Annotated in this window: 52 protein-coding genes (2 of these 52 running past the window's edge); 30 read left to right on the plus strand and 22 right to left on the minus strand. The window is 62.5% G+C overall.

From position 1 onward, the window contains the following. From dmpG to FHU29_RS17870, 5 genes are all read right to left on the minus strand, one after another. On the minus strand, positions 1-175 hold the beginning of the coding sequence (gene dmpG, locus FHU29_RS17850) for a 4-hydroxy-2-oxovalerate aldolase (RefSeq protein ID WP_064439398.1). Its footprint begins 875 nt before the window's first position; only the first 175 of its 1,050 coding nucleotides appear in the window; the start codon lies at positions 173-175; its stop codon lies off the left edge, out of view. Further along, positions 172-1,092, minus strand: coding sequence for an acetaldehyde dehydrogenase (acetylating) (locus FHU29_RS17855; RefSeq protein WP_064439399.1), 921 nt, complete (start codon positions 1,090-1,092; stop codon positions 172-174). The genes dmpG and FHU29_RS17855 overlap by 4 nt, the downstream gene beginning before the upstream one ends. Positions 1,093-1,265: 173 nt before the next feature. After that, the gene (locus FHU29_RS17860; RefSeq protein WP_064439400.1) at positions 1,266-2,726 is read right to left on the minus strand and encodes an FAD-binding protein; all 1,461 of its coding nucleotides are present in this window, start codon (positions 2,724-2,726) and stop codon (positions 1,266-1,268) included. 3 nt (positions 2,727-2,729) lie between these two features. Further along, positions 2,730-3,491 (minus strand): glucose 1-dehydrogenase, encoded by a 762-nt coding sequence (locus FHU29_RS17865; RefSeq protein ID WP_064439401.1) that lies wholly within the window; start codon positions 3,489-3,491, stop codon positions 2,730-2,732. A gap of 17 nt (positions 3,492-3,508) precedes the next feature. Further along, entirely contained in the window at positions 3,509-4,432 is a 924-nt protein-coding gene (locus tag FHU29_RS17870; RefSeq protein ID WP_064439402.1) for a 3-oxoacyl-ACP reductase, read from the minus strand. An 81-nt stretch (positions 4,433-4,513) separates the two neighbouring features. Here FHU29_RS17870 and FHU29_RS17875 point away from each other — a divergent pair, with 81 nt between their 5' ends. The 4 genes from FHU29_RS17875 (at position 4,514) to FHU29_RS23380 (ending at position 8,656) form a co-directional block, all read left to right on the plus strand. Further along, entirely contained in the window at positions 4,514-5,695 is a 1,182-nt protein-coding gene (locus FHU29_RS17875; protein ID WP_064439403.1) for an acyl-CoA dehydrogenase family protein, read from the plus strand. Between the two features lie 8 nt (positions 5,696-5,703). Further along, positions 5,704-6,786 carry an acyl-CoA dehydrogenase family protein gene (locus tag FHU29_RS17880; RefSeq protein ID WP_064439404.1) on the plus strand — a complete coding sequence of 361 codons (1,083 nt, stop codon included), beginning with the start codon at positions 5,704-5,706 and terminating at the stop codon, positions 6,784-6,786. Between the two features lie 11 nt (positions 6,787-6,797). Next, entirely contained in the window at positions 6,798-8,387 is a 1,590-nt protein-coding gene (locus FHU29_RS17885) for a GMC family oxidoreductase (protein ID WP_064439405.1), read from the plus strand. A gap of 140 nt (positions 8,388-8,527) precedes the next feature. Beyond that, the gene (locus FHU29_RS23380) at positions 8,528-8,656 is read left to right on the plus strand and encodes a hypothetical protein (protein ID WP_260152884.1); all 129 of its coding nucleotides are present in this window, start codon (positions 8,528-8,530) and stop codon (positions 8,654-8,656) included. 34 nt (positions 8,657-8,690) lie between these two features. Here the strand turns inward: FHU29_RS23380 and FHU29_RS17890 are convergent, their stop codons facing one another. Further along, positions 8,691-10,391, minus strand: coding sequence for a BCCT family transporter (locus FHU29_RS17890; protein ID WP_232322898.1), 1,701 nt, complete (start codon positions 10,389-10,391; stop codon positions 8,691-8,693). Further along, positions 10,388-11,542 (minus strand): aromatic ring-hydroxylating oxygenase subunit alpha, encoded by a 1,155-nt coding sequence (locus tag FHU29_RS17895; RefSeq protein WP_064439406.1) that lies wholly within the window; start codon positions 11,540-11,542, stop codon positions 10,388-10,390. The genes FHU29_RS17890 and FHU29_RS17895 overlap by 4 nt, the downstream gene beginning before the upstream one ends. A 594-nt stretch (positions 11,543-12,136) precedes the next feature. Here FHU29_RS17895 and FHU29_RS17900 point away from each other — a divergent pair. Both FHU29_RS17900 and FHU29_RS17905 read left to right on the plus strand, forming a co-directional pair. Beyond that, positions 12,137-12,514 (plus strand): bifunctional 3-phenylpropionate/cinnamic acid dioxygenase ferredoxin subunit, encoded by a 378-nt coding sequence (locus FHU29_RS17900; RefSeq protein ID WP_423785884.1) that lies wholly within the window; start codon positions 12,137-12,139, stop codon positions 12,512-12,514. 2 nt (positions 12,515-12,516) lie between these two features. Next, positions 12,517-13,737 (plus strand): NAD(P)/FAD-dependent oxidoreductase, encoded by a 1,221-nt coding sequence (locus FHU29_RS17905; RefSeq protein ID WP_064439407.1) that lies wholly within the window; start codon positions 12,517-12,519, stop codon positions 13,735-13,737. A gap of 15 nt (positions 13,738-13,752) precedes the next feature. On the opposite strand, the gene FHU29_RS17910 is transcribed toward FHU29_RS17905, so the two are convergent. Further along, on the minus strand, positions 13,753-14,544 hold the full coding sequence (locus tag FHU29_RS17910; protein WP_064439408.1) for an IclR family transcriptional regulator: 792 nt from the start codon (positions 14,542-14,544) through the stop codon (positions 13,753-13,755). 287 nt (positions 14,545-14,831) lie between these two features. Between FHU29_RS17910 and FHU29_RS17915 the strand changes: the two genes are divergently transcribed. The 3 genes from FHU29_RS17915 (at position 14,832) to FHU29_RS17925 (ending at position 18,796) form a co-directional block, all read left to right on the plus strand. Then, positions 14,832-17,297: a GcvT family protein gene (locus FHU29_RS17915; RefSeq protein WP_064439409.1), complete on the plus strand. Its 2,466-nt coding sequence runs from the start codon at positions 14,832-14,834 to the stop codon at positions 17,295-17,297. Positions 17,298-17,315: 18 nt separating this feature from the next. Next, complete coding sequence (gene purU, locus FHU29_RS17920; RefSeq protein ID WP_064439410.1) at positions 17,316-18,164, plus strand: formyltetrahydrofolate deformylase; 849 nt, start codon at positions 17,316-17,318, stop codon at positions 18,162-18,164. A gap of 149 nt (positions 18,165-18,313) precedes the next feature. Then, positions 18,314-18,796, plus strand: a complete 483-nt coding sequence (locus FHU29_RS17925; protein ID WP_064439411.1) for a class I SAM-dependent methyltransferase — start codon at positions 18,314-18,316, stop codon at positions 18,794-18,796. On the opposite strand, the gene FHU29_RS17930 is transcribed toward FHU29_RS17925, so the two are convergent. Then, on the minus strand, positions 18,761-19,432 hold the full coding sequence (locus FHU29_RS17930; RefSeq protein WP_064439412.1) for a GntR family transcriptional regulator: 672 nt from the start codon (positions 19,430-19,432) through the stop codon (positions 18,761-18,763). The genes FHU29_RS17925 and FHU29_RS17930 overlap by 36 nt on opposite strands. A 104-nt stretch (positions 19,433-19,536) precedes the next feature. Here FHU29_RS17930 and glyA point away from each other — a divergent pair, with 104 nt between their 5' ends. From glyA to FHU29_RS17965, 7 genes are read left to right on the plus strand one after another with little or no spacing between them, the layout of a single operon-like run. Continuing rightward, positions 19,537-20,862, plus strand: a complete 1,326-nt coding sequence (glyA, locus tag FHU29_RS17935; protein WP_013805802.1) for a serine hydroxymethyltransferase — start codon at positions 19,537-19,539, stop codon at positions 20,860-20,862. Beyond that, positions 20,859-22,091, plus strand: coding sequence for a sarcosine oxidase subunit beta family protein (locus FHU29_RS17940; protein ID WP_064439413.1), 1,233 nt, complete (start codon positions 20,859-20,861; stop codon positions 22,089-22,091). The genes glyA and FHU29_RS17940 overlap by 4 nt, the downstream gene beginning before the upstream one ends. Before the next feature lie 16 nt (positions 22,092-22,107). Continuing rightward, the gene (locus FHU29_RS17945; protein WP_013805800.1) at positions 22,108-22,386 is read left to right on the plus strand and encodes a sarcosine oxidase subunit delta; all 279 of its coding nucleotides are present in this window, start codon (positions 22,108-22,110) and stop codon (positions 22,384-22,386) included. Beyond that, entirely contained in the window at positions 22,383-25,238 is a 2,856-nt protein-coding gene (locus FHU29_RS17950) for a 2Fe-2S iron-sulfur cluster-binding protein (RefSeq protein ID WP_064439414.1), read from the plus strand. Before FHU29_RS17945 ends, FHU29_RS17950 begins: the two co-directional genes overlap by 4 nt. Further along, positions 25,231-25,821, plus strand: coding sequence for a sarcosine oxidase subunit gamma (locus tag FHU29_RS17955; protein WP_064439415.1), 591 nt, complete (start codon positions 25,231-25,233; stop codon positions 25,819-25,821). Before FHU29_RS17950 ends, FHU29_RS17955 begins: the two co-directional genes overlap by 8 nt. Further along, positions 25,818-26,231, plus strand: coding sequence for a glycine cleavage system protein H (locus tag FHU29_RS17960; RefSeq protein ID WP_064439416.1), 414 nt, complete (start codon positions 25,818-25,820; stop codon positions 26,229-26,231). Before FHU29_RS17955 ends, FHU29_RS17960 begins: the two co-directional genes overlap by 4 nt. Before the next feature lie 4 nt (positions 26,232-26,235). Beyond that, positions 26,236-27,618 carry an L-serine ammonia-lyase gene (locus FHU29_RS17965; protein ID WP_064439417.1) on the plus strand — a complete coding sequence of 461 codons (1,383 nt, stop codon included), beginning with the start codon at positions 26,236-26,238 and terminating at the stop codon, positions 27,616-27,618. 128 nt (positions 27,619-27,746) lie between these two features. Here FHU29_RS17965 and FHU29_RS17970 read toward each other — a convergent pair whose 3' ends face one another. From FHU29_RS17970 to FHU29_RS17985, 4 genes are read right to left on the minus strand one after another with little or no spacing between them, the layout of a single operon-like run. Continuing rightward, complete coding sequence (locus FHU29_RS17970; protein WP_064439418.1) at positions 27,747-28,187, minus strand: nuclear transport factor 2 family protein; 441 nt, start codon at positions 28,185-28,187, stop codon at positions 27,747-27,749. Positions 28,188-28,197: 10 nt separating this feature from the next. Continuing rightward, positions 28,198-29,643 carry an aldehyde dehydrogenase gene (locus tag FHU29_RS17975; RefSeq protein ID WP_064439419.1) on the minus strand — a complete coding sequence of 482 codons (1,446 nt, stop codon included), beginning with the start codon at positions 29,641-29,643 and terminating at the stop codon, positions 28,198-28,200. Between the two features lie 8 nt (positions 29,644-29,651). Then, a complete protein-coding gene (locus tag FHU29_RS17980) occupies positions 29,652-30,755 on the minus strand; it encodes an NAD(P)H-dependent flavin oxidoreductase (RefSeq protein ID WP_064439420.1) in 1,104 nt (367 codons plus the stop codon). Next, the gene (locus FHU29_RS17985) at positions 30,736-32,349 is read right to left on the minus strand and encodes an acyl-CoA synthetase (RefSeq protein ID WP_064439421.1); all 1,614 of its coding nucleotides are present in this window, start codon (positions 32,347-32,349) and stop codon (positions 30,736-30,738) included. The genes FHU29_RS17980 and FHU29_RS17985 overlap by 20 nt, the downstream gene beginning before the upstream one ends. Before the next feature lie 60 nt (positions 32,350-32,409). Here FHU29_RS17985 and FHU29_RS17990 point away from each other — a divergent pair, with 60 nt between their 5' ends. The 5 genes from FHU29_RS17990 to FHU29_RS18010 all read left to right on the plus strand — a co-directional run bounded on the left by FHU29_RS17990 (position 32,410) and on the right by FHU29_RS18010 (position 38,053). Continuing rightward, positions 32,410-33,228: a crotonase/enoyl-CoA hydratase family protein gene (locus tag FHU29_RS17990; protein WP_064439422.1), complete on the plus strand. Its 819-nt coding sequence runs from the start codon at positions 32,410-32,412 to the stop codon at positions 33,226-33,228. 209 nt (positions 33,229-33,437) lie between these two features. After that, a complete protein-coding gene (locus FHU29_RS17995; protein ID WP_157094964.1) occupies positions 33,438-34,637 on the plus strand; it encodes an ATP-binding protein in 1,200 nt (399 codons plus the stop codon). A 226-nt stretch (positions 34,638-34,863) separates the two neighbouring features. Next, positions 34,864-35,853 carry a Zn-ribbon domain-containing OB-fold protein gene (locus FHU29_RS18000; RefSeq protein ID WP_064439424.1) on the plus strand — a complete coding sequence of 330 codons (990 nt, stop codon included), beginning with the start codon at positions 34,864-34,866 and terminating at the stop codon, positions 35,851-35,853. After that, entirely contained in the window at positions 35,850-36,893 is a 1,044-nt protein-coding gene (locus tag FHU29_RS18005) for a thiolase domain-containing protein (protein WP_064439425.1), read from the plus strand. Before FHU29_RS18000 ends, FHU29_RS18005 begins: the two co-directional genes overlap by 4 nt. Then, entirely contained in the window at positions 36,890-38,053 is a 1,164-nt protein-coding gene (locus tag FHU29_RS18010; RefSeq protein WP_064439426.1) for a thiolase domain-containing protein, read from the plus strand. Before FHU29_RS18005 ends, FHU29_RS18010 begins: the two co-directional genes overlap by 4 nt. 24 nt (positions 38,054-38,077) lie before the next feature. Here FHU29_RS18010 and FHU29_RS18015 read toward each other — a convergent pair whose 3' ends face one another. The 6 genes from FHU29_RS18015 to FHU29_RS18040 form a co-directional block, all read right to left on the minus strand. Beyond that, the gene (locus tag FHU29_RS18015; RefSeq protein ID WP_064439427.1) at positions 38,078-38,647 is read right to left on the minus strand and encodes a TetR/AcrR family transcriptional regulator; all 570 of its coding nucleotides are present in this window, start codon (positions 38,645-38,647) and stop codon (positions 38,078-38,080) included. Next, positions 38,644-39,864, minus strand: coding sequence for a cytochrome P450 (locus tag FHU29_RS18020; protein ID WP_074390779.1), 1,221 nt, complete (start codon positions 39,862-39,864; stop codon positions 38,644-38,646). Before FHU29_RS18020 ends, FHU29_RS18015 begins: the two co-directional genes overlap by 4 nt. Further along, entirely contained in the window at positions 39,857-41,854 is a 1,998-nt protein-coding gene (locus FHU29_RS18025) for a heavy metal translocating P-type ATPase (protein ID WP_083962195.1), read from the minus strand. The genes FHU29_RS18020 and FHU29_RS18025 overlap by 8 nt, the downstream gene beginning before the upstream one ends. Beyond that, positions 41,847-42,233, minus strand: a complete 387-nt coding sequence (locus FHU29_RS18030) for an ArsR/SmtB family transcription factor (RefSeq protein WP_064439429.1) — start codon at positions 42,231-42,233, stop codon at positions 41,847-41,849. Before FHU29_RS18030 ends, FHU29_RS18025 begins: the two co-directional genes overlap by 8 nt. A 49-nt stretch (positions 42,234-42,282) precedes the next feature. Next, the gene (locus FHU29_RS18035; protein ID WP_232322899.1) at positions 42,283-44,022 is read right to left on the minus strand and encodes a BCCT family transporter; all 1,740 of its coding nucleotides are present in this window, start codon (positions 44,020-44,022) and stop codon (positions 42,283-42,285) included. Positions 44,023-44,137: 115 nt separating this feature from the next. Further along, a complete protein-coding gene (locus FHU29_RS18040) occupies positions 44,138-44,989 on the minus strand; it encodes an IclR family transcriptional regulator (protein ID WP_064439431.1) in 852 nt (283 codons plus the stop codon). Positions 44,990-45,143: 154 nt separating this feature from the next. Here FHU29_RS18040 and FHU29_RS18045 point away from each other — a divergent pair, with 154 nt between their 5' ends. From FHU29_RS18045 to FHU29_RS18070, 6 genes are read left to right on the plus strand one after another with little or no spacing between them, the layout of a single operon-like run. Then, on the plus strand, positions 45,144-45,512 hold the full coding sequence (locus FHU29_RS18045; protein WP_064439432.1) for a bifunctional 3-phenylpropionate/cinnamic acid dioxygenase ferredoxin subunit: 369 nt from the start codon (positions 45,144-45,146) through the stop codon (positions 45,510-45,512). Beyond that, a complete protein-coding gene (locus FHU29_RS18050; RefSeq protein WP_064439433.1) occupies positions 45,509-46,723 on the plus strand; it encodes an NAD(P)/FAD-dependent oxidoreductase in 1,215 nt (404 codons plus the stop codon). Before FHU29_RS18045 ends, FHU29_RS18050 begins: the two co-directional genes overlap by 4 nt. Positions 46,724-46,727: 4 nt before the next feature. Further along, positions 46,728-47,645, plus strand: coding sequence for a bifunctional methylenetetrahydrofolate dehydrogenase/methenyltetrahydrofolate cyclohydrolase (locus FHU29_RS18055; RefSeq protein ID WP_064439434.1), 918 nt, complete (start codon positions 46,728-46,730; stop codon positions 47,643-47,645). Next, positions 47,642-48,523, plus strand: coding sequence for a dihydropteroate synthase (gene folP, locus FHU29_RS18060; protein ID WP_064439435.1), 882 nt, complete (start codon positions 47,642-47,644; stop codon positions 48,521-48,523). The genes FHU29_RS18055 and folP overlap by 4 nt, the downstream gene beginning before the upstream one ends. Then, complete coding sequence (locus FHU29_RS18065) at positions 48,520-49,428, plus strand: methylenetetrahydrofolate reductase (protein WP_064439436.1); 909 nt, start codon at positions 48,520-48,522, stop codon at positions 49,426-49,428. The genes folP and FHU29_RS18065 overlap by 4 nt, the downstream gene beginning before the upstream one ends. Further along, the gene (locus FHU29_RS18070) at positions 49,425-50,765 is read left to right on the plus strand and encodes a bifunctional folylpolyglutamate synthase/dihydrofolate synthase (RefSeq protein ID WP_064439437.1); all 1,341 of its coding nucleotides are present in this window, start codon (positions 49,425-49,427) and stop codon (positions 50,763-50,765) included. The genes FHU29_RS18065 and FHU29_RS18070 overlap by 4 nt, the downstream gene beginning before the upstream one ends. Positions 50,766-50,775: 10 nt before the next feature. On the opposite strand, the gene FHU29_RS18075 is transcribed toward FHU29_RS18070, so the two are convergent. Together FHU29_RS18075 and FHU29_RS18080 are read right to left on the minus strand one after the other, a co-directional pair. Further along, on the minus strand, positions 50,776-52,059 hold the full coding sequence (locus FHU29_RS18075) for an anthranilate synthase component I family protein (protein ID WP_232322900.1): 1,284 nt from the start codon (positions 52,057-52,059) through the stop codon (positions 50,776-50,778). 8 nt (positions 52,060-52,067) lie between these two features. After that, on the minus strand, positions 52,068-52,691 hold the full coding sequence (locus tag FHU29_RS18080) for an anthranilate synthase component II (protein ID WP_064439439.1): 624 nt from the start codon (positions 52,689-52,691) through the stop codon (positions 52,068-52,070). Between the two features lie 178 nt (positions 52,692-52,869). Between FHU29_RS18080 and FHU29_RS18085 the strand changes: the two genes are divergently transcribed. The 3 genes from FHU29_RS18085 to FHU29_RS18095 are packed head-to-tail and all read left to right on the plus strand — an operon-like array spanning position 52,870 to position 57,470. Then, on the plus strand, positions 52,870-55,311 hold the full coding sequence (locus tag FHU29_RS18085; RefSeq protein ID WP_064439440.1) for a GcvT family protein: 2,442 nt from the start codon (positions 52,870-52,872) through the stop codon (positions 55,309-55,311). A gap of 33 nt (positions 55,312-55,344) precedes the next feature. Then, a complete protein-coding gene (locus FHU29_RS18090; RefSeq protein ID WP_064439441.1) occupies positions 55,345-56,238 on the plus strand; it encodes a bifunctional methylenetetrahydrofolate dehydrogenase/methenyltetrahydrofolate cyclohydrolase in 894 nt (297 codons plus the stop codon). Between the two features lie 59 nt (positions 56,239-56,297). Next, positions 56,298-57,470, plus strand: a complete 1,173-nt coding sequence (locus tag FHU29_RS18095) for an aromatic ring-hydroxylating oxygenase subunit alpha (RefSeq protein ID WP_064439442.1) — start codon at positions 56,298-56,300, stop codon at positions 57,468-57,470. Positions 57,471-57,584: 114 nt separating this feature from the next. On the opposite strand, the gene FHU29_RS18100 is transcribed toward FHU29_RS18095, so the two are convergent. Next, positions 57,585-57,671 carry the end of a cytochrome P450 gene (locus FHU29_RS18100; RefSeq protein ID WP_064439443.1) on the minus strand. It continues 1,140 nt past the right edge of the window, so the window shows 87 of its 1,227 coding nt (coding positions 1,141-1,227); its start codon lies beyond the right edge, outside the window; it ends in the stop codon at positions 57,585-57,587.

The following is a 57,671-nucleotide window of genomic DNA, read 5'->3' on the forward strand; positions in this document are numbered from 1 at the left end:
CGCCGAGGCCGTCACCGTGGGACACCTCGATGAGCGAGACGCCCGCCTGATCGAGGGCTGCGACCGTGTTTCGCACATTCTCTTCGGTGAACTGGTGCGCCATCGCGTGGCTGCCATCGCGCAAAGTTGTGTCGACGAGGCGGACTTCCCGATCGATGCCGTCCCACTGGTTCACTGGAGCGCTCCTTCTTTCTCACGAGCAATTTGGGTCGCGACAACGTCGCCGACGCGCGCCGCTGCGGCCGTCATGATGTCGAGATTCCCTGCATACTCGGGCAGGTAATCGCCCGCTCCCGCGACCTCGAGGAACACCGCGACCCTGGCGCGGCCATTCCACCCCTGCCGAGGCGGATCGAACTGCGGGTCAGCCTTGAGGCGGTATCCCGGCACATAGACCTGTACGTCGCGCACCATCTGATGAATGGACTCGCTGATAGCGTCCCTTTCCGCATCGGGGTCGATCGCGCAGAAGATGGTGTCACGCATGATCATTGGCGGGTCGACAGGATTGATGATGATGATCGCTTTACCCTGATCCGCGCCACCTACCTTCTCGATGCCTTCAGCGGTGGTAGCTGTGAATTCGTCGATGTTCGCCCGGGTGCCTGGACCAGCTGAAACTGATGCGACGGAAGCAACGATCTCCGCGTACGGCACTGGTGTGACGCGCGAAACGGCGTGCACGATCGGAATCGTGGCCTGTCCGCCACAGGTGATCATGTTGAGGTTGGGCGCGTCGAGCTGCTGTGGAAGGTTGACGACCGGACATGTGTATGGGCCCAGCGCGGCTGGTGTCAGGTCGACGGCCGTGATGCCCGCTTCCGCGTAGCGGGGGGCGTTGGCTTTGTGTGCTTTCGCCGAGGTCGACTCGAAAACGATGTCGGGCAGATCTGATTGCGCGAGAAGCCAATCAACTCCCCCGGCGGATGTCTCGATACCCTGCTCAGCAGCGCGAGTGAGGCCGTCCGAGTTCTCGACCACTCCGACCATGTACCGGACATCGATCTGATCGCTGCGCTTCAGCTTTGCGAGCAGGTCGGTGCCGATATTTCCTGGTCCGACAATCGCAGCGGTGACCTTAGCGGAAGCCATGAACCAACCCTCCATGAGAACGTGTTCTACCCCACTTAGAGTAGAACACGTTCTTATTTATGTCACTAGCAGACGACCTACCTTGACCACACACCGCGAATGCCGACCGCACACCCGCTGCAGCGGGTGTGCGGTCGGTAAAGAGGGTGTGCGGTGGTCGTGACTGAAGTCGCTCACCCCACCCGCACACTCGCCGCGGCGTGCCGTCCTGCCCGCCGGCCGAAGAACGAACCTTCGCCTACGCACGTGCCGCTGGCGTACCCGGAACAGTCCTGCGCAATGTTTGACGCGCACGCACCGGCGGCATACAGGCCCGGGACGGGACCACCAGCCGTGAGCACTTCGCCATCGGGACTTGTCCGCAATCCGCCCAGGGTGAACCCGACGTATGATGCTTTGCCCAGTGACAGATCGAACGCCGCCCACGGGCCCGCATCCAGCGGCTTCAGCCAGTCGGGGTGCTTGTGAAAGTCAGGATCATCGCCCTTGGCGGCACTGGCGTTGTAGTCGTCCAGCGTGGTCGCGAGATTGCCCGGCGGGATACCTAGCGCGAGTTCCATCTCGTCGATGCTTTCCCAGCCATCGATGAAGGGCGCCAGCGGGATCTCCGGCCACGCTGTCGTTTCGGCGTCCAGGATCAGGTAGGCGCGGGCGTTTGGCTGTGCAAGGACGGCACCTGCGGTGCGGCCGTGGTACGAGTCTTCTGCGACGAATCGGTGGCCTGCCTCGTTGACGATGATTCCGTTCAGCATCTGCGGCGGCGGGTAGAACGCGGCCGTCATGAACGCACCCTCCATGTGGATGGGCACACCACCAGCTGACTGTCCGAGCCGGATGCCGAGTCCGTCGTCACCGGGGGTACCGAGCGGCATGAAGCCTGATGCGAGACGTGGAGTGTACGCAGCGATCATTTCCGTGTTCACCACGAAGCCGCCCGCGGCGAGCACTACGCTTCCCGCCCGGAGAAAGGCCGGCCCGTCGCTGAGCCGCCGCACGTGCACACCCGCGACGTGGCCGTCCTCATCCGCGACGAGGTTGCGCACGGTCGTCTCGTACTGCACCCGGATGGGCAGTGACTCAATGTGCTTCGTCAGAATCCGCATCAGTTCAGCACCCCCGGTCTCCCCGGGCGCCGCGACTTTGTGACCGCGTGGGGCAGGCTTGGCTTGTTCACGGAACGGCCAGGTGAGTTCGTTTCCCGTCCACATCAGGCCTTCAGTACCAGGCTGGTACACCGCCTTACCCGCGTAGAACGATCGTTCGAAGGGCACGCCGAGTGATTCAAGCCAGCTGAAATGCGCGACACTCCCCTCGCAGTACAGCCGAATCTTCTCGCTGTCCGGCTCGGGGGTCACCGCTTCGATGTAGCGGATCATTTCCGCGACGTCATCGATGATCCCGGTGGCTTCCTGCACGGGCGTCCCGCCGCCGAGGTAGATCTGACCGGCGCACAACGCGGTTGTGCCACCGCTGGCGGTTGCGCGCTCAACGAGCAGGACGTCAGCGCCTGTTTCAGCTGCCGCGATCGCCGCACACGCGCCTGCGACGCCGAATCCGACAACGATGACGTCAGCGGCGTCCCCCCATTCTGGGACGTCTGTCGTGGACATCAAATCTGGAATATCGGTCGCCATAAGCTAGACCTTCAACGCGTGGGTCGCTGTGGCGCCACCGTCCGCGACGAACTCGGCTCCGGTGCAATACGAGCTTTCGTCACTCGCGAGGAAGACCGCGAGGCTGGCAATCTCTTCAGGCTTTCCAAGCCGCCCGAGGGCCACACGCTTCCCGATCCAGCTGGTGTCGATCTCGACCCCGCCGACAGCGTCGTGAACCATTTTCGTGTCGATCATTCCGGGGTGGATGGAGTTGACGCGAATTCCGTCCTCGCCGAGCTCAAGCGCAGCAACCTTCGTCATCCCGCGGATAGCAAATTTGCTGGCCGTGTAGGCGACGAGGAATGGCATTCCCGCCAGTCCTTCCACGGATGACACGTTGATGATCGATCCCCCGCCCGCCGCCTTCAGAGGTTCAACGGCCGACTTCATTCCAAGGAACGTGCCGACCTGGTTGATTCCGATGACACGCTGGTAGTCCTCGAGCCGAGTGTCCTGTACGCGTGAAAAGTGCAGCACACCAGCGTTGTTCATCAATACATTCAGTGACCCGAACTGGGTGGTGGTGAACTCGACCGCCTCGATCCAATTCTGTTCATCGGTGACGTCGAGGTGTATGTAAGCCGCGGATTCACCGAGTTCCTCGGCGAGGAGCTTGCCGTCGGTGTCGAGAATATCTGCGATAACGACCTTCGCTCCCTCTGCGACGAATCGCTGCGCGGCAGAGGCGCCCTGACCTCGGGCCGCCCCGGTGATGAGCGCTACTTTGCCTGCTAACCGACTCATGACTGTCACTCTCCCATTTATTCCGCTAGCAGGTCCGACGCAGCGAAGATACGAGCCGGATCGCGGTCGGCGAAGTACTCCCCAACTGAGCTTGCAAGTTCTTCCGGTGACCACACGGTGCCCGCGGCGTCGAATCGCTTCTCGATAGATGGCGGCGCCATCAGCGTGACCATGCCGCCGTGGACTACGAATACCTGGCCTGAGATCTTGGCCGCGGCCTCAGACGCGAGGAAGGCAACAAACGGTGCTACGTGGTCGACGGAGAGTGCGTCTGTTCCGACTTCTGGTGGGGGGCCGAAGACGTCCTGGGTCATCGCGGTGCGCGCGCGGGGGCAGATCGCGTTTGCCCGAACTCCGTATCTGGCCAGGCTTCGCGCGGTGGCAACAGTGAGCGCCGCGATCCCCGCTTTGGCGGCGGCATAGTTGGGTTGTCCCGCGGCACCAAAGAGAAACGCTTCGGAGGCGGTATTGATTACGCTTGCCCGGGCGGGTTCTCCTGTTTCTTTCACGCGGCCCCGCCAGTAGGCGGCCGCGTTGCGTGAGAGCAGGAAATGGCCGCGCAGATGCACACGGATCACGAGATCCCACTCGTCATCCGACATGTTGAACAGCATCCGGTCACGCAGCACACCCGCGTTGTTGACGACTATGTCGAGACCCCCGAAATGCTGGATCGCGGCTTCGATCAGTGCGTCGGCGGTTGAGCGGTCGGAGATGTCTCCCGTGACATGCAGAGCCTTCCCGCCAGCCGCTTCGATCTCGTCGACGACACCTGTCACTTCGGACGTCAGATCGTTGACGACGATGTGTGCGCCCTGGCCCGCGAGGGCGAGAGCCTCAGCGCGACCGAGCCCCGCCCCGGCTCCCGTGACAACCGCGACCTTGCCTTCTAAAGTCCCCACTCGCTCTCCTGGCCTCTTGTGAACGGCAATTTTCCGCATAGGTATTTCCCACACAGTGTTTGATAGCTAGAGTAGAACGTGTTCTTGTTTTCGACAAGGGGTCGATAGAGAGGGCGCGGAATGCGCATCAGCTATACCAGCGAGCAACTGAAGCTACGCGACCACCTGCGTGAGTACTTCGCAACCGTCATGACACCCGAGCGGCGCGACGGCCTCGAAACGTCCGGTGGTGAGTACGGCGACGGAACGGCATACAACAAGATCATCAGACAATTAGGCAAGGACCGCTGGCTAGCGGCCGGATGGCCAGAACAGTACGGTGGCCAGGCGCGCCCGATGATCGAGCAGCTCATCTTCACCGAAGAAGCAGCGATCGCGGGTGTTCCAATTCCCTTTCTCACGCTGAACACAATCGGCCCCACCATCATGCGATACGGCACGGAGGAACAGAAGCAGTTCTACCTGCCGAAGATCGCCGCGGGAGACCTCAATTTCTCGATCGGCTACTCGGAGCCTGAGGCAGGCACCGACCTTGCCTCCTTGAGGACGAAAGCCATCCGCGATGGCGACTCCTACATCATCAACGGCCAGAAGATGTGGACGAGCCTGATCGAGTACGCCGACTACATCTGGCTCGCCGCGCGCACGGACCCGAACGCCGCAAAGCAGAAGGGCCTATCGATCTTCATCGTGCCCACCTCCGCACCAGGATTCAGCTGGACGAAGGTACACACTGTCGCGGGCCCGGGGACGAGCGCCACTTACTATTCGGATGTCCGGGTCCCGGTCGACGCACTCGTCGGTGAGGAGAACAAGGGCTGGTCGCTCATCACCAACCAGCTGAACTACGAGCGCGTCGCACTCACGCCGGCAGCACCTCTGCAGGAATCACTGCGTCAAGTCCGGCAATGGGCGCAACAAACAAAGCGGCCCGACGGTTCACTCGTCATCGACTCTGAATGGGTGCAGCTACACCTCGCACGCGTGCACGCACACGCCGAGTATCTGAAACTGCGCAACTGGCGCACCGCGTGGGGCGCCGAAACAGGCGAGATCACCCCCGCCGAAGCATCCGCGACAAAAGTGTTCGGCACTGAATACGCCACCGAGGGCTACCGCCTCCTCATGGAAGTTCTGGGCACGGGCGCGGTCATTCGCCGCAACTCTCCCGGCGCGCTGCTGCGCGGGCGCATCGAGCGACTCCACCGCGCTGCGCTCATCCTGACGTTCGGTGGCGGCACCAACGAAATCCAGCGCGACATCATCGCTGCCACAGCACTGCGACTCCCCGTTACCCGTTAGGACGGTCGATGGACTTCACACTCACCGAAGCGCAAGGCGACCTTGCCGGTCTTGCGAAACAGGTCCTCAGCGACTGGAACACCAAACATCCGGATAGGCCACTCGGCGGATTTGATCGCGAGCTGTGGACTGCGATGACCAGCGCTGGACTCGTGGATGCAGCCCTCCCCAACACCGTCGGCGGTGCAGGATTCGGCGTACTCGAACAGTGCAGCATCCTGACTGAAATCGGCCGTACGTGCGCACCCGTCCCCTTCCTTTCCAGCATCGCTGGTGCAGCGTCTGCGCTCGCCGAGTTCGGCACCCCGGAGCAGATCGAACGCTGGCTAGTTCCAGTTGTTCGCGGCACCGCAATACTGTCCCCCGCCATCGCCGACGACGGGGAACCTGCGCCGTTCACAGCCCAGCGCGGCCAAGAAGGATGGACACTCGCTGGCTCTCAGACAGCCATCCTCGATGGTGCTTACGCGGATGCGTTCCTCTGCGAAGCCGAAACACCCGATGGGCGCGCCATCTTCTGTGTCCCGCGCAACGCGAGCGGTGTCTCCGTGATGGAGCAGGACGTGGTTGACGGAGCGGATGCCGCGCAGCTCGAACTCGAGGCCGTCACGGTGCGCGACACCGAGATCCTCGCTGGTGCGGCGCCAATGTGGCTGCGGCAGCGCCTTACTCTCGGACTGTGTGCGCAGCAGCTCGGCACACTCGAGGCCGCGCTCGAGATGACCAGCGACTACGCACGCACTCGCGAACAGTTCGGTAAACCGATCGGCTCGTTCCAGGCGGTCCGGCAGCGTCTCGCCGACGCATACATCGATGTCGAGGCCGTCCGCCTCACGTTATGGCAGGCTGCCTGGCAAATCAGCGCCGGAGAGCCGGCGTCTGATGCTATTGCGACAGCAAAGTTCTGGGCCGCCGAGGCCGGCCACCGGGTGGCGCACACCGCTGTTCACATTCATGGCGGGGTCGGCATCGACTTGGACTATCCCCTGCACCGTTACTTCGTCGCCGCGAAGCGCGCAGAGTTCGCATTCGGTGGCGCTACCTCCCAGCTGCGCACACTCGGAACGCGGCTCGCTGAAGAGCTCGTCTAAGGAAGGACGTCATGACTGAAGCTGATTACGTCGTCGTCGGAGCGGGCAGCGCCGGTTGCGTCATCGCGTCACGCCTCGCCGAGAGGGGCGAGAAAGTCACCCTGATCGAAGCGGGGCGGAAAGATCGCAGCCGGTTCGTCCGCACGCCCGGCATGATTTCGATCGTCCACACCGTGCCGCAAATCAAGAAACGGTTCGACTGGGGTTACTACACGGTGCCGCAGAAGCACGCGGCGGACCGCAAGATCCCGCATACGCGGGGCAAGGTGCTCGGCGGTTCCAGCTCCATCAACGGCATGCTTTTCGTGCGCGGCAACCGGGCCAACTACGACAGCTGGGCAAATGAGGGATGCGAGGGCTGGAGCTACGACGACGTGCTGCCCTCCTACAAGCGACTCGAAGACTGGGAAGGCGGGGAGAGCGACCATCGTGGCAGCGGCGGTCCCATCAAGGTCACGCAACAGCGCGATGTGACGGACGCGTCTCTCCGTTTCATGGACGCCCTCGCTGCCACCACAGGTGCACCCATGATCGACGACTACAACGGCGCTGACCAGGAAGGCATCGGGATCTTCCAGCAGAGCGCGAGTGATGGTCTGCGTTACAGTTCCTCACGCGGGTACCTGAACGGCGCAGCGCAGCTGACCGTTGAAACTGGTGTGACAGCAACTCGAGTGGTGTTCAGCGGCAACCGCGCGGTGGGAGTTGAGGTTCTCGGCAAGTCGGGAACCCGCGTTATCCGAGCGGCGAAGGAAGTCGTCCTCGCTGCAGGTGTCTTCGGCTCACCCCAGCTGCTGATGCTGTCCGGAATTGGGCCTGCCGAGCAACTTCGCGACTTCGGCATCCGCGTACGCGCGAGCTTGCCGGTGGGCAAGAATTTGCACGACCACTTGTTCGTGCCCATGACGTTCCTGATGCCTTCTGCGATTCACCGCGGAACGCCACGGCACTTCCTGTCCGGGATGGTGCAAGAAGCCACGAAGGGCGGAAGCTGGTTCGGCCGCACCGTTTTTGAAGCCGCTGGATTTCTCCGCACCTCGTTCGCATCGAACGTGCCGGACCTGCAGATACACACCCTCCCGTGGTCGTATCCCACCCCGAATCAAGACTTGCCGGTACGGCATAAGGTTGATGTTCGCCCCGCGCTCACAATTTTCCCCACGCTTATTTACCCACAGAGCCGTGGCGATGTGCGCCTCGCGTCGGCCGACCCCACTGCCGCCCCACTCATCGACCCGGCGTATCTTTCCGAGCCCGCCGACGCAGACCTGCTCGTCGAAGGAATTCAGTTGACTCGGGAAGTCATGGCGCATAACGACATTGCCCATGAAGTCCATGGCGAGTTTGCGCCCGGACCGTCCTATCTGGATGAGACTGCGCTTCGTCGCGAGCTCCCCCGCCGAATCCACTCCGTCTACCATCCGGTCGGCACGTGCCGCATGGGCACCGATGAACGCGCCGTCGTCGATCCGCAGCTGAAAGTCCTCGGCGTCGAAGGCCTTCGGGTGGCAGATGCATCGATCATGCCCAGCATCACGGGTGGCAACACCAACGCGCCAGCCATGATGATTGGCGAGCGGTGCGTGGAACTGATGGAATGAGCAACCTCCAACCCGCGAATCCAGCTGCGCAAGTCAACAGAACGGCCTCGATTCGGGCGGTTTAGTTGACCTGCGCAGCTGGATTTGGGTTAGGACTCGTCGCTGCTGTCCCCATTCCCCGCCGCATGTAGCGTGCCTTCGTGCGACGCGGCGAACTCTGGCGTATCGAATACTTCTCCTGCCAGCGGATCTACAACATCCTCCGCGACGGTGGCCACACCCGTGGCCGGGTCGATGACGATGTCGCAGGACTCCACCGGGCGGAATGAGTACACGACGCCGCTTTCGCCATTGCGTTTGCTTCTAATCGGCTCCGACGCTCCAACGGTCGAAAGTGAGGCGGAGATGCCCCGCGCGCCGCGCCAGACAGACCGCGGGTGCAACAAGTGCAGGGGTGGCGGCTGCGAGGGGGGGCGTTTCGATCCGGTGTTCCGACGATCCATTAGTTGATGGCAGATCACCCGAAACTTGCACCATGTGTACATAATTCGTCATCTGGCGCACGTCGTACCGGAAGGCACGCAGCAGGGAAACGCACGCCAGAACCATAATGATTGAGAATGGCAGTGCCGTGGCAATCGATGCTGTTTGCAGAGCGGTGAGCGATTCACTGCCCCCGACGATCAGCAGGATCGCGGCGGCGGCGCCCTCGAGCACTGCCCAGTAGACCCGCGTGATTTTCGACGTTTCGATCGCGCCGCCGGTCGCCAGGATGTCGACTACCAGCGAGCCAGAGTCAGATGAGGTGACGAAGAAAAATACGACCACGCAGATAGCCACAATACTGGTGATGGTTGCGAGGGGAAGTGTGTCGAGGAAGGAGAAGAGGGCGGTACTTGCGCTCACTGCCTCGCCCGGTGCGACGTCACCGGCCTCACGCTGCCGCAGGATCGCGGAATCCCCGAAGACGGTGAACCACACTGAACTGACAAGCGTTGGCGCGACCAAAACGCCGATCACGAACTCGCGAATGGTGCGCCCCCGCGAAATACGCGCGATGAACATGCCAACGAAGGGCGCCCAGCTGATCCACCAGCCCCAGTAAAAGACTGTCCACGCGGCTGCCCACCCGTCTTCGGAGAACGGGGCAGTCCGCAACATCAACTCGGGCAGGGCCTGCGCATAGTTACCGAGATTCTGGACCCATGCCTGCAGCAGGAACAACGTCGCACCGGTAGCGAACACGAAGATAACCAGTAGCGCCGCGATGGTCATGTTCGTGTTCGACAGCCACTTCAGCCCCCGATACACACCCGATACGACCGATAGCGTCGCGATGAGGGTGATGAAGGCGACGATTCCGAAGATCCAGAGGTTTGACGACTCAATCCACCCCAGGTATTCGAGGCCGGACATGATCTGCTGGACACCGAACCCAAGTGAAGTGGCGACGCCGAACAGCGTTCCCACGATCGCGACGGCGTCAATGGTGTGCCCTATCCAGCCTTCGACTCGTTCACGGCCGAGAAGCGGTTCCAGCAGCCAGCGCACCGCAAGCGGACGTCCTTTGCGGAATGTCATGTACGCCAGGCCAAGTCCGATGACGACATAGATGGACCAGGCGTGCAGGCCCCAGTGGAACATCGTGATCTCGAGCGCCTGGTTCGCGGCCCGGTCCGTACCACCTGCGACGCCGCCGGCTTCCGGCGGTGACAGGTAGTGCATCAGCGGCTCAGCTACTCCGTAGAACACCAGACCGATGCCCATACCGGCGGAAAACAGCATCGCGAACCAGGAAAGCAGCCCGAATTCCGGTTCTTCGTCATCCCGTCCGAGCTTCAGTTTGCCGATACGAGTAAGCGCGCAGTACAGCGCGAAGATGACGAATCCCGTGGCCACCAGCACATACCACCAGCCAACACTGTCAGCGAACAGGCTGTTCAGCGAGGTAAACGCGTCTTCCGCAGTCCCTCCGTAAAGCGCAGCGAACGCGATGAGGCCGAAAATCGCGATCGATGCCGGGATGAATACGGGCTTGCGCAGTGAGGTCCAGGCAGTAATCACCGTGCCCCCTCAGTGAGTTTGTCCAGCAGCCAGCTGTGGAATTCGCCAATGTGGTGTTCGGAGGGCACCAGCACGCCGCCGTTGCGGTAAGCCTTCGATGACATCGTCGGCTGCGTCCGCTCACAGGCGTCGAAGTCCTGCTGGTTGACGCGGTGGAAAAGTTCGACCGAATGCGAAACGTCTCTGCCGAACTCCGTGACGTCACGCGAGTAGAGCCAGTCGCATTCAACGATTGTGCGATCAACTGAAAGTGGGTACATCCGGTGAAAGATCACATGGTCAGGCACCAGGTTGATGAAGATCTGCGGGCGGACGGTGATTGCGTAGTACTTTCGGTCCTCGGCCTCGGTGACGCCGGGAAGAGCATCAAAACCTGCACCTCCGTCGACAGTGAATCCATCGACGCCGTCACCGAACGCCGCTCCATGACCGACGAAGTACTGGGCAGCGAGGCCGTCAGCGAATTCGGGTAGCACTTCGGTGAGTTCAGGATGGATAGTCGCGCAGTGGTAGCACTCCATGAAGTTCTCGATGATCAGCTTCCAGTTGGCGGCGACGTCATAGGTGATGCGACGCCCAACCTCGAGCGAGCCGATCTCGTAGCGATCGATCACCGAAGCGTCACCGAGACGCTCGGTGACTGCGCCGATTACCTCGTTCCCGAACGACGGTGGAGTGTCGGCGAGACACACCCAGGCGTAGCCGAGCCATTCGCGCAGGGCGACGCTTACAAGCCCGTACTCCTGACGGTCGATGTCGCGACCTGCCGCGTCTTTCAGCGCAGCCATGTTCGGCGCTGCGACCAGGCGGCCGTCGAGTCCATAAGTCCAGGCGTGGTAGGGGCACTGCAAGTTTCGGCGCACCTGCCCTGAGTCCTCCGTGCAGAGCATGGCGCCGCGATGCCTGCAAATGTTGAGGAATGCCCGCAACCCACCATCACGACCCCGAACGATCAACACGCTTTCGCGTCCTACCGTCACCTTTTTGAATGCGCCGGGGTTTGCCAAGTCGGAGCTTCGAGCAGCGCAGAACCACATGGACTCGAAAATCTGTTCTTGTTCACTGACGAAGATGCCTGGATCGGTGTAATAACGACCACCCAGTGTGGGCATCAGTGCGGATTCGATATCAGGGATCTCAGGTGCAGCCATATGTGCCACCGTTTCTTTCATGTGAGCCGATACCACGATCAGCCTGACGATGATCTTGAGGCGCCTCGTTACGGGCCTCGGATTCTTGGACATGAAGTTTCTGCGCGCGAACGAAGCGTGAGCGACAGCTTTGTTGCGTCATGCGCGACAGTGTGCGCTATGCAGAACTTATCGCGACATGGCTACGTGTGTCAATCGTCACATCGTGACGAGTGGCAGCACTCTGCCACTCCCCTCCCGCCGAGGCTCAGGCAGCCTGATTCGATCTCCTCTATATATGCGCGTGACAGCTCAGAGTAAAGAGCCTTGCCAGTCGCGGTCGCGTGAACCGACGAGACCTTCTCCATGCAGGTACGCGGCGCCATGTGCCCGCCAATTCTGCATTCGAGGACGTTCACTAGGGACGCCTCGCCCATCGCTAGAGACCCTGCGACAAGCCCCGCACGCCGCATGCGCAAATTCGGCGCAATTTTCAGTCCCGCAAGTATTGACACCGGGTTCCCCGGAGGAGCATTCTGTTGCGTAGAGCGCCATGCCGTGCGTATAACGCAACACCCTACCGATCGCTTCGGTCGCTTTCCTCCGGAGGTAAGTGTGATTCTCGACGACAGTCCCCGCACCGCTACTTTGCAAACGCGAGACCTCGGATCAACCGCGATTCCCGTTTGCCCGCTCTCGTCCCTGCCCGAAGGGGAAGTCGCCACAATCACCCCGCCTGGGATGAGTCCGATATCTATCTTCCACACTGCCGAGGGCTTGTTCGCGATCGACGACACGTGCACTCACCAAGATGCCTCACTTTCTGATGGGTGGGTCGAGAATTGCACGGTCGAATGCCCACTTCATGAAGCGTGTTTCGACCTGCGGACTGGCACCCCCTCCGGGCCGCCCGCGAAAGTCCCTGTCCGGACGCATCAAGTCTCTGTGATAGACGGCGTGATCGTACTAATGCTGACGAGTGAAGGAAAATAGCCATGGGAATTCTCGGGACGACTCCGGCTTCCGTGCTAGTGGTTGGCGCGTCACTTGCTGGGCTTTCCGCCGTTCGTGCCCTGCGTGAACGCGGCTACACAGGGCAACTGACGATTGTCGGCAGCGAACGATCCGCTCCCTACGATCGGCCACCTCTGTCTAAGGAATTCCTGACCGGCGCGCTCACAGAAGATGACATCTCACTGATGAGCGGGGACGACGCCGCACTCGACACCGAGTGGCTCATGGACCGGACAGCTACGGGATTGTCGCAGGCGGAGACAGGCGGCTACCGCGTGACGTTCTCTGACGGCACCCTCATCGAAGCAGACGCGGTGATCCTCGCTACTGGAGCACGCGCACGCACGCTTCCCGGATGTTCCGAGATGGGCGGCGTCCACACGCTCCGCGGCCTGGAAGACGCACGAGCACTTCGTGATTCGCTGAGCAAGTCACGAAACCTGGTGGTCGTCGGTGCTGGATTCATCGGCGCCGAGGTCGCCTCGAGCGCCGCGAGCATGGGCCTCAATGTGACGGTCGTAGAAGCATCTCCCACTCCGCTGGCGGGCCCTCTCGGCAATGAACTAGGAGCAGTGTGCGCTGACCAGCACACAGCGCATGGCGTCGAACTACTCACGGGCGCCGCAGTGGCGAAGGTAGTCGGAGACGATCACGTCCGGGCTGTCCAGCTCACGGACGGTCGTGTACTTCCGGCTGATGCGGTCCTCGTGGGGATCGGTGCCGTGCCAAACGTTGAATGGGCCGGAAACTCAGGCGTTCTCATCAATGACGGATTCGTGACGGATTCGTGCGGCCAGACAAATCTTCCCGGGGTCTACGCGATCGGTGATTGCGCGCGCGCCTATGACCTGTGGGTCCAGGACTATCACCGCAGCGAGCACTGGAGCAACGCGATTGCACAGGCGGGTATCGCTGCGGACTCGATCATGGGAAGGACGCCCGGCTCCGCGGTCATCCCCTACTTCTGGTCGCGCCAGTACGGCAAGATGCTCCAGTTCGCTGGGATACGGCAGCATACTGACCAGGTCCGCTGGATTGAGGGCGATCCGATGTCGGGAACGTTCGTCGTGGTCTACGAGCGCGACGGCGTGCCGGTGGGAGTATTCGCGATGAACAACGTCCGCTTGTTCACCCGCTACAAGAAGCAATTGAGTAAGACCCACAGCCCCCAGGCATCGAGACTCGCAGTATCCGCCGTCTGACCTGGAGTGCACGCTTTATGCGGACTGATAACCGAGCCGGTTGCTGATCTGCGCGGCTACTGCCTGCGCTGACCTAGCGACCGGCTCGAAATCTTCTGCTTTCAACCTGTAGGCGGGTCCTGAAACGCTCAGCGCGGCGATGACTTTCGCCGTGTGATCGTAAATTGGAGCGGAGACGGCATTAAGCCCGGCCTCCAGTTCCTCCTCCGACTCTGCCCAGCCGCGCGCACGCACGGACCTGAGGACCCGCGCAAGTTCGGGCATGTCCGTGACTGTCTGCGGCGTGAGCGCGGTCAAACCGGCCGAGAGACACTCCCCCAGTTCGGCTTCAGGCAATTCGGCGAGGAGAAGTTTGCCGCTGGACGTCGCGTAGGCGGGCCCACTCTGCCCAACCCACGTGTAGGCCGCCACTCCCGAAGGCCCGTTTGCCTTCACCACGCACACAGCCTGGTCGCCGTCGAGTACCGAAACATTGACGGTCTCTCCGACCTCTTCGGCAAGATTCGTGCAGAACTGCTGGCTGTGGCGGACCAGATCACCGTCCGTGTCCGCTGACCTAGCGAGGCGGACAATAGACCGTCCCAGCTGAACCCGCCCCCGATTGTGGGCGTGCGCGAGGTATCCCCGTGACTCGAGGGCAGATATGAGCCGGGACGCCGTGGACTTGTGTACGCCGAGCTCTGCAGCGACGTCCGTGACGCGCGCTTCGCCGAGCCTGGCAACAATCTCCAAGATCACCAAGGCGCGATCGACCGACTGCACGGCACTTGCGGTCCGTGTATCCCCATCGCCAGCGATTTCAGTCATATTCGACCCACGATACCCGACATTTCAACCATTGAAATAAGCCTGTAACAAATGGCACACCCTCCCGCGTGCCTGCCTGAAGCCGCACACCCTGCGACAGCGGCGGAGAGCCCACCGAAATCATTGCTGGTTAGGGGGTTGACGCGTGAAAGTATCAGACTTACTGTATTGATATATCAGTTGTAGATCTGATCTCGTTCGCTCAATAGCAACAGCGCTTCTGAACGGGTTGCCCCGACTGCAGCGGCCACCACGTACACACATCCCCTTCCCCAGAGAGGACCGCCATGAGGTCACCGCGCGTAGTGATCATCGGAGCTGGCATCGTCGGAGCCAACCTGGCTGACGAACTGACCGCGAGAGGCTGGGATCGCGTCACTGTTCTCGATCAAGGGCCGCTCCCGCTCACCGGAGGTTCGACTTCCCATGCCCCGGGCCTCGTCTTCCAGACTAACGCGTCAAAGGCACTCACCGAGTTCGCGCGCTACACAGTCGAGAAGTTCAAGGGCCTCGACGTCGACGGGCAATGGTGCTTCAACCAGCTCGGCGGTCTTGAAGTCGCAACAAGTCCGGAGCGTCTCGCCGACCTTCAGAGAAAACAAGGATGGGCAGCCTCCTGGGGAGTCGCGGACGCCGCCGTGCTCGATCCCAAGGAGTGTGTCAAACTCCATCCGCTCGTCGATGAGAGCCAAATCCTTGGTGGCCTTTACGTGCCCACCGATGGACTTGCGAAAGCGTCCCGCGTGGTCGTTGCACTCATACGCCGGGCCACACAGCGCGGTGCTGAGTTCCGGGGATCCAGCAAAGTCACGGGCATCGAGCAACGCGCCGGCCAGGTCACCGGCGTGATCACGCCGCACGGCGTCATCCCCGCTGACATCGTGGTTTCCTGCGGAGGCTTCTGGGGCCCCGCCATCGGTGAGATGGTAGGCATGCAGGTCCCCCTGCTCCCCCTCGCCCACCAGTACGCGAAGACTGGCCAGGTTCCCGAGCTAGTAGGACGGAACAGCGAACTCGGCGAAGCGAGCATGCCGATTCTCCGTCACCAGGATCAGGACCTCTACTTCCGCGAGCACGGCGACCGTCTCGGCATTGGCAGTTATGCGCATCGCCCCATGCCAGTGGATCTGCGCGACCTGACCGAGAGTGATGACATCTCGGCCGCCGCAATGCCTTCGATGCTGCCTTTTACTGAAGACGATTTCGCTCCATCCTGGGCGGAAAGCAAACTGCTGATCCCAAGCCTCGAATCGACGAAGGTCGAGGAAGGCTTCAACGGCGTCTTCTCCTTCACTCCTGATGGTGGACCGGTCGTTGGCGAGTCGCCTGACGTGGCCGGGTTCTGGATCGCTGAAGCGGTGTGGGTGACGCATTCGGCCGGAGTCGCGCGCTCCGTCGCCCAGCTTCTCGTCGACGGACGGAGTGAAATCTCACTGCACGGATGTGACGTGCACCGCTTCGAAGAGATACAAACCGCTCCCGACTATGTCAGCGAAACCGGGCAGCAAAACTTCGTCGAAATCTACGACGTGCTGCATCCTCTTCAGCCCCGCACCTCTCCGCGCAATCTGCGTGTCAGCCCATTCCATGCCCGGCAGAAAGAGCTAGGTGCGTTCTTCCTGGAAAGCGGTGGCTGGGAGCGTCCGCACTGGTACGAGGCGAACGCGCGACTGCTCGACGACCTGCCATCGGAGTGGACATCACCGCCGCGCGACCCCTGGGCTGCCCAGTTCTTCTCCCCGATCGCGGCCGCGGAGGCATGGCGTACACGCACCTCCGTCGCGATGTATGACATGACGCCGCTTAGGCGACTCGAAGTCAGCGGTCCCGGCGCGCTCGCGCTCCTCACTCGGCTGACAACGGGAAAGATGGATAAGTCTGTCGGCGCCGTTACGTACACGCTGATGCTGGACGGATCCGGCGGTATCCGCAGTGACCTCACGGTCGCCCGGCTGTCTGAAACCACTTTCCAGCTCGGCGCCAACGGAAACATCGATGTCGACTACCTGCGCCGCGAGGCGCCGGCCGACGGCAGTGTCCAGATCCGGGACGTCACCGGCGGCACATGCTGCATCGGCGTATGGGGACCGCGGGCACGCGACCTCGTCCAGGCGCTCAGCGCGGATGACTTCAGCGGCGAGACCTTCAAGTACTTTCGCTCCAAGAAGGTGTGGATCGCGGGCATTCCTGTCACGGCGATGCGTCTCTCCTATGTGGGCGAGCTCGGATGGGAACTGTATACGTCGGCCGAGTACGGGCTGCGACTCTGGGATGCTCTTTGGGGCGAGGGCCAGCAGTACGACGTGATCGCTGCCGGCCGCGCCGCCTTCAACAGCCTCCGCATTGAAAAGGGCTACCGTGCTTGGGGTTCCGATATGACAACGGAACACAACCCGTACGAAGCCGGACTTGGGTTGGCGGTCAATGCGAACAAGCAGGACTACGTCGGGTACGAAGCAATTCAGCGCATCAAGCAGGAACCTCTGGAACGACGGCTGGTGTGCGTCGCTATCAATGACGGCCAATCCGTCGTCCTGGGGCACGAGCCCGCATTCATCGACGGCTCGCCCGTTGGCTACGTCACCAGTGCCGCATTCGGGCACACCGTCGGGACGCCACTCGCGTACGTCTGGCTGCCCGCTCCGGCCGCACCAGGAACCAACATCGAAATTCAGTACTTTGACCGCCGTATCGCTGCGACCGTTGTCGCCGAGCCGCTGGTCGACCCAGACATGAAGCGCATCAAGGCTTAGCAGGCGAGGAGACAAGTCATGCCCAACACGTTCACACTGACGCTGCGCTGCATTGATCGGCCCGGGATCATCCGAGCGGTCAGCGCCTTCCTTTTCCAGCACAACTGCGACATCACCGAACACAAACAGTTTGACGACAACCCCAATAGCGCATTCTTCCTGCGAACCTCATTCGTCTCGACAGACGACATTGATGTGCAGACACTCACCGAGTCTTTCGCGGAGACAGCGACATCATTCGGCATGGAGTACGAATTCCACAATAGCGATGCGCCTCGTGTGCTCGTCATGGTTTCCCGGATGGGCCATTGCCTCAACGACCTGATCTTCCGCTGGCGCTCAGGTGCTTTGGGTGGGGAACTCGTCGCGGCGGTATCGAATCATCCTGATCTTCGCCCGATGGCTGAAGCTGCGGGATTACCGTTCATCCACGTCCCCGTCACGCGGGACACGAAGACCGAAGCCGAGGCCGAACTGCTCCGACTCGTGGATGAATACCGTGCTGATCTGGTCGTGCTCGCCCGGTACATGCAGGTGCTTTCCGATGATGTGTGCAAGGCGCTGTATGGGCGGGCCATCAACATCCACCATTCGTTCCTGCCCGGGTTCAAGGGCGGGAAGCCCTACCACCAGGCGTACAACCGCGGCGTCAAGCTAGTCGGGGCGACAGCCCACTATGTGACGTCCGATCTCGACGAAGGCCCGATTATCGAGCAAGAGGTAATCCGGATCGACCACTCGTATGCTCCCGTTCGGCTAGCGACAGTGGGCCAGGATGCGGAGGCCCTTGCGCTGTCGCGGGCTGTGCGCTGGCACTGCGAGCACCGCGTGCTGTTTGATGGGCAGCGGACGGTCGTGTTCAACTAGTACGAACTCGCGTGCGAGATGTGTGGGCGGTCCCGATATCTGGGGCCGCCCACAGCTTTGGCATGAGCACTGAGACTGACAGTTGACCATTCGTGCTGAATGCGATTCATACTCTTCAGGCAGCTAAGCGGTGGAGTTACCGTCGTTGAATGGGCACGAAACCGTCACCCCGACTCAGCGCAATCGTTGCCTCTCTGCCACTAAGGCCGGGGATACGCGTGCTGGAAATAGGCTGTGGAACCGGGGCCGCAGCTCGCGAGGTCGCGCGGCGCATCGAAGGCGGCCGTGTGCTGGCCATCGATCGTTCCGCCAAAGCGATTGCAGCCGCTATTGCGAAATCTCAGTCTGAGATCGCGTCGGGACGGCTGAGCTACCGTCACACCGCAATCGAAATGTTCGAATTGGCCGACGATGAGCCGCGTTTCGATCTGGCATTCGCGGTACGAGTGGGCGCGCTCGATGGCCGTCACCCCGAACTGGCTGAACGGGCGCTGGACAGGATTGCCACCGCACTGACACCAGCCGGAAGCCTGATCCTGGACGGCGGCGACCCGGTGGGAGCAGCAGCGCTGAGCGCGAGGGCCGGCTCGCCGTTCCTACAACAGACTGCGGATCGCCTGCTCGAACCCTGAGACGTGGGACAGCGTCAGTTTCGCCGCTGTCTCCTCGTCCCCATCGACGATGGCCCGCAGCAACGCGACGTGCTCGACCACATGGCTAGCGACGTCAGGCAGGCGGTCGAGGAAGAGGCACCAGATCCGGGTGGCGTGAGAGTCAAGGCTGACAAGGATGTCTTCGAGATACGGGTTGCCGGCTGCCCGGTAGATTTCGCGGTGTACCCGGATGTCTTTGCGCAGAACCTCTCGCGGATCCTCGTCTGGGCTGATGTCCGCGATTTCGTCCGCGAGCGCGGAGAGCCGGTCACGGGTTTCCAGCGAGGCAGACCGTGCGGCACGCGCGGCGGCTGAGGGCTCGAGCTGCTTCCGGATCTCCGAAATATCCGATAAGTCAGTCATGTCAACGCCGGTCGCGAAAGTACCGCGCCGCGGGTAGGCGACGACAAGACGCTCACGTTCGAGTCGCTTGAGCGCCTCTCGCACCGGCGTCCGCCCGAATCCCATCTCGTCTGCAAGGCGATCATCGTTGATCGGCTCACCTGGCCGGATGTCCAGCATGATGAGCCGCTCGCGCACGATTTCGTAGGCCCGGTCAGCGTGTGTACCCGCAACGGGCAACGCGTCTAGGAGCGTTGACTGCGCCAATTTCATTCTCATCTCCTATAGCCCTTGACCTAACTCTCGCACTAACCTTACTCTACAACAACGTTGATATATCAGTATATCCGTTTCTGATCCTTCAGAGGGGCAACCAAATGACTGTGCAGACCGACGAACTCACCAACGCGATCTCCAACCCCACCCTGAGCTATCCGCTTGCCACGCTAGATCCTGATGTTCATCAGGCGATCTCGGCTGAGTTGCGCAGACAGCAGGAGACGCTCGAGATGATCGCCAGTGAGAACTTCGCGCCTTTCGCAGTCATGCAGGCGCAAGGATCAGTACTCACCAACAAGTACGCCGAGGGTTACCCCGGGCGCCGCTACTACGGTGGGTGCGAGCATGTCGATGTCATCGAGCAGCTCGCCATCGACCGCCTGAAGTCACTCTTCGGCGCCGAGTACGCGAACGTTCAGCCACACTCTGGCGCCCAGGCCAACGCTGCCGCGATGTCGGCGCTTCTCGAGCCCGGCGACGCGATCCTCGGCCTGGCACTCGCCCACGGTGGCCACCTGACCCACGGGATGAAGCTCAACTTCTCCGGAAAGCTCTACAACGTCGCGGCATACCACGTTCGCGAAGACGACCACGTCGTCGACATGGATGAGGTGGAGCGCCTCGCCCGTGAGCATCGCCCGAAGCTCATCCTCGCCGGCTGGTCCGCTTACCCTCGCCAGCTCGATTTCGCGGCCTTCCGCCGGATCGCCGACGAGGTCGGCGCATACCTGATGGTCGACATGGCGCACTTCGCTGGACTCGTGGCAGCAGGCCTTCATCCCTCCCCAGTTCCCCACGCCCACGTCGTCACGTCCACCACGCACAAGACGCTCGGCGGACCGCGGGGCGGCTTCATCCTCACAAACGACAAAGACCTGGCCAAGAAGTTCAACTCGTCAGTTTTTCCCGGCCAGCAGGGCGGCCCACTCGAGCACGTCATCGCGGCAAAGGCTGTCGCCTTCAAGCTCGCCGCCGAGCCTGAGTTTCAGGAGCGCCAGCAGCGCACACTCGACGGTGCGGCAATCATCGCGGAACGACTGCTGGCAGACGACTCGCGCGCAGCGGGAATCAATGTTGTCAGCGGCGGAACAGACGTGCACCTCGTCCTGGTCGACTTGCGAACATCCGAACTCGACGGCAAGCAGGCCGAAGACCGCCTGCACCACGTAGGGATCACCGTCAACCGCAACGCCGTTCCCTTCGATCCCCGACCACCGATGGTGAGTTCCGGAGTTCGCATCGGCACACCAGCGCTCGCGACCCGTGGATTCACCCGCCAAGCCTTCACCGAAGTAGCCGACATCCTCAGCATCGCGCTGCGGCCGGACACGGACTCTGCCGCCCTCGACGGTCTCCGAGAACGTGTCAGCACTCTCGCAGCACAGTTCCCGCTCTACCCTGATCTCACGGAGGCAGCCCGATGACGTCCCAGCCCCCCGGCGCCCACCTGCCAGACCATCCAGAATTCCTGTGGCGCAATCCTGAACCCAAGAAGGCCTACGACGTCGTCATCATCGGTGGCGGCGGACACGGCCTGGCCACCGCGCACTACCTGGCAAAGAACCACGGCATCACCAACGTCGCTGTCCTTGAAAAAGGCTGGCTTGCGGGCGGGAACATGGCCCGCAACACGACGATCATCCGTTCCAACTACTTGTGGGACGAGAGCGCAGGCATCTACGAGCATTCCCTCAAGCTGTGGGAAGGCCTCGAAGAAGACCTCGGCTACCCCATTCTTTTCAGCCAGCGTGGAGTGCTCAACCTCGCGCACACTTTGCAGGACGTTCGCGACAGCGTCCGGCGCGTAGAGGCGAACAAGCTCAACGGGATCGACGCGCAATGGGTCGGCCCCGACGAGGTGAAAAAGCTCTGTCCGGTCGTCAACACCTCCAGCGACATCCGGTACCCCGTCCTCGGTGCGACCTATCAACCCCGTGCAGGGATCGCCAAACACGACTATGTGGCATGGGGCTTCGCGCGACGGGCCGACGAAGCCGGGATCGATATCATCCAGAACTGTGCCGTCACCGGCTTCATCCGGAAAGACAACAAGGTCGTCGGTGTCCGCACCACCCGTGGTGATATCGCGGCTGGACAGGTCGCGCTGTGCGCAGCCGGGCACACATCGACGCTGACGGACATGCTCGGTTTCCGGACACCAATCCAGAGCCACCCCCTCCAAGCCCTCGTGTCGGAACTGCTTGAACCAGTCCACCCCACGGTTGTGATGTCGAACCACGTCCACGTATACGTCTCGCAGGCACACAAGGGCGAACTCGTAATGGGAGCGGGCATCGATTCGTACAACGGGTACGGGCAGCGCGGCGCATTCCACATCATCGAACGCCAGATGGCCGCTGCGGTCGAACTGTTCCCCGCGTTCGCCCGCGCGCATCTGCTGCGCACGTGGGCCGGAATTGTCGATGTCTGCCCAGACGCCTCACCAATTGTCGGGCGCACGCCTTACGACAACGTGTACCTCGACTGTGGTTGGGGCACCGGAGGATTCAAGGCGACACCAGGCCTCGGCTGGTGCTTCGCCGACACGATCGCCAATGACGAGCCCCATCCGTACATCGCCCCGTTCAGCCTCGACAGATTCGTCACCGGCGCGCTCGTAGACGAGCATGGCGCCGCTGCGGTCGCCCACTGACGTACAAGGAGCAGACATGCAACTCATCACGTGCCCGTGGTGCGGCGCCCGGGAAGAAACTGAGTTCCACTACGGCGGGGAAGCACACCTGCCCTATCCCGACGAGCCCGAAACGCTCACCGACGAGGAATGGGCGCACTTCGTATTCTTCCGCGCCAACCCCAAAGGTCCGTTCGCCGAACGCTGGTACCACAGCACTGGGTGCCGACGCTGGTTCAACGCAATCCGCGACACCACGACCTACAAATTCCACCAGGTCTACCGACTCGACGAGCAAAGGCCGGCGATACCGTGAACGCACCATTCCGCACCACCGAAAGCGGCCGAATCGACCGCCACACCCAGTACACTTTCACCTTCAACGGCCAGGAACTCACCGGCCATCCCGGTGACACAGTCGCGTCAGCGCTGCTCTCCCACGGCATTCACCACATCACCAGCAGCATCAAACTCGGCCGTCCCCGCGGCATCACCGCCGCATGGGCAGAAGATACAGGCGGGCTCATTCAGATCGAAGAGCCTTTCCCTGAGCCGATGCTGCTGGCCACCACAGTCGAGCTCTACGACGGTCTGGTTGCGCGCGGAATCCCCGGCCAGGGACGCCTCGCCGAGGTACCAGACTCAGCACGGTATGACAGCAAGCACGCGCACGCTGACGTACTCATCGTCGGTGCCGGTCCCGCCGGGCTCGCGGCCGCATTGACTGCCGCCCGGTCGGGCGCGCGCGTCGTGCTCGTCGACGAGCAGAGCGAACCGGGCGGCTCCCTGCTGGGCTCTCCCGAATTCATCGACGGCAGGCCAGCGCTCGAGTGGGTGCGTTCCGCAACAGCTGAATTAGCTACCTATCCCGAGGTGCTGCACCTCCAGCGCACCACCGCATTCGGCAACTACGATGACGGCTTCGTCCTCGCGGTCGAGCGCCGGACTGACCACCTCGGCTTCAATGCACCCGCCGCGCAGAGCCGCCAGCGCGTATGGCGTATCCGCGCCCGTAAGATCATCGTTGCGACCGGCGCGCATGAGCGCCCCATCGTATTCAGCGACAACGATCGTCCCGGCATCATGCTTGCCGATAGCGCGCGAACGTTCCTGCACCGCTACGGCGTCACTGTCGGGCGGAAGGCCGTTGTGTTCACGACCAACGACAGCGCCTACGCGGCAGCGATCGACCTCCACGATGCGGGCGTCACCATCGGAGCTGTCATCGACGCTCGCGACGACGCGCCCAAGAAGTGGCAGAACGAATGCGCTAAGCGCGGGATTACCGTTCAGGCAGGCTCCGTGGTGACCGGCACGCTGGGTCAAGAGCGCATCACCCACGCACTCATTGCCGATCGGGCGACTGCGGAGCGGAAGGCTCCGATCGCGTGCGACGTGCTGCTGGTCAGCGGCGGCTGGAATCCCGCAGTCCATCTCTTCAGCCAGGTCCGCGGTGCACTGCGTTTCGATGAGACACTCGGAGCCTTCGTGCCTGATGGGGAGCTCCCCGGGCTTACTGTCGCGGGATCGGCGAATGGTGTGTTCACGCTCGGTGCGTGCCTTCGCCAGGGGCAGGCTGCAGCGACAGCCGCTCTCACCACGCTCAATTTCACCGTTGGGCTGCAGGCGGTCGGTTCAGCATCGTCCGCGGGCGTTTCCAGCACACCTCTCGTGCTGTGGCGAGTTCCGGATCCCGCTCACGAAGACACTCAGTTCGTCGACCTGCAACGGGACGCCACTGTGGCCGACCTGGCACGCGCAGTGGGTGCGGGCCTGCACTCCGTCGAGCACGTCAAGCGCTACACGACGATCGGCACCGCGCACGATCAGGGCAAAACCTCGGGAATCATTGCCTCCGGTATCACCGCCGATCTGCTCGGCCGGCCGATCCAGGAGCTAGGTACGACGACGTTCCGCCCGCCGTACACTCCGGTGGCGTTCGCGGCGCTCGCCGGCCGTAGCCGCGGCAGCTTGTTCGACCCGGAACGGGAGACAGCCGTGCACGACTGGCACGTCGCTCACGGCGCGGTCTTCGAAGACGTCGGACAGTGGAAACGCCCGCGCTACTACCCGCAGGCTGGGGAAGACATGCATGAGGCAGTGCTTCGCGAGTGTGCCGCAGCGCGAAAGAATGTCGGCATTCTCGACGGATCGACACTGGGCAAAATTGATGTCCAAGGGCCAGATTCCGGCACGCTGCTAGACCTTCTCTACACGAACATGATGAGCACCCTCAAAGTGGGCATGGTCCGCTACGGCGTGATGTGCGGCGTAGACGGCATGGTCATCGACGATGGCACGGTGATGCGTCTCGCTGACGATCGCTTCCAGGTCTTCACGACCACGGGAGGTGCAGCGAAGATCCTCGACTGGATGGAGGAATGGCTGCAGACCGAGTGGCCGCACCTGCGCGTTCGATTGACGTCGGTCACCGAACAGTGGGCTACGTTCCCAGTGGTCGGCCCGAAGTCGCGGGCACTCATCGGAGACCTCTTTCCCGATCTCGACGTGTCCAACGAGAACTTCCCGTTCATGGCTTGGCGCGATACGACGTTCGGCGATATTCCCGTCCGGGTGGCACGCATCAGCTTTTCCGGCGAACTCGCGTTCGAAGTCAATGTCAGCAGCTGGTATGCCCTGGCACTGTGGGAAACCCTCATCGCCGCCGGCGAGCGGTACGGCATCACGCCGTACGGCACTGAGACGATGCACGTGCTGCGCGCTGAAAAGGGATACCCCATCGTCGGGCAAGACACCGACGGAACCGTCACTCCCCAGGATCTCGGCATGAATTGGGTGGTGTCGAAGAAGAAGCGTGACTTCGTCGGGAAGCGCTCGTTCGCACGCCCCGAGAACCAGAACCCGCTGCGCAAACAGCTCGTCGGCGTGGTTCCGGTCGACGGGCTGACTTTCATCCCCGAAGGGGCGCAAGTAGTCGAGCACATGGCCGACGGGGCGCTCCCGCCACCACCGGTACCGATGCTCGGACATGTGACGTCCAGCTATCACAGCGTCGCGCTCGGCAAACCATTCGGCCTCGCGCTCGTCAAGGCCGGCAAGTCCCGCCTCGGCGAGGTGGTGCACGTCCCCCTCGACGGGCAACTCGTCGCCGTCGAAATCACCAGTTCTGTTCTTGTCGATCCGGAAGGAGCGCGCCGCGATGGCTGATGTACTTACACCGCGCAGTCCGCTGCAGTCCTGGCGCGAGCGTTTCGCTCAGCTCGCACCGTCCGTGGACATCACCGAAGAGCCCTTCACGACGATGACCACGCTGTGGGTCGATCCGTCAGGGCCGGGCGGTGCGGCCGCGGCAAAAGTTCTCGGCGTGGATCTCCCCGTCACTCCGTGTACGTATGCGACTCACAGCGATTCGGCCGTCATTTGGGTGGGGCCAGAGGAGTGGCTAGTCACCTCCGCATCCGCGTCGCCGGTGGCACAGGAACACGAATTGCGGTCCGCCGTGGTGGCACACGGCGGAAGCGCGACCGACGTGTCAGGCCAGCGAACAACATTGCGCTTGAGAGGACCCCACACACTCGACATCCTGACTAAAGGGTGTTCGCTCGACCTGCACCCCCAGGTGTACACGCTGGGCTCCGCTGCGCAGACCGCACTCGGCGAGGCAGGCGTGATTCTCATGGCGATGGACGGCACCGGCACCGATTACCGGATTCTCGTACGCTCCTCGTTCGCACGGTACCTCGCGGACTGGCTGCTCGATGCGGCTGCCGAATACACGGACACGCCATGAAAGCACACCTGATTCCGACTGACCGCCACTACAGCTCAGGGCACAGCTGGCTCGCGCTCGCTCCTGGTGGACGATTCGCGGACTATCCACTTCGCGTGGGGGTCACGGACATCGCACTGGCCAACGCGGGTGACATTCTGCGAATCGAACTCCCGCCAGTCAGCGACACCATCCGCGCTGGTGCCCCCTGTGCCCGACTGTGGATGTCGTCGCACCCTGTCCTGACGGTGCGATCGCCCATATCCGGGCGAGTCACCATCACCAACCCCCACGTGGTCGACGACCCTCAGCTCATCGCTGACGACCCGTTCTACAAAGGCTGGCTCTTCGCCATCCTCCCCTCCCCTGCATCCTCAGGCGAAGGCCTCCTCACACCCGCCCAATACGCGCACAAACTCCGTGAGGGGTGATCCCATGACTGTTAGCGTCTTTGATCTTTTCTCGGTCGGTATTGGCCCGTCGAGTTCACACACCGTCGGGCCCATGCGGGCGGCCGCGAGGTTCATCGAGACACTCCACGACCAAGGCACTTTCGCCCAGGTCGCGGACGTCCAGGCAGATCTCTACGGTTCGCTCGCAGCCACCGGGAAGGGCCACGGCACGATGTCGGCGGTCCTCCTCGGACTCGAGGGCAACCAGCCAGAGACCATCACGACAGAGCACCTCGAGGAGCGAATCAACGCCATTCGCAGCACCGGGTACATCAAGTTCGGTGGCGGCCAGGAAATCAAGCTGTCCGAGGAGGACATCACCCTGCACCCGCACACCGCGCTGCCCTTTCATCCCAATGGCATGACGCTCGCCGCATACGCTGCGGACAACACCGTCCTGCACAGCGAGACCTACTTCTCGATCGGTGGCGGGTTCGTCGTCACCGAGGCTGAAGCGGCAGATCCAGCACCGCGGCGGGCCTCCGCGTTCTCATACGGCTCCTCGAAAGAACTCATCGATCTCGTCGACCGGCACGAGTGCGCAATCAGTGAACTGATGTTGCGATTCGAGTGCGAAATCCGCTCCGGTCACGAGGTTTCCAGTCGGCTTCTGCACATCCGGGACGTAATGACCGAATGTGAGCAGAACGGAATCTCGCGGACCGGGGTGCTGCCGGGCCCATTGGGCGTGCGGCGGCGAGCACGCGATTGGTACTTGAAACTCGATGCGGAAGACCCTCACCGCACACCTGAATTCGCTGAGGACTGGGTGAATCTTGTGGCGCTCGCGGTCAATGAGGAGAACGCGTCGGGCGGTCGCATCGTGACGGCTCCGACCAACGGGGCTGCCGGTATCGTTCCCGCTGTCCTGCATTATGCCGTCGGTTACACACCGGCGGGCAGGGCTGACGCCGATGACACCGCCATACGCTTCTTGCTGACCGCAGGCGCGATCGGTTCGCTATACAAGGAGCGCGCTTCAATTTCCGGTGCTGAAGTCGGCTGCCAGGGCGAGGTCGGTTCTGCTGCGTCGATGGCAGCGGCAGGCCTCGCGGAGGTTCTCGGCGGCTCACCACGCCAGGTGGAGAACGCCGCTGAGATTGCGATGGAACACAGCCTCGGGCTGACGTGCGACCCGATCGCTGGGCTTGTCCAGATTCCGTGCATCGAACGCAACGCGATCTCGGCCGGCAAAGCCATCAACGCCGCCCGTATGGCGCTGCGAGGCGATGGGACCCACCGCGTCAGTCTCGATCAGGTCATTGAAACCATGCGCGCCACTGGTGCGGACATGCTCTCGAAGTACAAGGAGACGTCACAGGGCGGGCTAGCAATCAGCGTCGCCGTGAACCATGTCGAGTGCTGAGGCGACTTCCCTACAACATCACTTTGAGACGGTGTACAAAACGAACAGTTCTAGCGAGGCGCTTGCCTGTTTTGTACACCGTCGCAGGGATGGGTATATGGGAGCGGCGGTGCGTTAGACCGGCCGTCCTACACTTGCCTGGCAGTTGCCGCTGCGCGCTGCACCTCCCAGAAAGCGCGCATCGATACGATTTTGCCGTGGTCGTCGACCTTGTACACCGTGATCAGGTCGGTGTCGACGCGGTAACCGCCGGGCAGGTACGAGGTGATGGTGCCGACGTTGGCCACCTCGTTCCCGGCGGCATGCGAGTCACGCATCGTGAAGTCGAACCGATCGACTTTCGCAATCGCGATGTCCCAAAAAGCCGCTAGCCCTTCGTGGCCGTGGTGTCCGTTGCCTTCGGGATCGAAGCCCGAAGGACCAACGGGATCTTCGAGCACCGCCGTGTCGGCAAAAAGACCGAGCCACTCGTCTTTCTCGCCAGCGTCCACGGCACGCATTGACCGCAGGGCTGCCACCCGCGCCGGCGGTTGTGTCGCGTTCTCGTCCCAGCTCACCTTCACTGTCACAGCGATTCCCTCACCCGATCGGAAGCGCGATCGACTTGTACTCGATGTACGGCTCGATCCCTTCAGGCCCGAACTCCCGCCCGAACCCGCTCGACTTGTAGCCACCGAACGGCGAATTGAAGTCGAGGAGATACTGGTTGATGCCCAGGGTGCCAGTGCGGATCTTCCGGGCGACATCAACACCGTGCTCGACGTCGGAAGTCCATACGGAACCGCCAAGCCCGTACGCGGAGTCGTTCGCGATACGGATAGCGTCGGCTTCATCGTCGTACGGGATCACCGCGAGAACCGGTCCGAAGATCTCTTCCTGCGCGATGCGCATCCGGTTGTCCACATCGGCGAACACTGTCGGCCGCACGTACCAGCCACGGTCGAGCCCGTCGGGCATTCCGTTACCGCCAGTGACGAGGCGCGCGCCTTCTTCCTGGCCAAGGGTGATGTAGCCGTCGACGCGCTGCTGCTGCCGCTGCGACACCATCGGCCCGATGTAGTTTGCCGGGTCGAGCGGGTCGCCGACGGGGAGACCGTTGACCATCGTTGTGACCGCATCAACCACTTCGTCGTACCGCTGCCGGGACGCGAGGATGCGGGTTTGTGCGATGCAGGCTTGCCCGCTGTTCAGCAAGGACGCGAGCGGCAGCCGTTCGATCGTCATCGCAAGGTCCGCATCGTCCAGAATGATGGCTGCGGACTTCGCGCCGAGTTCGAGGGTCACACGACGCAGATCTTGGCCGCAGAGCGACGCGATTCGCTTGCCGGCAGTCGGCGAACCCGTGAACGAAATCTTGTCGACGCCGGGATGCCGGACAAGGTGCTCGCCAGTTTCACGCCCAGCGGGAATGATGCTGACAACCCCCTCCGGAAGACCCGCTTCGTCGATGATCTCCGCCAGCGCAAGAGCCGAAAGCGGTACTTCCTCTGAAGGTTTCAGCACAACGGTGCACCCCGCGAGCAACGCTGGAATCAACTTCGAGATCGTGGTGAAGTGTGGGACATTCCACGGGGTGATCATCCCAGCGACACCGGCGGGTTCGCGACGAACCACGACGTCCTGACCGAAGAAGCCAGTGCGCCGCTCCTCCCACGGATATTGCGCCCCAAAGTTGAGGAAAGCAGCGAGCGCCATCGACGTCGCTCCCACCTGACCTACTTGCGAGAACCACAGGGGCGCACCCATTTCAGTGCTGATCAGTTCCGAAAGTTCCGCCTGTCTCGCGTTGTATGCGTCGGCGATCCGCTGTACGGCAGCGAGCCGCTCTTTGGGGTCCATAGTTGGCCACGGGCCGTGGTCGAAGGCGTGTCGTGCTGCGGCAACCGCGCGGTCTACGTCATCGGGCGTCCCCTCAGGCGCAGTTCCGACGACCTTCTGGTTGTGCGGAGAGACGACATCGACAAATCTGTCGTGTGACGGTGCTGCCCAGTTGCCGCCAATGTACAACTCTTTGTATTCACGCATGAGTTTCCTCACCTGGTTTTCTGCAGTCGGTCAACGGCGTCGCCGTACTCGGAAACGAGTTCCGACATCAGGTCCGCGACGGGCCGTACGGCGTTCATGCGGCCCACAATCTGGCCGACTGGCATCGCCACGACCGTTGGATCATGGGACGCTGCGATGCGCTGGTGCGCTTCGGAGACGAGCAAGTTTTGCAGCGGCATCGGTAGCGGCTTCGGCGCGCCTGGCTGCTGCCACGCGTCGGTCCAGCGGGTTTTAAGCAGCCGCGCGGGTTTGCCCGAATAGATGCGGGAGCGCACGGTGTCCGACGAGGTTGCTGCAACGAGCGCTTCCTGCATCGTCCCCGAGTTGTTCATCGACTCGAGATACTCGGTGGTCGTCAGCCAGTATGAGCCCATCCACACACCCGACGCACCCAGTGCGAGGGCCGCCGCGATCTGCCGTCCGGACCCGACACCGCCCGCCGCGAGAACAGGGACGTCCTGCCCAACGATGTCGACGACTTCCGGAAGAAGCACCATGGACGCGATCTCACCGGTATGTCCGCCCGCTTCGTAGCCCTGCGCGACGACGATGTCCACACCGTTGTCGACGTGGCTGCGGGCGTGCGCGGCCTTGCCTGCCAGGGCCGCGACTTTCACGCCGTGAGCGTGGGCCTGCTCGATCACATCACTCGGTGGTGAGCCGAGCGCGTTTGCGATCAGGGACACCCTGTGCTTGAGCGAGACATCAACGTGTGAGCGGGCGATGGAGTGCAGCCAGCCGAGGACACCGCCCACATCATCGTTGGCCGTCGTTTCGGGCACTCCGAGCTCACGCAGGGTGCGTGCAACGAATTCGCGATGCTCCGGCGGAATGTGGCTGCTCAGTTCGCCCTGTGTTCCCTCTTCGGGGATCTTTGACGGCATCACCACGTCCACGCCGTACGGTTTTCCGTCGGTGTTGGCGTCCATCCAGTCGAGGGTCTCATCGAGGGCACTGGCCTCATTGAAACGGACGCACCCCAATACCCCGAGACCGCCAGCTCGCGTGACCGCCGCGGCGACGTGTTCGGAGGGGGTAAACGCGACGATCGGATAGTCGATGCCGAAAAGTTCACACAGTTGCGTATGCATCATTCTCCTCCACGTGGGCTTTCGCCCACGGGTAGTCAGGTTTACCGCTCGGCTGCCGGTGTACCTCTGGGACGACCCAGTAGCTGCGTGGAATCTTGTACGCGGCAACTTTCGTACGCACATGCGTGTCCAGTTCGCTGACGTCGAGAGTCGCGCCCTCCCGAGGCTGCACCACTGCACTCACGCGCTGGCCGTATCTTTCGTCGGGTGTTCCCAGCACGAGCACGTCAAAAACGTCGGGGTGGGATTTGAGCGCGCCTTCCACTTCCTCGGGGAAGACCTTTTCACCACCGGTGTTGATGCATCCCGAGCCACGCCCGAGCAAGGTGACGGAGCCGTCTTCTTCGTAGCGCGCGTAGTCGCCCGGCATGACGTAGCGCTTGCCATCGATTTCCGCAAAAATCGTCTTGGTTTTCTTCTCATCCTTGTAATAGCCGAGTGGCACATGCGCTGTGCGCGCCATACGGCCCACCGCGCCCGGTTTCGGTTCGACAAGGTTGCCGTCGTCGTCGATGAGGACGGCTTGTTTTGTGAAGTTGACCTTGGGCCCTTGGGAATAGTCACCGTCTTTGCTGACCATGCCGATGCCGGTGAAGCCGCTCTCCGATGATCCGATGGCATCGGTGAGGACGATGTTGGGGAACGTATCGAGGAACTGCTGTTTGACGGACTGTGAAAAGAGTGCCGCGTGACTTGTTACAGCGAGCAGCGATGAGGCGTCGTAGGTTCGCTCCGCATAGGCACTGAGGAGCGGGCGGGCCATCGCGTCGCCCACGATGGTCAGCACCTGGACTTTGTGCTTCTCAATTGCCTGCCACACTTCGTGGGGGTCAGCGCGAGTGACCAGCACTACGGGGCTTCCGGTGAACAATGCACCGAAAGCTGCCCATTGAGCGGCCCCGTGGATGAGCGGAGACATTGTCAGCCGGACGAGACCGGGACTGTTCTTCGCGTCATTCGCCATTGTCCACTCGTCTTGAACGTACTCGCCCGTCATAAAGTTGATGCCGCCGCCGAGCGCACGCCAGACGTCTTCGTGACGCCACATCACACCTTTCGGGTAACCGGTCGTTCCGCCCGTGTACACAACGTAGAGGTCGTCAGAGCTGCGCTCGCCAAAGTCACGCTCTGGAGACTCCGCCGCAAGCGCTGCTTCATACTCGACACCCTCGCATGCGGAGTAGTCCTTATCGGAGCCGTCATCGATGACGACGACGTGCCGAACCGACGGAACCGCTGGAAGTACTTCTGCGACGAGGTCGCTGAAACTTCGCTCGTGTATAAGTGCGACCAGGTCGGCGTTGTCGAAGAGGTAGTGCAGTTCGCGCGCCACGTACCGGTAGTTGACATTGATTGCGACCGCGCGGATCTTGTACACGGCGATCATCGATTCGAGTGCCTCGATCGAGTTCCGTGAGTAAATTCCGACGTGATCGCCCTCGCCTATCCCGGCTGTCGCGAGATGGTGGGCAAGGCGGTTGGCTCGCTCGTCTAGTTCCGCGAAGGTCACCTGACGGTCGCCACAAATAAGAGCCGTGCGGTCCGGCACGGCATCGACAGCGTGCTCTAACAGATCAGCGATGTTCAGTGCCATTCACCCAAACTAGAACATGTTATTGTTTTGGGCAATGGTTATCGCACAGGAGGTTGCAAAATGGCCGAATCAGTCGCCGGGGCCGACACCAAAACCGAGCCTCACGCCCTCATAGAGCGACGTGGCGGCGTATTGATCGTCACCCTGAACCGACCGCACGCGCGCAACGCCCTGACCGGCGAAATGATGTCCATTATGACCGAAGCGTGGGACACGGTGGACGCAGATTCTGAAATCCGTTGCTGCATTCTCACGGGTGCGGGCGGAGCATTTTGCGCCGGAGCCGACCTCAAAAGCATGAGCAAGAACAATCCCGGCAAGGCGATGTCCGGCGGCGGCTGGGATCCAGCGTCAATTCCCGGCCTGCTGAAAGGCCGACGGCTGACCAAACCTCTTATCGCGGCAGTCGAGGGCCCCGCCATCGCGGGGGGTACCGAGATCTTGCAGGGCACCGATATTCGCGTCGCCGGTCAAAGCGCGAAGTTCGGGATCTCCGAAGTAAAGTGGAGCCTCTTCCCGATGGGTGGCTCTGCCGTTCGCCTCCCCCGCCAAATCCCCTACACCGTCGCAGCTGACCTGCTACTCACAGGCCGCCATATCACCGCGGCCGAGGCGAAAGAAATTGGACTGATCGGCCACGTCGTCCCTGATGGTTCAGCGCTCGAAAAGGCGCTCGAGATTGCCGATCAGATCTGCGCCAACGGGCCACTCGCCGTCCGCGCGATTCTCCAGACCATGCGCGAGACAGAGGCAATGCCAGAAGAAGAGGCATTCAAGATCGAGTCAAAGATCGGGGTCAAGGTGTTCCTCAGCGAAGATGCGAAGGAGGGGCCCCGGGCTTTCACGGAAAAGCGCCGACCAGTCTTCCGGGGGCAGTGAGCGCGGTCGGCTTGCCCGGTCCGGGCGTCAATCGGGAAGACGCACTGCGGTGACCACGACGACCGTGAAAATTCCCGCCACGATTGCCAGCTGCTGGTTCTTGATCGGCAGACGCGTGCCGACGCCAAGCAAACCGGCGGGAAGCTCCGAGCGATACTCCGGGGGAGCCTATACGTTCCTATACTCGGATTCGATATATAGTGATCTATATGGCAAATTCCCCCTTGCCCTCACCGTACGCTCCCGGTGCGGGCACGTTGCCGCCGGTGATCGCGGGCCGCGGCAAACACCTGTCGGTGGTTGAGGACTACATACACGCAGCCGCACACCTCGGCCGCGCGCCTGGGTCGCCGATCGCCTACTCCGGTGTTCGGGGTATGGGAAAGACGGTGCTGCTCAAGCATGCTGAGAACTCAATTCGTGAGTACAGCGCCGCGGTCGGTATTACGACATCACTGCTGGCGTGTAAAGGTGAGCGTCTGCTTCCGCTATTAGCCCAGGGCTTACGGAACACTGCTGCCGAGCGCGAGCTGACAACGCAGCCAGCCTGGCGACGCTGGGCGGAACGGGTCGAATCATTCACCATCGAAGTGGCTCTCACTGGCGCCTCCGTGAATGTTGAGTTGGGTAACAAGGAGCCCAGGAACCTAACAGATTTCGGCTACCAGGCGTTTGTCCGCATCATCGAGGACCTCGTCACGCTCGCCAGAGTGGACGACAAGAAACGCCCGGTGATCGGTGTGTGCGTCGACGAGCTGCAAGAAGCCGACCGGGAACACATCACCGAGTTCGCCGCAGCCATACAGGAGATCACCAGCAAACAGCTCCCCGTCATCTTTCTCGTCGGTGGCCTCGCCAATCTTCCTGAAGTCATTTCCGAAGCCGCGACATTCGGGGAACGGTTCCGCTACCTCCCGCTGACGAAACTGAGCTTGTCCGCATCGGTCGAAGCGCTTGTGCAGCCCGCCGAACAACTGCACGTGTCTTGGACGAAGGAAGCGCTCACGGAGGTAATCAGCGCTGCAAAAGGATTTCCCCATCTAATCCAGCTCTACGGCGAGGAAACCTGGCACGCCGCCACGCCAGCAAAAGGAAGCACGCTTCTGGCTTCCCACGCCCAGTCCGGTATCGCCGAAGGCCGTAGCGCGCTGTACAACGGGATGTTTCAGGCCCGCTGGCGGCGCTCCACGGAGCGCGAGAAAGACTTTCTCGCCGCCATGGCCAAGCACGGCGACACCGACATGCCTATCCGGCAGATCGCGGAAGCACTGGGCAAAAACCCCCAGCAAATCAGCCCCCTGCGTGCCTCCCTTATCGCCAAAGGCACTATCTACGCGCCGCGCCACGGCCGCATCGAGTTCACCATGCCCGGTTTCGCCGACTTCATCACCGACGTCCTCAAGGAATAACCGCAACCAACAACTACGGTGACGGCGCGGCCAATCCCTTTTTGAAGCGCGATAAAGAGCACGCTGGCCCGTCTGTCAGCCGGCACGCGATCTCACTGGCAGTCAGACGGCAGTACCTACCATCTGTCCAATCTTCCACCCAGATCACTAGAACGAGTTACACATTTTCGGCAAAAAATACGCACAGACTGTTGCCTATTGAACAAGAACGTGTTGCACTATCTCTGTGACGACTGATGTAGAACCCCTCAGCGCACCACTCAATATCGGATTCGACTACACCCGATCGCTCGGGCCTGTCCTGTCCCGATTCATGACTGCGCTCGCACAGCGGCAGATTCTCGGAATCAAGGGCAGCGATGGCCGAGTGCATGTGCCCCCCATCGAATACGATCCCGTGACGTCCGACCCGCTCACCGAGTTCGTCGAGGTGAGTACCGAAGGAACAGTCCTTACCTGGTCCTGGTGCCCGAAGCCCGTCGACGGCCAGCCAATCCAGCAACCCTTCGCCTGGGCACTCATCCGGCTCGACGGCGCCGACACCGGACTGCTCCACGCGGTGAACGTTGCGTCGCCCAGCGACATACGTACCGGAATGCGCGTCCAAGTGCAGTGGGCGGAGGCACCCACCGGGCACATCCGGGACATCGCGTACTTCGTGCCCACTGATCCCGGAACTAGTGCAGCAGCGCCCCAAGCGCTTGCACCTCCAGAATCGAAACGTGATGACGAGGACCGGGTAACCACGATCATCACGCCGATCCAGCTCACCTACGATCACACCGTCTCCGCCGAAGAAAGCCGCTACTTGCGTGCTCTCGCCGACGGCAAACTGATCGGACAGCGCTGCGCCGAGTGTGACCAGGTGTACATCCCCCCGCGCGGCGCATGCCCCGTCGATGGTGTACCTACCACCACTGAGGTTGAGCTGCCCGATACTGGCATCGTCACCACGTTCTGCATAGTCAATGTCCCGTTCTTGGGGCAGCGCATAACACCGCCCTACGTGGTGGCGTATGTCCTTCTCGACGGCGCGGACATCGCATTTCTGCATCTGGTGCGTGGGTGTGACTCCGCCGACGTCCGCATGGGGATGCGCGTCCGCGCAGTGTGGCGCCCCAAAGCAGAATGGCAAACCTCGCTCAGCAACATCGACTACTTCACGCCGACCGGTGAGCCTGACGCCCCCATCGAGACCTTTGCGAGGCACCTATGAGAAACGTAGCGGTCGTTGGTTTCGCCCAATCCCCCAGTGTCCGCTCGACCCAGGGCACTACGAACGGCGTGGAGATGCTGGTTCCTGTACTTTCGGAGATCTTCGAGAAGACGGGGCTGACAAAAACCGACATCGACTTCTGGTGCTCAGGTTCGTCCGATTACCTGGCAGGGCGAGCGTTCTCCTTCATCGCAGCCGTTGATGCAATCGGCGCTTTCCCGCCGATCAACGAATCACACGTCGAATGTGATGCGGCGTGGGCTGTCTATGAGGCGTGGATCAAGATTCTCACCGGCGAGGCCGACACCGCGCTGGTGTATGGCTTCGGAAAATCGTCGGCGGGTGAGTTGCGCCGCGTGCTCAGTCTGCAACTCGACCCGTACACCGTCGCCCCGCTCTGGCCCGACTCCATCAGCCTCGCTGCGATGCAGGCCCGGCTGGGTCTCGAATCAGGACGGTGGACCAAGGAGGAGATGGCCGCGGTTGCCGCACGCAGTCTCGCAGATGCCACGAGCAATCCTCACGCGCAGCGCTCTGGCGCACTGGCTGACAATGCACCGCTGATAGCGGACCCGCTGCACTCATATGATGTCGCACCGATCTCAGACGGCGCTGCTGCATTGATCCTCACTACTGAGGAACGCGCCCGCGACCTCATCGAACGACCTGCAATCATCAGTGGGATCGATCACCGCATCGACTCCGCCGTGCTCGGCGCTCGTGATCTCACTGATTCACCGTCCACCCGCACCGCCGCAGCAGCGGCAGGTGCCCGCGACATCGAGATCGCGGAATTACACGCGCCATTCAGTCACCAGGAGCTCATCCTGCGCGAGGCACTGGAACTCAGCGACGCCGTGCGGATCAACCCATCTGGTGGACCACTCGCAGGCAACCCCATGTTCGCGGGCGGTCTCATTCGAATCGGTGAAGCTGCCAAACGCGTCCATTCGGGTGAAGCGTCACGCGTACTTGCGCACGCCACGAGCGGTCCGCTCCTGCAACAGAATCTCGTCGCCGTCATGGAGGCACAATCATGAGCGCACGTCGAGCGGCAATACTCGGCACGGGACAGACACATCACCGAACGAAACGTACCGACGTCTCGATGCCCGGCCTGCTTCGTGAAGCGATCGACCGCGCGATGGCCGACGCTCACGTCGAGTGGAAAGATATCGACGCAGTCGTCATCGGCAAGGCACCGGACCTCTTTGAGGGCGTGATGATGCCGGAACTGTTCTTAGCCGATGCGCTCGGCGCCGTGGGCAAGCCGTTGCTTCGCGTGCACACGGCGGGCTCGGTCGGCGGTTCCACATCGATTGTCGCCGCGACTCAGGTGATGGCAGGAGTACACCGTCGAGTGCTCGCCGTGGCGTTCGAGAAGCAATCCGAGTCAAATGCGATGTGGGGGCTATCAATTGCACCGCCCTTCTCGATGCCGGTGGGCGCGGGCGCGGGCGGGTACTTCGCACCGCACGTCCGTGCATACATTCAGCGGTCCGGCGCACCCGAGCATATCGGCGCGATGGTTGCAGTGAAAGATCGCCGAAACGGTGCCCTCAATCCGTACGCGCATCTGCGCCAGCCCGACATCACACTCGAGTCCGTTCAGGCGTCCCAGATGCTGTGGGACCCAATTCGTTACGACGAAACCTGTCCATCCTCTGACGGTGCTTGCGCCATGGTCATCGGTGACGAAGAGGCGGCCGCTGCTGTGGACGGCACCGTCGCGTGGATCCACGCCACTGCTATGCGCACCGAACCCACCACATTCGCCGGACGGGACCAAGTAAATCCCCAGGCCGGAAGGGACGCTGCCGCAGCCTTGTGGCGCAAAGCAGGAATTGACGATCCGCTGCGCGAAGTCGATGCGGCCGAGATCTACGTTCCTTTTTCGTGGTTTGAGCCGATGTGGCTGGAGAACTTGGGATTCGCGCGTGACACACCCGGCTGGAAGCTCACCGAAGCGGGTGCGACGGAGCGCAGCGGGGAACTGCCCGTCAACCCATCAGGCGGAGTGTTGTGCTCCAACCCGATCGGCGCATCCGGCATGCTGCGCTTCGCTGAAGCTGCCAAACAGGTCATGGGACGCGCCGGGGACTACCAGATCGATGGCGCACGGAAAGCGCTCGGCCACGCGTACGGTGGCGGCTCGCAGTATTTCGCGATGTGGCTGGTCGGAGCGGATAAGCCGGAATGATCCGGCCCTCCCGGTGAGGTGGTTTTACGGTCGTGTCACAGCAACCGCCGGGGCGAGGAACTTCTCGAGCATGCCGCGTTCATCCGCATCGTCCCGCCCGGGCATCGTTAGCAGCGAGACAATAATGCGCGTCGTCCACCGGGCCAGTTGTGCCCTTTCTTCGGCCGGGGCGATTGCTGTCGGCAGGAACGCGGCGGCCATCGCCTGAATCACCTCCGATGTCTGACTGACCTCGGCACTGAGAACCGCATCGATCGATCGGAACCAGGCGATCAGCAGCGGATCAGACCGGACCGCCCGCAGGGCCGTGAGCGTCCCCTCGACAAGCCGCTCCCCCGGGTCCGCAATTTCGCTGACCTCATTGGCCACCACCGCACCGATCCGCCGGGCCTCGCGATGGACAAACGCGGTCCGTACAGCCTGGCGGTTGTCGAAGTAGCGGTACAACGTCGCTCTCGAGCACCCTGCTTCCTCGGCTATATGCGACATTTGTGTGGCTGCAGCACCACGCTCAGCGAAGAGTCGCGCTGCCGCGTCGAGGATTCGCTCAGCGGCATGCGCCGAGCGTTCTGCTCCAAGCCAATCACCGCTCATGCTTCCGCCCGGAACGGCACGCTGGTCGGCCAGCGCACGTAGTTTCCTTCCGCGTAGCGGACGCCCTCAATGTCGATCGTGAAATTAGGGCAGCGTGCCAGCAGCTCTTCCAGTGCGATCTGGGCTTGCATCCGCGCGGCTGCCGCCCCAAGGCAGTGATGGCTTCCCTGGCTGAAGGTGAGGATGTTCTTTGGCTGTCGTGTCACGTCTAGCTGGCCAGCATCGGGGCCGAACGCTCGTTCGTCCCGGTTCGCCGAGGCGTACAGCATAAGCACCCGCCGCCCGGCAGGTATGGTCACGCTCTCGTAAACGACGTCCCGCGTTGCTGTGCGCGCCAGTCCCTGCACCGGCGAGGTGAGCCGCAGGAACTCATTAACGGAATCAGGGATGAGGTCCATGTCGTTGATGAGCCGGCGCCGCTCGTCCGGGAACATCTCTAGCAATTGCACCGCACCACCGAGATTCCCTGTCGTAGTGTCGTTTCCGCCGGAGATCATCGTGAACGCGAAGCCGAGAATCGACAGCATGCCAGCGACATCGCCCTTCTGGCCGAGACCCGATGCCACGAGGTGGGAGATCGTATCATCGCCCGGCTCAACGCGGCGGCGCTCGATCAGTGCTGTGCAGTACTGCATCATGTCGGCGATCGCAGCCTCGGCGGCGGTGTTCTCACCTGTAGCGGTTGCACCGACTATCGCATGCGTCCATTCGTCGAACTGCGGTCTATCCTCTTCCGGCACGCCCAGGTAATGGGCAACAACCATGGTCGGAAGGGGTTTAAACAGTTCCGCAGCAATATCGCCTTCCCCTGCGGAACGCAGTCGCTCAATACGTTCGACGACGAATCTCCGTACAGCCGGCGCGATCGTCTGTACCTGCCGAGGAGTGAACCCCCGCGCTACCCGGCGGCGAAATTCGGTGTGGTCGGGCGGGTCGGTGAACACGAACGGCCGATGCTCGCCGAGACCGAGTTTCTCGAGATCGCCATACTGGACCGTGATCCCCTCCGCCGACGAGAAAGTCGCGGTATCACGCGCGGCGGCGTAGACGTCGACGAAACGGGAAAGGACGTAGTAGTCGATATCTTCGCGCTCGTTGGGCACGACGTGATGCACCGGGTCATGATCGCGGAGCGCAGCGTACATAGGCCAGGGATCTCGCCACGATTCTCCTGACCTCAAATCGAAGCGAACGGCCTGAGACATGAGCTCACTCATGTCTCAACCGTAGAACAGTTCCCTCCATTTGACTAGAACCTGTTTCATGCATCAACTCTTTCGGTGCGTGAGCCCCCGCGCCTTCCCCGAGCCCCTTAGCTCTCCCTCCGGCGCGAACGCCGTTCACGATGACGGCAATCTCCGCAAGTTCGTGCACCAGCACGACGGCGACGAGGCCGAGCGTTCCGGTCAGCGCCAGCGGGATCAGCACTGTGATCAAGCCGATCGACAGCCCCACGTTCTGCAACATGATGCGGCGAGCACGGCGTGCGTGCGCGAACGCTTGCGGGAGGTGCCGCAGATCCTCACCCATGAGGGCGACGTCAGCGGTCTCAATCGCCACATCTGTGCCCATCGCGCCCATCGCGATACCCAAATCGGCGGTAGCGAGGGCGGGCGCATCATTGACGCCATCACCCACCATCGCGGTCGTTCTCTGTTCGCGGAGTTCCCTGACGAGCCGTGATTTATCCTCCGGGCGAAGCTCCGCGTGGACAGTGCCGATTCCCGCAGCCTCGCCGAGCGCTGCCGCCGTCGCACGGTTGTCGCCCGTGAGCATAGCGACGTGGTAGCCGTCCTGCTGCAACTGCGCCACGGCCTCCGCTGCCTCGGGCCGAAGTTCGTCGCGAACCGCTATCGCTCCGATGATGACCCCGTCGTCTTCGACGAGGACGGCGGTCGCGCCGGCTCGCTGCATCTCGGTGACACGGTCCGCGAGGACTCCCCCGCTGAGCCAGCCGGGCCGGCCCAACCGAACAGTCCGGCCATCAAGCAGTCCTGTGAGCCCAGCCCCTGCAATAGCTTCCACGTCAGTGGCAGGTTTTACGTCGTCGACGGCGGCGAGGATCGCACGGGCCAGAGGGTGCTCACTGCGCGCTTCAAGCGCCGCGGCTACGTGGATAACGCGGGTGCGGTTCACACCGTCGACTGTCGCGACGTCGATGATGGACGGCTTGTTGACAGTGAGCGTTCCTGTCTTGTCCAGGGCAACGCCGCGAACCTTGCCGAGCGCCTCCAGCGCCGCGCCGCCCTTGATCAGGACACCGAACTTGCTGGCTCTGCCGACGGCGGATACCACCGTAACGGGCACTGATATCGCGAGGGCGCATGGCGAGGCGGCGACCAGAACGATCAGGGCGCGCTCGATCCACACCGCTGGGTCACCAAGGACGCTACCGGTTGCCGCGATGAGAGCGGCCGCGATCATGATGCCTGGGACGAGCGGCCTTGCGATCCGGTCAGTGAGCCTTTGTGCGGCGCCTTTGCGGTTCTGCTCCGCCTCAACGATCCGCACGATTCGCGCGAGTGAGTTGTCTTCGACGGTGGTCGTCACGTCTATTTCGAGTGCGCCAGTGCCGTTGATCGACCCGGCGAATACCTCTTGTCCCGGACCGGCATCGACGGGCACGGATTCTCCGGTGATCGCAGAGAGATCCAGCGTGGTGCTTCCTCGGTGGATAATCCCGTCAGTTGCGATCCGCTCCCCCGGTTTAACCAGCATCCGGTCTCCGGCCCGGAGTGCAGCGGGGGCGACGCGAACTTCCCTGCCCTCCCGCAGCATCGTCGCCTGGACGGGGACGAGTGAGAGCAGAGATCGCAGGCCCCGTCGAGTCCGGGCAAGTGAATATGCTTCTAATCCCTCGGCAATCGAAAAGAGAAAAGCCAGCATCGCTGCCTCGCCGACTTCGCCCAAAGCGACCGCGCCGACGGCCGCGATGGTCATCAGCGTGCCGACTCCGATCTTGCCCTCCGCTAGCCGCCGCAGTGTCGCCGGGACGAAGGTATAACCGGCGATGAGTAGTGCCGCAACTTCAGGCACAACGTGTGCCGGATCCGGCGCGCCCGTCCGGCCCGCAACGAACGCCACCCCCAGCAGGACTCCAGCGACTAGCGCAGCCCGAAGCTCAGGAACATGCCATAGCCGCAGCTTCGCGCTGTCTTGCGCAGTGTCAGACGGTTCGTTGTGGCTGCAGCCACACGCGTCACTCATGACGCGCGGGCTCTGCTGGTGAAGCGCCGTAGTTGGGGCAGAGTGCTACCGCGCTCCCTGTCGCGGCCAGGAGCGTCTCAGCGGAGAACAGGAGGTCGATCAGCTCTGGACGGGCGAGCTGATAAAAGACCTGACGCCCCTCTGGCCGGCCCTCGACGAGTCGGCAGTCACGCAAACACGCTACGTGCGCCGACACCGTCGACTGCGCCAGTCCAAGCTCAGCAACGAGGTCCGCGACCCTCGCCTCACCGTGCGCGAGGCGCCGGACAATCGCGAGCCGGGTGGCATCCGAGAGGCTGTGGAACAGCGACACAGCCGCATTGAGGTTCTCCTCCGGGACGCCTGGAGTGCAGAGGTCGCTGGCACCATTGATCGTCATATGACGATATTATCGTCCATCTCCGATAGATAGAACCCTGCGCCGAGCATCAACTTCCGCGGTTCTGCATCTCCTGCACTATCTGTTCAGCGAGCCATGCGCGCTGCTTACGCATTCTGAAGCGGTTCTCGATGAGCAGCGCCTTGGCGGTGGCCGCGCACATCAGCAGCATCACCACGCTGAACGGCAGCGCCAGCAGAATCGCCATGGTTTGCAGTGCGGAAAGCGGGTCAGCTCCGGCGATGGACGCACCGGCGATCAGCAGTACCGCGGCGATGGCGCCCTCCAGGATCGCCCAGAAGGTGCGCGCCCACAGCGGCGGATCCGGATTACCCCCGGATGCGAGCATGGTGACGACTAGCGCGCCAGAGTCGGCGCTAGTGACAAAGAAGATTACGACCAAGAGGATTGCGACAATGCTGAGCAGAACCGCGATCGACGGGGCTACCTCGTTGATCAGCTGGAACAGCGCTGTTGTCGCTGACACCGAGCCGTCTTCGGCTATCAGCCCACCGCTTCCCAGCACCTCCTGATGAAGGGCTGTGCCTCCCATTACTGAGAACCAGAGGAAGGTGACAAGTGTCGGCACTAGGAGAACGCCGACGATAAACTCGCGGATCGTGCGCCCCTTGGAAATCCGGGCGATGAAGACGCCCACGAAAGGCGCCCAGCTCATCCACCAGCCCCAGTAGAAGGTCGTCCATCCACCGAGCCACTGTTTACCGTCCTCCTCGAATGGCATGCCGTTGAACGAGAGCTGAACGAAGTTCTGGACGTACGAGCCGACCTGGGTGGTCAAGTCGCTGAGGATGAAGACGGTCGGGCCGAGAATGAGAAGTGCAGACATCAAACCGACTGCCAAGAGAAGGTTGATGTTCGACAGCCACTTCATGCCTTTGCCGATCCCGGTAACCACCGAAACAACCGCGATCGCGGTAATGCAGATGATCAACACGACCAGAAGCCAGGTCGAAGGCTGGTCAATTACATCGAGATAGCCGAGGCCAGCCCCAATCTGGCTGACCCCGAGGCCAAGGGAGGTGGCGATACCGAACAGTGTGCCAAGGACGGCGACCACATCGATGACGTCACCCCAGAAACCCTGGACCCGGTCACCCAGCAGGGGCCGCAGGGTCCACCGCAGCGAGATCGGATTGCCCAGACGATGGACCGAGTACCCAACGGCCAGGCCGACCACAGCGTAAATGGCCCAGGCGTGCAGGCCCCAGTGCAAGAACGTGACATTCAATGCGGTTCGGGCCCGTTCCGCTTGGTCAGCGCCGGGCATTCCAGGAGGGGTGGCCGCATAGTGGCTGAGCGGTTCAGCGACGCCCCAGAAGACGAGACCGATGCCCATACCGGCGGCGAACAACATCGCGAACCATGAGCCACGGGAAAACTCCGGCTGGTCACCGTCCTTCCCCAGCACAATGTTGCCCATGTGTGAGGCTGCGATCCAGACGCAGAAGAAGATAAAAGAGGCAACTACGGCGATATACCACCAAGCGAGATCCTGGACCACGCTGGCGTTGGCCCGGCCAATGAGGTCACCCACCCGATCGGGGAACAATGCGGTGATCGCGACGAACAGCACCAAAAGGCCTGCGGCAGGATAGAACACGCGCGGCGCGGGAACGAGCTTCCCGGTCGGCGGAGACGGCGGTGACGCCTTCAGGAAGTCCGGTTCAGAAGACGGCGGCGACTGAGTGCTGGGAACCCGTCCATCGGCGCTTCCGTTCCAGCTTTCAAACCGGTCCAGCCGCGGCGGTTTCTCAGGAGTGGTCGTCATGCTGAAGAGTCCCTTCAAGGTTTCACATGTTCGGGCTCTTCGACCGTAAGACCTTCGTTGCGCATTCCGCAACAGAAAGCGCTAAACGAAACAATCGTGAATCAGAAGATTAACATCAGGTGGCTGTCGACCCATCACCCCCAGCGCGAGGCGCTCTCTCAAGCCAGCCCAGCCGGTGGCTGATGCGATTGCCCGCAAGTCTGATATCTGCCTCGGCGCCCTTGATCCAGTCCGTGTCGAAACGGAAGGCCGGACCCGACGCACTCAGCGCCCCAACGACATAGCCAGTATGGTCCCGGATCGGCACTGCCGCGGCGTTAAGACCGGCCTCAAGCTCCTCGAAAGCCGTTGCGAAACCCACTTTCTCCACTTCCGCGAGCTCGTTAAGAAGCGCCTTCCGCGACGTCACAGTGTGCGGGGTCAGTGGCGGGAGGCCCGCCTTGTCAAGGATGGAGTCGCGTTGCTCATCGCTCATGTAGGCCAGGAGAATCTTCCCACTGGAAGTTGCGTGCAGGGGCGTCAGCTGTCCCACCCAGTTCTGGCTTGCCACTGCCGCTGAGCTGCGCGCCTGCTGTACGTTGACCGCGTAATGCTCGCGCACAACAGCAAGGTTGATCGTCTCGCCGAGCTCCGAAGCGAGCCCTTCGACAATCGGCTGCGCCTGACGAACCATGTCGATACGCGCCGGGATCGCGCTTGCTAGGCGCAGGACCCCAAAGGCGAGCCGGTACTTGCCCCGCTCCGCGCTCTGCTCGACGAAGTCGCGATCCTCTAAGGCCGCGAGAAGCCGGAAAGCCGTCGACTTGTGCACCCCTACCTCTTTGGCCACATCACTCACACCGACCTCACCCTCGCGAGCCAGGATCTCGAGAATCGTGATCGCCCGGTCAACGGACTGCACACCACCGGGGCTGTCACCTCCCCGCTTACCCGTCTGGTCAGTAGAATTCTGCGCTTCGTTGCCCATGACGCAACCGTACCTGTCAGATTTGCTCAAGTGGGGCGCTCGGACGGCGAATTGTGATCTCGCTCGCCCCAACCCCTTGACAGCCATTACCCTCGATTAGCAGACTGTTGCGTATTACGCTATCTGTTGTGTCATGCGCACCAAGGTGGGAACAATGATCCGAATCTGCACCCTCTCCAACCTTCCCCCTGGAGAGGCCATCCGCGTCCAAGCCGCTCACACCGCCCAAGCACACCCGCCCATCGCGGTATTCCATACCGAAGCGGGTGAAATATTCGCCGTCGACGACACCTGCACTCATCAAGACGCATCCCTAGCTGATGGCTGGCTGGAAGGCTGCGAGATCGAATGCCCACTGCACGAATCCAAGTTCAACCTTCGTACCGGGCAGGTCGATTCGCCTCCAGCTAAGCTGCCGATCAGGACGCACACGGTGCACGTCGCCGATGACCACATCTATGTCGAGATCTCGACCGAAAAGCCCAATCTCCCGCCTGGTGTCAAGTTCGGAGTGGAGTCATGAAATCCATCACCGTAGTCGGCGCCTCCCTAGCAGGCCTCTACGCGGCGCAGGCGCTGCGGCAGCAGGGCTTTGACGGCGAGCTCACAATCATCGGAGATGAGCTGCGCAGGCCGTATGACAGGCCACCTCTGTCAAAGGACTTTCTGATCGGCAAGATCGACACAGATTTCCTGAGACTGGAGGCCGCCGATGAAGATCTGTACGCACGCTGGCTTCTCGGTTCCCCAGCGGTGTCGCTGGACACATCCAGCCGGGCGGTCGTCCTCGCCAATGGCGCCCGGGTTGCCAGCGACGGAATAGTCCTTGCCACCGGGGCGCGAGCGCGAAAGCTACCCGGATCCGCGGCCATGGCTGGCGTGCACGTGCTGCGCACGATCGACGACGCGCTCGCGCTCCGCACCGAGTTGTTGCCAGGCGCACGCCTCGTCGTGATCGGTGCGGGGTTCATCGGCGGTGAGGTCGCGGCCACGGCTAAGAAGCTTGGCCTTGATGTGACGATCGTTGAGGCGATGGCTACACCTCTCGCCGGCCCGCTTGGCGCGATGATGGGCACCGCCGTCTGCGGGCTGCACAGTGCAAACGGGGTTGCCTTGCGGTGTGGCGTCGGGGTGCGCCGACTCACGGGCAGCGACCGCGTCGAGAGTGTCGAACTCGTCGACGGCACAGTGCTTCCCGCTGACGTGGTCGTCGTTGGAATCGGGGCGATTCCCAACACCGAATGGCTCACAGGTTCCGGAGTGGCCCTCGGCAATGGGGTGGAGTGTGATCACCAGGGACGAACCAACGTCCCTGGAATCATCGCAGTCGGCGACTGCGCCGCATGGCATGACTTCAGACTCGGACGTGCGCACCGCGTCGAGCACTGGACAGGTGCGATGGAGCGGCCAGCGATCGCCGTCGCGGCGCTCCTTCGCGGCGGTGGGCATGGTGAAAACCACGAAGAGGATCGTCACGCCTGCATTCCCTACTTCTGGTCGGATCAGCACGGCGTGCGAATTCAGTTCGCCGGCCATGCTGCCGAAGCAGATTCTGTGACGATCGAGGACGGATCGCCCGAGAATTTCTGTTTCCTCGCCGTGTACCGCCGTGGCGAAATCCCGGTCGCCGTCTTGGGCATGAACCAGTCACGCGCATTCGGCCGATGGCGCCGGCAACTCCGCACTGTACACAGTGCGACGCTGCAATCCCTCCCTCCAGTCTTGGAAAGGTAATCCGGTGACCATCGCTACGAGGATCGACGGACGCAAGGTCGCGGCACACGTCAAGACAGAGCTAGCAATGCGAGTCGCCGCTCTGCATGCCCGGGGCATCCGGCCCGGGCTCGGCACCATTCTCGTAGGCGACGACCCGGGGAGCCACTCGTATGTCGCCGGCAAGCACCGGGACTGCGCTGAGGTCGGAATCGAGTCCATACGAGTCGAGCTCCCCGCAACGGCAACTTCAGCCGAGATCGAACTGGCAGTACGGCGCCTCAATAGTGACCCGGCGTGTACCGGGTTCATCGTCCAGCTTCCGTTGCCTGCCCATGTCGATACACACCGGATCCTTCAGCTCGTCGACCCCGAGAAGGACGCCGACGGACTGCATCCCACAAACCTCGGGAAGCTTGTCCTCGGGATACCCGGCCCGCTCCCGTGTACACCCCGCGGAATAATCGAGTTGCTCCGCCAGCATGATGTGGCGATCACTGGCCAGCGGTTCTGCGTGATCGGCTGCGGCCTCACTGTGGGCCGACCGCTCGGACTTATGCTCACGCGACCGACCGAGCATGCCACAGTAACACTGTGCCACGAGGCGACTGTGGATGTTGCGGCTCATACCCGCGCCTCCGACGTCGTCGTCGCGGCTGCTGGTGTGGCGCACCTGGTTAAGCCGAACTGGATCAATCCTGGCGCGACTGTGCTCTCGGTTGGTGTTACCCGCACCATCGAGGGCATTCTCGGGGACGTGCACCCCGAGGTGAATTCAGTCGCAGGCAAGGTCAGCCCAGCTACCGGCGGCGTGGGGCCAATGACGCGAGCCATGCTCTTGACGAACATCGTCGAAATTGCGGAACGGAACCGGCCCATCGTAGCCGCCGAGTTCGCGCCCGCGATCGAAACGCCCCACGGCGAGGTCGAGGTGCCCGTATGACCGTTTTCGACACAGTCGAGGCAACGCGACGTCCCATCACATCCACTGGCACAAGCCGGTGCGTCGTCCTCGGTATCCTCAATGTGACGCCCGATTCCTTCTCCGACGGTGGCAAATTCGACAAAGTCAGCACTGCGATCGCGCGCGGTATTGAACTGGCTCGACAGGGTGCCGACCTTATTGATGTCGGGGGCGAATCTACGCGGCCAGGTGCTTCGCGGGTGGATGAGCCCGAGGAGCTTCGCCGGGTGATCCCGGTGATTCGCGCGCTAAGTGAGTCCGGCGTGCAGGTGTCGGTGGACACGATGCGCGCCGGCGTCGCCGCGCGGGCGGTCGAGGCGGGAGCCATCCTGGTCAACGACGTCTCCGGCGGGCTCGCCGACTCGGCGATGCTGCCCTTTCTTGCGGAATCGAACGTCCCGTGTGTGCTGATGCACTGGCGTGCCCATGCTGCGGTTATGCAGCGCTACGCCGTTTACGACTCTGTCGTCCAGGATGTGTGTTTCGAGCTAGCGAGGCGCGCCGATCAGGCGCTGACCGCAGGCGTCGACGGCGAAAACATCGTCCTCGATCCGGGCCTTGGGTTTGCGAAAACTGCTGATCAGAGCTGGTCCCTGCTGGCCGCCCTCCCGACACTGCGTGGGCTCGGGTTCCCAATCCTCGTTGGCGCTTCACGCAAGCGCTTCCTTTCGGAATGCGTTGATTACGGAACCCTCAAACCGGAGAATCCGGCCGACCGGGAGGACGCTTCCAGCGCTGTCGCAGCAGTTGCAGCCGCGTCCGGCGCTTGGGGGGTCCGTGTGCATGACACGGCAGCGGCTGCCGCCGCTGTTCGCGTTGCGCGCCGTCTTCGCACAGCCGGAGCGGGTGGCTTGTGACACGCCAGCAGACCCCGACCGAAGTACTCGTAAGCCTGCTCACCCGAGTCCGATACGAGGTTCTGCCAACCGAAAAGGTCTTGGACGAGGTGTGCGCCACCTTGCCCCCTGGAGCGACTGTCACGGTTACCGCGTCGCCGGCGAAAGGGCAGCAGGCGACGCTTCACATTGCCGAGCGGCTCGCCGCGCTTGGTTTCGACGTGGTGCCCCACCTGGCGGCGCGGATGATTTCAGGCCCGGGAGAGCTTGCCGAGATCACCAGTCGCCTCCAATCCGCAAGGATCACAAAGGTATTCGTGCCCGCCGGTGACGGCGACACACAGGGCCGGGCCTACAGCAGCGCGCTGGAACTTCTAGAGGATTTATCGAACACGGGCAACCCATTTTCCGAGGTCGGTATCACCGGCTATCCAGAGTCGCACCCTCACATCCACGATGATCTGACGATTCAGGCCATGTGGGACAAACGGCAACACGCAACGCAGATCGTCAGCAACCTCACGTTCGATCCGGGTGTGCTGTCGGACTGGGTGACCCGTGTACGCGCGCGCAACGTGAACCTTCCAATCTTCGTGGGGTTGCCGGGCCCAGTCGAGCGCACGAAACTCCTGCGAATGGCGACGAAAATCGGCGTCGGTGAATCAGCGCGCTTCCTCGCGAAAAACGGCGGTCTGTTTGCGCGCATCGCAACTCCCGGTGGCTACGATCCGGCCCGCTTTCTCGGACGGGCTGCGCCGGCGCTCGGCCGCAACGGGATGAACATCGCTGGTCTCCATCTCTTTACCTTCAATCAGGTTGCCGAAACTGAAGCGTGGCGCACGGCCCAATTGGCGCGCTTACTCGGCCACCGCAAGTCGTATGGGCACATTCAGGCATCCGAACTCCCACTTGCGGGGACGTCGTGAACCCGCGTCGTGCATCGAACCGAGTTCGCCCACTGAGCCATGTCGAAGAGCAGCTCCTCGCACGCTGGCCCGAGCGCAAGATCGAGCCTTCGCTAGACCGCATCACCAGCGTTATGGCGCTGCTTGGCGATCCCCAGCGAACCTATCGAAGCGTTCATCTGACCGGGACCAACAGCAAAACGAGTACGGCGCGAATGATCGAGGCGCTCCTTGCTGAATCGGGAGAACGAACGGGGCGGCTCACAAGCCCTCATCTGACGAGCATCAGGGAACGCATAAGCATCGTTGAAGACGTCATCAGCGTGCCCGCGTTCCTTTCCGCTTACGACGCCGTCGCGGATGAGGCTCAGTGTGTTGACGCGACAATGCAGCATCCGCTGTCGTTCTTCGAGATGACAGTGGCAATGGCGTACCACGCGTTCAGGGCGGCCGCGATCGATGTTGCCGTTGTCGAAGTCGGCATGGGAGGGCGGTGGGACGCGACGAACGTCATTGACTCCGATGTCGCAGTGATTCTCCCAATCGACCTTGACCACACCGACATTCTGGGATCAACAACGGCGGCGATCGCCCAGGAGAAGGCAGGCATCATCAAGACGGGTTCGGTAGCCGTCAGCGCCCGGCAGCGTGCGGATGTGGCCAACGTGCTGCAGGCGCGTGCTCGTTCGGTGAGTGCTCGGCTCCTCGTTGAGGGCAACGATTTCGCCTTGCTGCAGCGCAAGGCTGTGGAGGACGGCCAGGTCTTTTCGGCGCGGGGGCTGTATGGCACATACGCTGACCTCCTGCTCACCCTGCGCGGACGTCACCAGGCCGAGAACGCGGCCTGCGCGATCGTGGCAGCCGAGTCGATACTCGGCCGAGAACTTGCCTCAGAAGCTGTGCGGGCTGGTCTTGCCCGGGTGACTTCTCCGGGCCGCTTCGAAATCTATCCCGGCACACCTCCGATGATTCTGGATGCCGCGCATAACCCGCACGGCACACGTGCACTGGTCAAGTCGCTTGCCGAGCTTGCATCATGTCGCACCTTCGGGGTCGTCGCCGCGGTGGCAGGCAAGGACGTCGACGACATGCTCCGAGAGCTCGAGCCCGTCATCGACGTCGTTGTCTGCACCCGCAATTCGAGTCCACGAAGCCTCACCGCGGCAGAGCTAGCCTGGTCTGCACGTCAGGTGTTTGGCGCCCAGCGGATCCATGTCGCGCGCGATGTGGCAGCGGCGATCGAGATGGCTGCAGGGTTCGCTGCACCTGTGCGCGTGCCGGCCTCTGACGCCCTCGTCCTCGTCACCGGATCGGTTGTGACTGTGGGTGATGCGACGAGATTCCTGAGCCGCACTTGAGCCGCATCGACTAGTCCGCGCTCCCAGGCGACGTGCTGCAGGGGTCTAGCACCTCGATGAGCTTCGCCGCCTTCCACGTTGCCTCCGCGTACTCGTCAGCCGCCACTGACTGCACAGTAATTCCCCCGCCGGTTCCCACCGTCCAGTGACCGTCACCTTCTGTTGTGAGACTGCGGATCACGACAGCAAGATCCGCGCGACCGTCGCTTGATATCCAGCCGAAGGCGCCAGAATAAACCCCTCGTGGAGTTGCTTCGACATCGCGGATGACTTCCATTGTGCGCAACTTCGGCGCCCCGGTCATCGATCCGGCCGGAAAAAGTGCGCGGAGCGCAGCAAGCGTGGTCACGTCATCTCGAAGCTGTCCGCGCACTGTGGATACGAGCTGGTGGACCGACACATAGGACTCGACGTTCATCAAGAGCGGAACCTCGACGCTGCCTGGCTTGCTGACCATCCCGACGTCGTTGCGCAGAAGATCAACAATCATCAGGTTCTCAGCACGGAACTTGGCGTCTGTGGCGAGTCGTCGCCTGGACTGCTCGTCGAGTTCAGGGGTGAGGCCGCGTGGTGTCGTCCCCTTGATCGGCCTGGTCTCGATCATCCGGTCAGCATGGATTGTGGCGTAACGCTCAGGTGAGGAGCTGAGCAGCCAGCGGCCTTGGTGCTGGAGGAATCCGGCATACGGCGCGGGGTTGAGCGTGCGCAGGCGGAGGTAGGCCGTGACGGGGTCAATCACGGAACTCACCGATTGCCTGTGCGTCAGGTTGACTTCGTAGGTGTTCCCCGCGTGGAGTTGTTGCTGGACGCGGGCGAACGCAGCGGCGTAGGCACCCGGCACGTCAGGCGGACCAGAGGGCGGCGGGGCCTTGACTGGCGCTGCGTCTTCGCGGGGCTGACCATGCGTGATCACGTGAGTGTTGCGGGCGCGCATCCAGATTGCGTCTGGCATCCCGCGCGGCTCCGTGCTGGCCGGGAGGTCGGGCCTGCTGGCGTATCCGAAATAGCCCACCCAGAGCACGTCCGCGGAATCACCGGCCATTTCAGATTCGAGTGCATCGAAGATATCGTCGCCGATCACGGCGGTAGTGCCCGCCGAATGGCGCGTGACCTCTCTGCGGGCCGCAGAGTAGGTCAGTGAGACGTCGTCATCGGTCAACCATCCAAGAATCGACTTGTTCCCTGACCATGGCCGCGACGCGCTGCCGTCCAGCCAGAAGCATCGCTCGTGGTTCGCGGCGATAGCCCGGAACAGAACGACGGGGTCGGCACTTCGCGCGGACGGTACGGTCATGGACGCTGTCATAGCAGACACAGGCTTTCGGTTGCCAGGAAGTTCGCCACGATCTGCCGGCCGAATTCACTCAGGATCGACTCAGGGTGAAACTGCACCCCGTGCAGCGGTCGCGTCCGATGGCTGACACCCATCACCACGCGGCCGAGTTGCGGGTCCCGGCAGGTGGCGGTGACCTCCAGGTCTGGGCCCACCCTGGTGGCCGCCAGAGAGTGATAGCGGACGGCTTCCAGCGGCGACGGTAGGCCGTCGAACGGGCCGCGCCCTTGGTGGTCAACGGGGCAGACCTGTCCATGCGCCGGTGGTATTTCTTCGACGTGACCTCCGTACGTCGTTACCAGGCCCTGCATACCGAGGCAGATACCGAGCACAGGCACACTCCCTGCGCGCAGTACCTCCCCGCCTACGCCGAAGTCAGCCGGGTTGTCCGGGTGGCCGGGCCCAGCGGAGAGAACAACGTGGTCAAAGGACAGTACGTGTTCTGCGGTCGTGCGATCGTGTAGCACCACATCTGGCAGAACGCCGGTCACTCCGGCGATCAGGTGAGCCAGGTTCCATGTATAGGAGTCGTAGTGGTCGACCACTACGACACGTGGCACCTCGGCGTCAGCGCCGGTGCGGAACCGGTTCACGGTTACCTCCCATACACGGGTGGCTCATAGTCGTCCCGGCGGGCCCAGGCACGGCCTTGGGAGGCGGTCGAGAAACTGTCAAAAATCTTCACGCGATTCCTCTTGACGACACGCTCCCACATTGGGCATTGTTGCCTCTATCGCAACTTCTCGCAAGATACGCAACAGGAGGCTCGTAATGAGCGGACGTCGGACGGTCATCATCGGTGCCGGAGTCGTGGGGGCAGCCATCGCCGACGAGCTGTCGGCACTGGGCTGGACAGATATTGTCGTTGTCGACCAAGGCGACTTTCCCGCCACCGGCGGGTCCACGTCACACGCGCCCGGCGTTGTATTTCAGGCGAATGGCTCGAAAGCCATGACCGACCTCGCTCGTTATACCGTCGAGAAATTCGTCGCCCTCGAGCACCAAGGAGAGTCCTGCTTCCTCCAAGTCGGCGGCCTCGAAGTCGCGACGACACCAGAGCGCATGGCAGAAATTCACCGTCGCCACGGCTGGCTCACCTCGTGGGGCGTCGAGGCCGAGGTCGTCGACGCGGACCGCTGCGTCGAACTCCACCCATTGCTCGACGGCACGCGGGTGCTCGGAGGCCTCCACTGCCCCACCGACGGGCTGGCCAAAGCCCTCTGGGCAGTTGAAGCGCAGATCGAGCGAGCCAAGAGCCGCGGCGTGAAAATGCTGCCGCGTCACGAAGTCCTCGACGTCACGGTGGAAAACGGCAAGGTGACCGGCGTCGTTACCAACCACGGCGAGATCCCGGCCGACATCGTCGTGTGCTGCGCTGGTATCTGGGGCCCCAAGGTCGCTGCCCTGGTCGGCATGAACCTGCCGCTTACACCGCTCGCCCACCAGCTCGCGTGGACCGGGCAAATCCCGGCGCTCGCCGGTCAGACCGAGGAAGCCGTGCGTCCCGCGCTCCGCCACCAGGACGCAGACCTCTACTTCCGCGACCGCTACGACCAGCTCGCCGTCGGCTATTACGGCCACCGTCCGATGCCCATCGACGCGAACGACCTGCTTTCGGTCGACGATGCCGAGGTCATGCCGTCGGTGCTCGAATTCACCCCTAGTGATTTCAGACCGGCCTGGGAGGAGACCCAGGCGCTCCTTCCGTCGACGGCCGAAGCGAAGATCGACGAGGGCATCAACGGCGTCTTTTCCTTTACCCCCGACGGCATGCCGCTGCTCGGCGAGTCGCAGGAGGTGTCGGGGTTCTGGGTCGCCGAGGCCGTGTGGGTGACGCACTCCGCGGGCGTCGGCCGTGCGATGGCTGAGTGGCTGGCCAACGGCTACAGCTCAAGCTTCGACCTGCACGAGTGCGAACTGAATCGGTTCGAAGATTTTCAGCTATTACCCGAGTTCGTCCTCGAGCGTGACTGCCAGAACTTCGTCGAGGTGTACGACATTCTCCATCCGCTTCAGCCGATGGACTCGCCGCGCGGCATCCGCACGTCACCGTTCTATCCGCGGCAGCAGGAACTCGACGCGTTCTTCCTGCCAGCGACCGGCTGGGAGCGTCCGCATTGGTACAACTCCAACAAGGATCTCCTAGACCGTTTTCAGGTGCCGCAGCCAAATGACTGGGCGGCGCGGTACTGGTCACCGATCGTCGGCGCGGAGGCGCAGGCGACCCGCGACAGTGTCGCGATGTACGACATGACCGCTCTCAAGCGCCTCACCGTGACCGGCTCCGGCGCCACCGCATTCCTCCAGCGACTGACGACCGGCAACATCGACAAGTCCATCGGCTCGGTCACCTACACACTGCTGCTCGATCACGACGGGGGCATCCGCAGCGACGTCACCATCGCGCGCCTCGGCGAGCATCACTACCAGGTCGGCGCCAACGGCGCGCTCGACACCAACTGGTTCCACCGGTTCCTGCCTCAGGACGGGTCAGTCACCGTCACCGATATCACCCCGGGAACCTGTTGTATCGGCCTGTGGGGGCCCAAGGCTCGCGAGGTCCTCAGCGACGACCTCACCGATGCGGACCTGACCAACACCGGTCTGAAATTCTTCCGTGCCGCTCAGATCAACATCGGCAATGTCCCGGTCACCGCGATGCGCCTCTCTTACGTCGGTGAACTCGGGTGGGAGCTCTACACCACAGCCGACCTGGGCCTTCGCCTCTGGGACACCCTCTGGCAGGCGGGTCAGAACCACGGCATCATTGCCGCTGGCCGTGGAGCGTTCAACAGTCTTCGACTCGAAAAGGGCTACCGCTCTTTCGGCACCGACATGACCTTCGAACACGATCCCTACGAGGCTGGCGTGGGCTTCGCAGTGAAACTCGACAAAGGCGACTTCATCGGCCGTGACGCCTTGCTCCGCCGCAAGGAGAACCTGACTCGCACTCTCGCGTGCTTAACGATCGACAATCCCACCGACGTCGTGGCTGGCAAGGAACCGGTGTTTCTGAATGGTCACCCGGTCGGCTACGTGACGAGCGCCGCCTACGGCTACACGATCGGCAAGGGCATCGCCTACGCATGGCTGCCGGCCGAGAACGCAACGCCGGGAACTGAGGTCGAGATCGGCTACTTTGGCCGCCGCATCCCCGCCGTCGTCACTGCCGAGCCGCTGTTCGACCCGAAAATGACCCGCCTCCGCGGCTGATCGTCGCGTACCCATGACCAAGCTAGGAGAGCCATGAACGCCGTGCTTCTCGACGGCAGAGCAACCGCCGAAGCCATCAGGGCGGACTTGCGGGTACGCGTATCCGCGCTCGCAGAGCGCGGGATCCGGCCAGGCCTTGGCACGGTTCTTGTCGGGAATGATCCTGGCAGTGCGGCTTACGTCGCGGGCAAGCACCGCGACTGCGCACAGGTGGGTATCGTCTCCCTCCGCGAAGACCTCCCGGCGGATGCCACCCGCGGAGAAGTACTTGCCGCCGTCGCCAGGATGAACGAGGACCCACGCTGCAATGGGTTCATCGTGCAGCTCCCGCTTCCGCAGGGACTGGACGGCAACGAGGCGCTGCAGCACATTCTTCCCGAAAAGGACGCCGACGGTCTGGCTCCGGCCAGCCTCGGCCGGCTCGTGCTCGGCATGCCCGGCTCTCTGCCCTGCACACCACGTGGCATCGTTGAGCTGCTCCGCCGCTACGGCGTCACCATTGACGGCGCGAAGGTATGTGTCGTCGGGAGGGGTGTCACCGTCGGTCGGCCTCTCGGCCTGCTACTGACCAGGCGCAGCGAGAACGCCACTGTCACTCTGTGCCACACCGGCACGACAGACCTGGCCCGCGAGGTCCGTGCTGCTGACATCGTGATCGCTGCCGCCGGCAACGGCCACATGATCACGCCTGAGATGGTCAAGCCGGGGGCTGCTGTGCTCGACGTGGGGATTACGCGCACCTCCGAAGGGCTCGTAGGAGACGTGCATCCCGACGTCGCACAGGTGGCCGGATTCATTGCACCAATGCCCGGGGGCGTGGGGCCCATGACCCGGGCCATGTTGCTGACAAACGTTGTCGAGTCGGCCGAGCGAGCAATCGCAGGCGACGTGGCTTGCAGTCGTGTCCTAGTGGACATCCCGTCGTGAACTCAGCCTTTTAGCCGTTCTGTTTTCCTCAGCCATTTCATCCTGCAAGGAGCACTAGCATGACCGTCACCGACTCTCCAGCGACCGCCGGGACCACCGGGGCTACAGCGACTAAAACCCTCCCGAATAGCCTCCTCCCTACCCTCCCCGGCTCGGCCTACTCGGACAGTGAAATGTTCGCCCGCGAGCAGGCACTTATCTTCGAGCAGCTGTGGTTCTGCGCCGTCCGCTCCGCTGACCTCGCCAAGCCGGGCGCCTTTAAGACCGTGCAGGTTGGCCGCGAGAGCATCCTCGTCACGCGCTCGCGAAAAGGTGAGGCGCGCGCCTTCTTCAACATCTGCCGCCACCGGGGCGCGAAGCTCTGCACCGCAGAGTCCGGTGAGGCGAAGCGTTCCTTCCAGTGTCCGTATCACGCATGGACGTACGACTTCGAGGGCAAGCTGATCGCCGCACCTAACCTCACCAGCATGCCCGACATCGACCGCACCGAGTACGGGCTCCGCAAAGTCCATGTGCGCGAGTGGCTCGGATACATCTGGGTGTGCCTCGCAGCGGACCCGCCCTCATTCGACGACACGGTCATCAACGATGTGCGGACACGCCTCGGCGACGCGGAGTCACTCGAGCACTACGGTGTTGAAAACCTCGAACTGGGCAAGCGGATCACGTATGACGTCAAGGCCAACTGGAAGCTCATCATCGAGAATTTCATGGAGTGCTACCACTGCGCGACCATTCATCCCGAGCTCACCGAAGTACTCCCCGAGTTCGCCGATGGGTTAGCCGCACAGTTCTTCGTGGGCCACGGTGCCCTCTTCGGCGAGGAGGTAAAGGGCTTCACCGTTGACGGCTCGGAGGGGCTGGACCGGATTCCCAATGTGACAGAGGAGCAGGACCGGCGTTACTACGCGATCACGGTCCGCCCGCAGGTCTTCATCAACCTGGTTCCCGATCACGTGATCATCCACCGGATGTTCCCACTGGCGCCCGACCACACGATCGTCGAATGCGACTGGCTGTACCTGCCCGAGGTCGTGGAAAGCGGCAAGGACCTCACAAAGTCGGTCGAACTCTTCCATCGAGTCAACCAGCAAGACTTCGAAGCGTGTGAGCGCTGCCAGGCAGCCACAGATTCGCGTGTTTACGCCGACGGTGGCGTGCTGGTACCCAGCGAGCACCACATCGCTGAGTTCCACAACTGGGTCCTCGACTCCGTCAATTCCAAGGGCTGATAGCGCCATCCCCCAGCCCCCGATCCAGCTGCGGATGTCAACGAAACCCCCGGTTTTCGCGGGTTCTCGATGACATCCGCAGCTGGATTTTCGGCAGCGGCGGGTGGGAAGGGTCTATTCGTAGGCCACCGGGTAGTGCTTGATTCCGTTCAGCCAGCCTGAGCGCAGGCGCACGGGCGGTCCGACTTCACGGATGTTCGG

This window comes from Hoyosella altamirensis, from assembly GCF_014191505.1.
Lineage (GTDB): Bacteria > Actinomycetota > Actinomycetes > Mycobacteriales > Mycobacteriaceae > Hoyosella > Hoyosella altamirensis.

Excerpts from the sequence above, each read along its gene's own strand:
- FHU29_RS17855 (WP_064439399.1), bottom strand. The coding sequence starts at position 1,092 with ATGGCTTCCGCTAAGGTCACCGCTGCGATTGTCGGACCAGGAAATATC.
- FHU29_RS17860 (WP_064439400.1), bottom strand. The coding sequence starts at position 2,726 with ATGGCGACCGATATTCCAGATTTGATGTCCACGACAGACGTCCCAGAA.
- FHU29_RS17865 (WP_064439401.1), bottom strand. The coding sequence starts at position 3,491 with ATGAGTCGGTTAGCAGGCAAAGTAGCGCTCATCACCGGGGCGGCCCGA.
- FHU29_RS17870 (WP_064439402.1), bottom strand. The coding sequence starts at position 4,432 with ATGCGGAAAATTGCCGTTCACAAGAGGCCAGGAGAGCGAGTGGGGACT.
- FHU29_RS17875 (WP_064439403.1), top strand. The coding sequence starts at position 4,514 with ATGCGCATCAGCTATACCAGCGAGCAACTGAAGCTACGCGACCACCTG.
- FHU29_RS17880 (WP_064439404.1), top strand. The coding sequence starts at position 5,704 with ATGGACTTCACACTCACCGAAGCGCAAGGCGACCTTGCCGGTCTTGCG.
- FHU29_RS17885 (WP_064439405.1), top strand. The coding sequence starts at position 6,798 with ATGACTGAAGCTGATTACGTCGTCGTCGGAGCGGGCAGCGCCGGTTGC.
- FHU29_RS17895 (WP_064439406.1), bottom strand. The coding sequence starts at position 11,542 with ATGGCTGCACCTGAGATCCCTGATATCGAATCCGCACTGATGCCCACA.
- FHU29_RS17905 (WP_064439407.1), top strand. The coding sequence starts at position 12,517 with ATGGGAATTCTCGGGACGACTCCGGCTTCCGTGCTAGTGGTTGGCGCG.
- FHU29_RS17910 (WP_064439408.1), bottom strand. The coding sequence starts at position 14,544 with ATGACTGAAATCGCTGGCGATGGGGATACACGGACCGCAAGTGCCGTG.
- FHU29_RS17915 (WP_064439409.1), top strand. The coding sequence starts at position 14,832 with ATGAGGTCACCGCGCGTAGTGATCATCGGAGCTGGCATCGTCGGAGCC.
- purU (WP_064439410.1), top strand. The coding sequence starts at position 17,316 with ATGCCCAACACGTTCACACTGACGCTGCGCTGCATTGATCGGCCCGGG.
- FHU29_RS17925 (WP_064439411.1), top strand. The coding sequence starts at position 18,314 with ATGGGCACGAAACCGTCACCCCGACTCAGCGCAATCGTTGCCTCTCTG.
- FHU29_RS17930 (WP_064439412.1), bottom strand. The coding sequence starts at position 19,432 with ATGAAATTGGCGCAGTCAACGCTCCTAGACGCGTTGCCCGTTGCGGGT.
- glyA (WP_013805802.1), top strand. The coding sequence starts at position 19,537 with ATGACTGTGCAGACCGACGAACTCACCAACGCGATCTCCAACCCCACC.
- FHU29_RS17940 (WP_064439413.1), top strand. The coding sequence starts at position 20,859 with ATGACGTCCCAGCCCCCCGGCGCCCACCTGCCAGACCATCCAGAATTC.
- FHU29_RS17945 (WP_013805800.1), top strand. The coding sequence starts at position 22,108 with ATGCAACTCATCACGTGCCCGTGGTGCGGCGCCCGGGAAGAAACTGAG.
- FHU29_RS17955 (WP_064439415.1), top strand. The coding sequence starts at position 25,231 with ATGGCTGATGTACTTACACCGCGCAGTCCGCTGCAGTCCTGGCGCGAG.
- FHU29_RS17960 (WP_064439416.1), top strand. The coding sequence starts at position 25,818 with ATGAAAGCACACCTGATTCCGACTGACCGCCACTACAGCTCAGGGCAC.
- FHU29_RS17965 (WP_064439417.1), top strand. The coding sequence starts at position 26,236 with ATGACTGTTAGCGTCTTTGATCTTTTCTCGGTCGGTATTGGCCCGTCG.
- FHU29_RS17975 (WP_064439419.1), bottom strand. The coding sequence starts at position 29,643 with ATGCGTGAATACAAAGAGTTGTACATTGGCGGCAACTGGGCAGCACCG.
- FHU29_RS17980 (WP_064439420.1), bottom strand. The coding sequence starts at position 30,755 with ATGCATACGCAACTGTGTGAACTTTTCGGCATCGACTATCCGATCGTC.
- FHU29_RS17985 (WP_064439421.1), bottom strand. The coding sequence starts at position 32,349 with ATGGCACTGAACATCGCTGATCTGTTAGAGCACGCTGTCGATGCCGTG.
- FHU29_RS17990 (WP_064439422.1), top strand. The coding sequence starts at position 32,410 with ATGGCCGAATCAGTCGCCGGGGCCGACACCAAAACCGAGCCTCACGCC.
- FHU29_RS17995 (WP_157094964.1), top strand. The coding sequence starts at position 33,438 with ATGGCAAATTCCCCCTTGCCCTCACCGTACGCTCCCGGTGCGGGCACG.
- FHU29_RS18005 (WP_064439425.1), top strand. The coding sequence starts at position 35,850 with ATGAGAAACGTAGCGGTCGTTGGTTTCGCCCAATCCCCCAGTGTCCGC.
- FHU29_RS18010 (WP_064439426.1), top strand. The coding sequence starts at position 36,890 with ATGAGCGCACGTCGAGCGGCAATACTCGGCACGGGACAGACACATCAC.
- FHU29_RS18015 (WP_064439427.1), bottom strand. The coding sequence starts at position 38,647 with ATGAGCGGTGATTGGCTTGGAGCAGAACGCTCGGCGCATGCCGCTGAG.
- FHU29_RS18020 (WP_074390779.1), bottom strand. The coding sequence starts at position 39,864 with ATGAGTGAGCTCATGTCTCAGGCCGTTCGCTTCGATTTGAGGTCAGGA.
- FHU29_RS18025 (WP_083962195.1), bottom strand. The coding sequence starts at position 41,854 with ATGAGTGACGCGTGTGGCTGCAGCCACAACGAACCGTCTGACACTGCG.
- FHU29_RS18030 (WP_064439429.1), bottom strand. The coding sequence starts at position 42,233 with ATGACGATCAATGGTGCCAGCGACCTCTGCACTCCAGGCGTCCCGGAG.
- FHU29_RS18035 (WP_232322899.1), bottom strand. The coding sequence starts at position 44,022 with ATGACGACCACTCCTGAGAAACCGCCGCGGCTGGACCGGTTTGAAAGC.
- FHU29_RS18040 (WP_064439431.1), bottom strand. The coding sequence starts at position 44,989 with ATGGGCAACGAAGCGCAGAATTCTACTGACCAGACGGGTAAGCGGGGA.
- FHU29_RS18045 (WP_064439432.1), top strand. The coding sequence starts at position 45,144 with ATGATCCGAATCTGCACCCTCTCCAACCTTCCCCCTGGAGAGGCCATC.
- FHU29_RS18050 (WP_064439433.1), top strand. The coding sequence starts at position 45,509 with ATGAAATCCATCACCGTAGTCGGCGCCTCCCTAGCAGGCCTCTACGCG.
- folP (WP_064439435.1), top strand. The coding sequence starts at position 47,642 with ATGACCGTTTTCGACACAGTCGAGGCAACGCGACGTCCCATCACATCC.
- FHU29_RS18075 (WP_232322900.1), bottom strand. The coding sequence starts at position 52,059 with ATGACCGTACCGTCCGCGCGAAGTGCCGACCCCGTCGTTCTGTTCCGG.
- FHU29_RS18085 (WP_064439440.1), top strand. The coding sequence starts at position 52,870 with ATGAGCGGACGTCGGACGGTCATCATCGGTGCCGGAGTCGTGGGGGCA.
- FHU29_RS18090 (WP_064439441.1), top strand. The coding sequence starts at position 55,345 with ATGAACGCCGTGCTTCTCGACGGCAGAGCAACCGCCGAAGCCATCAGG.
- FHU29_RS18095 (WP_064439442.1), top strand. The coding sequence starts at position 56,298 with ATGACCGTCACCGACTCTCCAGCGACCGCCGGGACCACCGGGGCTACA.